Source organism: Roseibium sp. RKSG952, assembly GCF_009711355.1.
In genome coordinates this window covers 1-57,235 of the sequence record NZ_SMMF01000932.1, presented here as the reverse complement: position 1 = coordinate 57,235, position 57,235 = coordinate 1, and the positions used below count along the sequence as shown (strand labels likewise).

The 57,235-nt window shown below is 58.3% G+C and carries 53 protein-coding genes, 1 tRNA gene and 1 pseudogene (1 of these 55 cut by a window edge); 27 read left to right on the top strand and 28 right to left on the bottom strand.

From position 1 onward, the window contains the following. Positions 1-441 carry the 5' portion of a hypothetical protein gene (locus E1297_RS49910; protein WP_209015983.1) on the bottom strand. 165 nt of this gene lie to the left of the window's left edge, so the window shows 441 of its 606 coding nt (coding positions 1-441); its start codon is at positions 439-441; the stop codon falls past the left edge of the window. A gap of 46 nt (positions 442-487) precedes the next feature. Here E1297_RS49910 and E1297_RS25160 point away from each other — a divergent pair, with 46 nt between their 5' ends. The 4 genes from E1297_RS25160 (at position 488) to E1297_RS51340 (ending at position 5,291) form a co-directional block, all read left to right on the top strand. Next, on the top strand, positions 488-1,813 hold the full coding sequence (locus tag E1297_RS25160) for a hypothetical protein (RefSeq protein ID WP_209015982.1): 1,326 nt from the start codon (positions 488-490) through the stop codon (positions 1,811-1,813). Between the two features lie 80 nt (positions 1,814-1,893). Beyond that, positions 1,894-3,855, top strand: a complete 1,962-nt coding sequence (locus E1297_RS25155; RefSeq protein WP_155143241.1) for a heme biosynthesis protein HemY — start codon at positions 1,894-1,896, stop codon at positions 3,853-3,855. Positions 3,856-4,030: 175 nt separating this feature from the next. After that, positions 4,031-4,106: transfer RNA gene (locus tag E1297_RS25150), tRNA-Thr, on the top strand. A gap of 354 nt (positions 4,107-4,460) precedes the next feature. Continuing rightward, a complete protein-coding gene (locus E1297_RS51340) occupies positions 4,461-5,291 on the top strand; it encodes a response regulator (protein ID WP_209015981.1) in 831 nt (276 codons plus the stop codon). Positions 5,292-5,333: 42 nt separating this feature from the next. On the opposite strand, the gene E1297_RS25140 is transcribed toward E1297_RS51340, so the two are convergent. The 3 genes from E1297_RS25140 to E1297_RS25130 are packed head-to-tail and all read right to left on the bottom strand — an operon-like array spanning position 5,334 to position 6,637. Then, positions 5,334-5,738 (bottom strand): curlin, encoded by a 405-nt coding sequence (locus E1297_RS25140; protein WP_155143240.1) that lies wholly within the window; start codon positions 5,736-5,738, stop codon positions 5,334-5,336. A 35-nt stretch (positions 5,739-5,773) separates the two neighbouring features. Next, positions 5,774-6,163, bottom strand: coding sequence for a curli-like amyloid fiber formation chaperone CsgH (csgH, locus tag E1297_RS25135; RefSeq protein ID WP_155143239.1), 390 nt, complete (start codon positions 6,161-6,163; stop codon positions 5,774-5,776). A gap of 39 nt (positions 6,164-6,202) precedes the next feature. Next, positions 6,203-6,637, bottom strand: coding sequence for a curlin (locus E1297_RS25130; RefSeq protein ID WP_155143238.1), 435 nt, complete (start codon positions 6,635-6,637; stop codon positions 6,203-6,205). Between the two features lie 104 nt (positions 6,638-6,741). On the opposite strand from E1297_RS25130, the gene E1297_RS25125 reads away from it, so the two are divergent. Next, entirely contained in the window at positions 6,742-7,704 is a 963-nt protein-coding gene (locus E1297_RS25125) for a hypothetical protein (RefSeq protein ID WP_155143237.1), read from the top strand. 28 nt (positions 7,705-7,732) lie between these two features. On the opposite strand, the gene E1297_RS25120 is transcribed toward E1297_RS25125, so the two are convergent. The 9 genes from E1297_RS25120 to E1297_RS25080 are packed head-to-tail and all read right to left on the bottom strand — an operon-like array spanning position 7,733 to position 16,653. Then, on the bottom strand, positions 7,733-8,524 hold the full coding sequence (locus E1297_RS25120; RefSeq protein WP_155143236.1) for a crotonase/enoyl-CoA hydratase family protein: 792 nt from the start codon (positions 8,522-8,524) through the stop codon (positions 7,733-7,735). Next, the gene (locus E1297_RS25115) at positions 8,521-9,381 is read right to left on the bottom strand and encodes a hydroxymethylglutaryl-CoA lyase (RefSeq protein ID WP_155143235.1); all 861 of its coding nucleotides are present in this window, start codon (positions 9,379-9,381) and stop codon (positions 8,521-8,523) included. Before E1297_RS25115 ends, E1297_RS25120 begins: the two co-directional genes overlap by 4 nt. A gap of 1 nt (position 9,382) precedes the next feature. Next, positions 9,383-11,023, bottom strand: a complete 1,641-nt coding sequence (locus E1297_RS25110; RefSeq protein ID WP_209015980.1) for an acyl-CoA synthetase — start codon at positions 11,021-11,023, stop codon at positions 9,383-9,385. Next, positions 11,010-13,004 (bottom strand): acetyl/propionyl/methylcrotonyl-CoA carboxylase subunit alpha, encoded by a 1,995-nt coding sequence (locus tag E1297_RS25105; RefSeq protein ID WP_155143234.1) that lies wholly within the window; start codon positions 13,002-13,004, stop codon positions 11,010-11,012. The genes E1297_RS25110 and E1297_RS25105 overlap by 14 nt, the downstream gene beginning before the upstream one ends. A gap of 5 nt (positions 13,005-13,009) precedes the next feature. Then, entirely contained in the window at positions 13,010-13,483 is a 474-nt protein-coding gene (locus tag E1297_RS25100; RefSeq protein ID WP_155143233.1) for an ASCH domain-containing protein, read from the bottom strand. Further along, on the bottom strand, positions 13,483-13,998 hold the full coding sequence (locus tag E1297_RS25095; RefSeq protein ID WP_155143232.1) for an O-acetyl-ADP-ribose deacetylase: 516 nt from the start codon (positions 13,996-13,998) through the stop codon (positions 13,483-13,485). Before E1297_RS25095 ends, E1297_RS25100 begins: the two co-directional genes overlap by 1 nt. Next, positions 13,998-14,405 (bottom strand): ASCH domain-containing protein, encoded by a 408-nt coding sequence (locus tag E1297_RS25090; RefSeq protein ID WP_155143231.1) that lies wholly within the window; start codon positions 14,403-14,405, stop codon positions 13,998-14,000. The genes E1297_RS25095 and E1297_RS25090 overlap by 1 nt, the downstream gene beginning before the upstream one ends. A gap of 3 nt (positions 14,406-14,408) precedes the next feature. Further along, the gene (locus E1297_RS25085; RefSeq protein WP_155143230.1) at positions 14,409-16,016 is read right to left on the bottom strand and encodes a carboxyl transferase domain-containing protein; all 1,608 of its coding nucleotides are present in this window, start codon (positions 16,014-16,016) and stop codon (positions 14,409-14,411) included. A 1-nt stretch (position 16,017) separates the two neighbouring features. Next, positions 16,018-16,653, bottom strand: a complete 636-nt coding sequence (locus tag E1297_RS25080) for a TetR/AcrR family transcriptional regulator (RefSeq protein ID WP_155143229.1) — start codon at positions 16,651-16,653, stop codon at positions 16,018-16,020. Between the two features lie 178 nt (positions 16,654-16,831). Here E1297_RS25080 and ppk2 point away from each other — a divergent pair, with 178 nt between their 5' ends. Together ppk2 and E1297_RS25070 are read left to right on the top strand one after the other, a co-directional pair. After that, positions 16,832-17,743, top strand: coding sequence for a polyphosphate kinase 2 (gene ppk2, locus E1297_RS25075; RefSeq protein ID WP_155143228.1), 912 nt, complete (start codon positions 16,832-16,834; stop codon positions 17,741-17,743). Positions 17,744-17,826: 83 nt separating this feature from the next. Beyond that, positions 17,827-18,840, top strand: a complete 1,014-nt coding sequence (locus E1297_RS25070) for a Gfo/Idh/MocA family protein (protein WP_155143265.1) — start codon at positions 17,827-17,829, stop codon at positions 18,838-18,840. Positions 18,841-18,954: 114 nt separating this feature from the next. On the opposite strand, the gene infC is transcribed toward E1297_RS25070, so the two are convergent. Further along, on the bottom strand, positions 18,955-19,494 hold the full coding sequence (gene infC, locus E1297_RS25065) for a translation initiation factor IF-3 (protein WP_368669674.1): 540 nt from the start codon (positions 19,492-19,494) through the stop codon (positions 18,955-18,957). Positions 19,495-19,743: 249 nt separating this feature from the next. Here infC and E1297_RS25060 point away from each other — a divergent pair, with 249 nt between their 5' ends. Continuing rightward, entirely contained in the window at positions 19,744-20,202 is a 459-nt protein-coding gene (locus E1297_RS25060; protein ID WP_209015978.1) for a hypothetical protein, read from the top strand. Between the two features lie 21 nt (positions 20,203-20,223). Here E1297_RS25060 and E1297_RS25055 read toward each other — a convergent pair whose 3' ends face one another. Continuing rightward, positions 20,224-20,601: a YkvA family protein gene (locus E1297_RS25055; RefSeq protein ID WP_155143263.1), complete on the bottom strand. Its 378-nt coding sequence runs from the start codon at positions 20,599-20,601 to the stop codon at positions 20,224-20,226. Positions 20,602-20,767: 166 nt separating this feature from the next. Here E1297_RS25055 and E1297_RS25050 point away from each other — a divergent pair, with 166 nt between their 5' ends. Beyond that, complete coding sequence (locus tag E1297_RS25050) at positions 20,768-21,199, top strand: DUF4399 domain-containing protein (RefSeq protein ID WP_155143227.1); 432 nt, start codon at positions 20,768-20,770, stop codon at positions 21,197-21,199. A 38-nt stretch (positions 21,200-21,237) separates the two neighbouring features. On the opposite strand, the gene E1297_RS25045 is transcribed toward E1297_RS25050, so the two are convergent. After that, complete coding sequence (locus tag E1297_RS25045; RefSeq protein WP_155143226.1) at positions 21,238-22,926, bottom strand: acyl-CoA dehydrogenase family protein; 1,689 nt, start codon at positions 22,924-22,926, stop codon at positions 21,238-21,240. Positions 22,927-23,100: 174 nt separating this feature from the next. On the opposite strand from E1297_RS25045, the gene E1297_RS25040 reads away from it, so the two are divergent. Further along, the gene (locus tag E1297_RS25040) at positions 23,101-24,009 is read left to right on the top strand and encodes a YihY/virulence factor BrkB family protein (protein ID WP_155143225.1); all 909 of its coding nucleotides are present in this window, start codon (positions 23,101-23,103) and stop codon (positions 24,007-24,009) included. Here E1297_RS25040 and E1297_RS25035 read toward each other — a convergent pair. Further along, positions 23,980-24,849, bottom strand: coding sequence for a DMT family transporter (locus E1297_RS25035; protein ID WP_209015977.1), 870 nt, complete (start codon positions 24,847-24,849; stop codon positions 23,980-23,982). The genes E1297_RS25040 and E1297_RS25035 overlap by 30 nt on opposite strands. A 161-nt stretch (positions 24,850-25,010) precedes the next feature. Here E1297_RS25035 and E1297_RS25030 point away from each other — a divergent pair, with 161 nt between their 5' ends. Both E1297_RS25030 and E1297_RS25025 read left to right on the top strand, forming a co-directional pair. Next, positions 25,011-27,017: a methyl-accepting chemotaxis protein gene (locus E1297_RS25030; RefSeq protein WP_155143224.1), complete on the top strand. Its 2,007-nt coding sequence runs from the start codon at positions 25,011-25,013 to the stop codon at positions 27,015-27,017. Positions 27,018-27,163: 146 nt separating this feature from the next. Continuing rightward, the gene (locus tag E1297_RS25025) at positions 27,164-28,348 is read left to right on the top strand and encodes an NAD(P)/FAD-dependent oxidoreductase (protein WP_155143223.1); all 1,185 of its coding nucleotides are present in this window, start codon (positions 27,164-27,166) and stop codon (positions 28,346-28,348) included. An 18-nt stretch (positions 28,349-28,366) separates the two neighbouring features. Here E1297_RS25025 and E1297_RS25020 read toward each other — a convergent pair whose 3' ends face one another. From E1297_RS25020 to secA, 6 genes are all read right to left on the bottom strand, one after another. Continuing rightward, positions 28,367-29,167 carry an alpha/beta fold hydrolase gene (locus tag E1297_RS25020; RefSeq protein WP_155143222.1) on the bottom strand — a complete coding sequence of 267 codons (801 nt, stop codon included), beginning with the start codon at positions 29,165-29,167 and terminating at the stop codon, positions 28,367-28,369. A gap of 174 nt (positions 29,168-29,341) precedes the next feature. After that, the gene (locus E1297_RS25015) at positions 29,342-30,550 is read right to left on the bottom strand and encodes an adenylate/guanylate cyclase domain-containing protein (protein ID WP_155143221.1); all 1,209 of its coding nucleotides are present in this window, start codon (positions 30,548-30,550) and stop codon (positions 29,342-29,344) included. A gap of 57 nt (positions 30,551-30,607) precedes the next feature. Next, positions 30,608-32,143 carry a glycosyltransferase family 39 protein gene (locus E1297_RS25010; RefSeq protein WP_155143220.1) on the bottom strand — a complete coding sequence of 512 codons (1,536 nt, stop codon included), beginning with the start codon at positions 32,141-32,143 and terminating at the stop codon, positions 30,608-30,610. After that, a complete protein-coding gene (locus tag E1297_RS25005) occupies positions 32,136-32,591 on the bottom strand; it encodes a GtrA family protein (protein ID WP_209015976.1) in 456 nt (151 codons plus the stop codon). The genes E1297_RS25010 and E1297_RS25005 overlap by 8 nt, the downstream gene beginning before the upstream one ends. Further along, on the bottom strand, positions 32,588-33,607 hold the full coding sequence (locus E1297_RS25000; RefSeq protein WP_155143219.1) for a glycosyltransferase family 2 protein: 1,020 nt from the start codon (positions 33,605-33,607) through the stop codon (positions 32,588-32,590). Before E1297_RS25000 ends, E1297_RS25005 begins: the two co-directional genes overlap by 4 nt. A 110-nt stretch (positions 33,608-33,717) precedes the next feature. After that, complete coding sequence (gene secA, locus E1297_RS24995) at positions 33,718-36,501, bottom strand: preprotein translocase subunit SecA (protein ID WP_155143218.1); 2,784 nt, start codon at positions 36,499-36,501, stop codon at positions 33,718-33,720. Positions 36,502-36,796: 295 nt separating this feature from the next. Here secA and E1297_RS24990 point away from each other — a divergent pair, with 295 nt between their 5' ends. The 4 genes from E1297_RS24990 (at position 36,797) to E1297_RS24975 (ending at position 39,839) form a co-directional block, all read left to right on the top strand. Next, entirely contained in the window at positions 36,797-37,693 is an 897-nt protein-coding gene (locus E1297_RS24990; protein WP_155143217.1) for a peptidylprolyl isomerase, read from the top strand. Positions 37,694-37,861: 168 nt separating this feature from the next. Next, complete coding sequence (gene argJ / locus E1297_RS24985) at positions 37,862-39,103, top strand: bifunctional glutamate N-acetyltransferase/amino-acid acetyltransferase ArgJ (protein WP_155143260.1); 1,242 nt, start codon at positions 37,862-37,864, stop codon at positions 39,101-39,103. A gap of 86 nt (positions 39,104-39,189) precedes the next feature. Beyond that, positions 39,190-39,597 (top strand): (deoxy)nucleoside triphosphate pyrophosphohydrolase, encoded by a 408-nt coding sequence (locus E1297_RS24980; RefSeq protein ID WP_155143216.1) that lies wholly within the window; start codon positions 39,190-39,192, stop codon positions 39,595-39,597. Positions 39,598-39,626: 29 nt separating this feature from the next. Then, positions 39,627-39,839, top strand: a complete 213-nt coding sequence (locus E1297_RS24975; RefSeq protein WP_155143215.1) for a Flp family type IVb pilin — start codon at positions 39,627-39,629, stop codon at positions 39,837-39,839. A 9-nt stretch (positions 39,840-39,848) separates the two neighbouring features. Here E1297_RS24975 and E1297_RS24970 read toward each other — a convergent pair whose 3' ends face one another. After that, entirely contained in the window at positions 39,849-40,709 is an 861-nt protein-coding gene (locus tag E1297_RS24970) for a methyltransferase domain-containing protein (protein ID WP_155143214.1), read from the bottom strand. An 80-nt stretch (positions 40,710-40,789) separates the two neighbouring features. On the opposite strand from E1297_RS24970, the pseudogene E1297_RS51335 reads away from it, so the two are divergent. The 5 genes and pseudogenes from E1297_RS51335 to E1297_RS24950 form a co-directional block, all read left to right on the top strand. Next, positions 40,790-41,011 (top strand): annotated as a pseudogene (locus tag E1297_RS51335) (double zinc ribbon domain-containing protein); the annotation flags it as partial. 27 nt (positions 41,012-41,038) lie between these two features. Beyond that, the gene (locus E1297_RS24965; RefSeq protein ID WP_368669673.1) at positions 41,039-41,590 is read left to right on the top strand and encodes a ComF family protein; all 552 of its coding nucleotides are present in this window, start codon (positions 41,039-41,041) and stop codon (positions 41,588-41,590) included. Between the two features lie 123 nt (positions 41,591-41,713). Next, entirely contained in the window at positions 41,714-41,971 is a 258-nt protein-coding gene (grxC, locus tag E1297_RS24960; RefSeq protein ID WP_155143212.1) for a glutaredoxin 3, read from the top strand. Positions 41,972-42,003: 32 nt separating this feature from the next. Next, a complete protein-coding gene (locus E1297_RS24955) occupies positions 42,004-42,855 on the top strand; it encodes a carbon-nitrogen hydrolase family protein (protein ID WP_155143211.1) in 852 nt (283 codons plus the stop codon). Further along, positions 42,852-43,391: a DUF1178 family protein gene (locus tag E1297_RS24950; RefSeq protein WP_209015975.1), complete on the top strand. Its 540-nt coding sequence runs from the start codon at positions 42,852-42,854 to the stop codon at positions 43,389-43,391. Before E1297_RS24955 ends, E1297_RS24950 begins: the two co-directional genes overlap by 4 nt. 16 nt (positions 43,392-43,407) lie before the next feature. Here the strand turns inward: E1297_RS24950 and E1297_RS24945 are convergent, their stop codons facing one another. Together E1297_RS24945 and ubiG are read right to left on the bottom strand one after the other, a co-directional pair. Next, positions 43,408-44,100, bottom strand: a complete 693-nt coding sequence (locus tag E1297_RS24945; RefSeq protein ID WP_155143210.1) for an alpha/beta fold hydrolase — start codon at positions 44,098-44,100, stop codon at positions 43,408-43,410. Between the two features lie 8 nt (positions 44,101-44,108). Next, entirely contained in the window at positions 44,109-44,876 is a 768-nt protein-coding gene (ubiG, locus tag E1297_RS24940) for a bifunctional 2-polyprenyl-6-hydroxyphenol methylase/3-demethylubiquinol 3-O-methyltransferase UbiG (protein ID WP_155143209.1), read from the bottom strand. 172 nt (positions 44,877-45,048) lie between these two features. On the opposite strand from ubiG, the gene E1297_RS24935 reads away from it, so the two are divergent. The 6 genes from E1297_RS24935 to clpB all read left to right on the top strand — a co-directional run bounded on the left by E1297_RS24935 (position 45,049) and on the right by clpB (position 54,518). Further along, entirely contained in the window at positions 45,049-46,299 is a 1,251-nt protein-coding gene (locus E1297_RS24935; protein ID WP_155143258.1) for an aspartate kinase, read from the top strand. Positions 46,300-46,366: 67 nt separating this feature from the next. Then, positions 46,367-48,634, top strand: coding sequence for a phosphoenolpyruvate--protein phosphotransferase (ptsP, locus tag E1297_RS24930; protein ID WP_155143208.1), 2,268 nt, complete (start codon positions 46,367-46,369; stop codon positions 48,632-48,634). A gap of 54 nt (positions 48,635-48,688) precedes the next feature. Further along, positions 48,689-49,765, top strand: coding sequence for a peptide chain release factor 1 (gene prfA, locus E1297_RS24925; protein ID WP_155143207.1), 1,077 nt, complete (start codon positions 48,689-48,691; stop codon positions 49,763-49,765). Between the two features lie 6 nt (positions 49,766-49,771). Beyond that, the gene (prmC, locus tag E1297_RS24920; protein WP_155143206.1) at positions 49,772-50,629 is read left to right on the top strand and encodes a peptide chain release factor N(5)-glutamine methyltransferase; all 858 of its coding nucleotides are present in this window, start codon (positions 49,772-49,774) and stop codon (positions 50,627-50,629) included. A gap of 350 nt (positions 50,630-50,979) precedes the next feature. Further along, the gene (locus tag E1297_RS24915) at positions 50,980-51,711 is read left to right on the top strand and encodes a DUF4167 domain-containing protein (protein ID WP_155143205.1); all 732 of its coding nucleotides are present in this window, start codon (positions 50,980-50,982) and stop codon (positions 51,709-51,711) included. Between the two features lie 212 nt (positions 51,712-51,923). Continuing rightward, positions 51,924-54,518: an ATP-dependent chaperone ClpB gene (clpB, locus tag E1297_RS24910; protein WP_155143204.1), complete on the top strand. Its 2,595-nt coding sequence runs from the start codon at positions 51,924-51,926 to the stop codon at positions 54,516-54,518. A gap of 85 nt (positions 54,519-54,603) precedes the next feature. On the opposite strand, the gene E1297_RS24905 is transcribed toward clpB, so the two are convergent. Then, positions 54,604-56,607, bottom strand: a complete 2,004-nt coding sequence (locus E1297_RS24905; protein WP_155143203.1) for a M23 family metallopeptidase — start codon at positions 56,605-56,607, stop codon at positions 54,604-54,606. 261 nt (positions 56,608-56,868) lie between these two features. After that, a partial coding sequence (locus tag E1297_RS49905) for a hypothetical protein (protein ID WP_209015974.1) occupies positions 56,869-57,235 on the bottom strand: 367 nt, incomplete at its 5' end.

The following is a 57,235-nucleotide window of genomic DNA, read 5'->3' as shown; positions in this document are numbered from 1 at the left end:
AAAGGTCGAAGCGAAACCACCCTCGGGTGTGCCAGAAACCGGTTCTGAAAGACGCGGTTCTGCACCCTCAAGCGGATCGGCGGCCGAAAAAGCGGCCGCAGACAAGAGCGCGCCAGTTGAAAAGACAGCAACTTCAGGCGCAGCAGCATCCTCCCCCCAAGCCAAACCTGTCGGCAAGGAAGAGACTGCCGCTACTGGGGCGGCAAGGCCGCAAGCTTCGGGTGCGTCAGCTCCCTCGACAGCTTCCAGTGGCAGGGCCGCTGCCGAAACGGGCAAAACGGCAACCAAAACTGTACCGCCGCAACCGGCTACGGCGGGCAAACCGGACCAAAAGGCAAGTTCCGGAAGCTCCTCCACGCCGAAGACCGGAACAGGTGCGGCGGCAACCTCCGTGGGTGCGGGCGCGCCCGGTGCTGGACAAAAAAGTTCGGAAGCCTTCACTCCGCCTGTTCAAAAAGAAAAATCCGGGGTTGGTTTTACCGGTTTGTTGGCAGCCGCGATTTTTGGCGGTGTGGTTGTCCTCGGCGGAGCCTATGGTCTTCATGAGGCGGGCATCCTGAAATTGCCGGCGGAGACCGATGCGCAAACGAAGCAGTTGATCACCGCTGCCGAGACAAAAATCACTGACCTTGAAAGTCAGCTCACACAACTTGGCCAAAGCAATCTTGGGCAGGAGACACAGCAACGGGTCAGCGAGATTGAGACGCGGCTGAACGGGTTGCAGCAGTCGGTTCAGGAGGCTGTCAGCAGTGCAGCGGCGTCGTCCGGCAGCAAACTGGCGTCGGATGTCGCGGAACTGAAAAGCGAGGTCGCCGCCCTGAATGAGCGTCTCAGTCAGGCCAGTCCGCAAGGTGCTGCCAGCGGGAGCGGGGCAGGTGAAGCCGCAAGTGCCATGTCAGCTGCGGTAACCGCTCTCGAGACCAAGGTGAGTGATCTCCAAAAAACTCTGGACACGACAGCGTCGGAAGCGGGGGCATCGTCTCAGGCGGTTGCATCCTTGCAGGAAACCCTCAAGTCCCTGCAAAGCGAACTGACTGCGCTCGGCAGCCGCGTTCAAAATGCAGATGCCACGGCAAAGGCGGCACAAACGGCTGTTGCCACATCCGACACATCGCTGAAAACACTGGCGGATACCCAGGCGCGGGCAAGCGACACGCTCTCCAGCCTGTCAACCGACATGCAGACCATGTCCAAGACCAATGCGGCTGCGTTTGACGGAATTCGCAGCGAGCTCGCTGCCTTGTCGGCACGCCTGACGACGGTCGAAAATGGCATGGGAGATGTGACCGCGCGGGAAGTTGCGGCAAGGGCCCTGTCGGTTTCTGCCTTGAAAGCTGCCGTCGATTCCGGCCAGCCCTATGCCACGGAACTTGCGGCGGTCAAAGCCGGTTTGCCACCCGGCACCGACCTGAAAGCACTTGAACAATACGCCTCAACCGGGGTCACGCCGGCCGCCTCGCTGATTGCCCAGTTTCCGGGTGTGGCACGCAAGATCTATGCGACATTCGCTCAGCCGGAGCAGTCGGGGGATATCCTCGACAGTCTCCTTGCAAGTGCCAAATCGATCGTCACTGTTCGTGGCCCTGGCAGCGGGAATGGCACAGGCCCGGCAGCCACCTTGCGGCGCATGGAAAATGCTGTCTCCAAGGGCGACTTGAGCGCGGCGCTGACAGCCTATGGCGAGTTGCCCGAGACGGCCCGGACAGCTGGCAGCGATTGGGCCCAGAAGGCCCGGGCCCGCGTCGAGGTCGATACTTTGACCAGCAAGGCCTCGCAAGAAGTCCTGTCGGAACTGGCCCGCAAGGGCAGCTGAGTAACCCTTGCGCGGTTTGACGCGCGGGAGAGATCTGGAAGGCCGGCCTGAGCGCCGGTGCATGTCACGGAGCGTAGGGTATGATCCGCGTCCTTTTGTTCGTTGCACTGCTGTTTGTGCTGGCCATGGGCTTCGCCTGGATGGCGGACCTGCCCGGCGTGGTGTCGGTTAGCTGGGACGGCTATGTCTGGGAACAGACACCGGTGGTCGCCGCAGTGGTTGTTGTTGTTCTGCTGGTTCTTTTCCTTCTTGCCGTATGGCTGATATCGACGGTGCTGCGTTCACCCAAGATTGCCAACCGGTTTTTCCGGCGCCGCCGCAAGGACAAGGGCTATCAGGCCTTGTCTCACGGGCTGATTGCGCTTGGTACCGGCAATGCCAAACTGGCCCGCCGGTACGGTCTGGATGCGGAAAAGCTTCTGAAAGGGGAACCGGCGGCAAAGCTGCTGATTGCCCAGGCGGCACAGCTCGCAGGCAAGGAAGAAGAAGCCCGGTCGCGTTTCGAGGCCATGCTTGAGGATCCCGAAACAAGGGCGCTCGGGCTGCACGGCCTCTTTATCGAAGCGGAACGGCATGAAGAACCGATTGCTGCCCGCCACTATGCCGAGGAAGCGGCCAAGACACAGCCCGGTCTTGAATGGGCCGGCAAGGCGGTGCTCGGCTATCAGGCGATTGCCAATCATTGGGATCAGGCATTGGTTACCCTTGAGCGCAATTATTCGGCAAAGCTGATCGACAAGAAAACCTATCGCCGCCACCGGGCCGTGATCATGACGGCGCTTGCCGGTCAACTGGAGGATCAGGAGCCGGAGCGCGCCTTTTCCCTCTCCAAGGAAGCCCATGGGCTGGCGCCGGATCTGGTGCCTGCAGCACTTGTTTCAGCCCGGCTGGCAACCCGCAAGGGAGATACGCGCAAGGCCGCCAAGCTCATCGAGACGACGTGGCGCTTGTCTCCGCACCCGGATCTGGCAGAAGCCTATGCCCATGTGCGGCCCGGTGATTCAGCAATGGATCGGCTGAAGCGGGTCAAGCATCTGGCCGGGCAGCGGACCGGCACGACGGCTGGAACTCTTGCATGGGCACGTGCTGCCATTGAAGCGCGCGAGTTCGGCGAAGCCCGTGAACAGCTCAAGAAGATCTTGCGTGAAGAACCGAGCCGGTCTGCCTTCCTGTTGATGGCGGAACTGGAAGAGACCGAGCATGGTGATCAGGGCCGCATGCGTGACTGGCTGTCGCGGGCGCTGCGTGCGCCTCTCGACAAGGCCTGGGTTGCCGACGGTGTTGCCACCCAGGAATGGCAGGCGGTGTCGCCCGTGACCGGTCAACTGGATGCATTTGTCTGGACGACACCGAGCCGGTTGCCCGATCAGGAAGATGGCCCGGTCATTGAAGACAGTCTGTTCGAAGCGCCTGTGATTTCCATGCAGCCTGAGGTGGATCCGGCCTCTGCAAACATGGGGGAAAAGGCCGAAGAAGTGGAGAGGGATGCTGTTGCGGAGATGAAGGTCGTGAATCCGGCTCCCCCGCCAAGCGCCGGGAAAGAGGTTCCGATTGAGTCTGACGTGGAGACTGCGCAAGACGTCCCGCCGCCATCCCCGGCGAAACACGGGTATGAAGGAACAACCGATGACGTGCGCCATGCGCCTTCCATGAAGAACTTGCCGGATGCTCCGGCTGAAACGCAGGCAGGCGGCGGGGGCACTGCGGAGAAGTCCGAAAAAAAAACCGATAAATCAACGCCTACAAGAGTCTCAAGTGCGTCTGAGGATGGCCAGTCCGTGTCAGGGGCAGCCTCCCGTGAGAATGCTTCAGAGTTAGGCAAGCCTGCGGACGACGTTGATAAAGAGGACAATATCGAAGGGGTCGGGTCTGACTCTGGCAAGGGCGAAGCCGGTGCCGCAACAGACAAGACAACCGATGTTGCGGAAGGTACGTCATCCGAGCCGATTGCATTTCCGTTCAAGCGTATGCCGGATGACCCGGGGCCGCTTGATGATGATGACCAACCGGCCAAGCCCCGGCAATCCGGGTTTTTCAAATAACTTCTATCCGCCATATATCTTTGGTGGCACGTTTGATCGGGCCTCTGGCGAGCCAATTGTCGACAGAGGCCAATCGGTCACGAAATCCGCTTGCATCTTGAAGCACGGTCCGGTATCAACCGGCCCATTCTCGATCCGAGATGTTTGGTGTCCCACGCATTCGGGATGGCCTTAAGCTGCTGTAGCTCAGTTGGTAGAGCACGTCATTCGTAATGATGGGGTCGGGGGTTCGAGTCCCTTCAGCAGCACCACTCTTCCAAAAATTTAATCGAGATTTCCTAGTTGAACATCTATGGATGTTCGAAGAATACAGGAGTGTGTGCCTCCGGTTTTAAGCAGTCTTGCATGTGTCCTTGGATGATTCTGGCAATCAACTGCACCCTTTATGGTAGTGCCTGGAAAATATCGAACCAAGAGTATGCGCCGTTATTCAAGCTGCACCAACTTTAGGCATCATACGTACGAAATACATCAATTTTCGCATTGTCAAACCTACTGTAACGTTATTACATGAGGCGCTCACTAATATAAATTGTATGGATCCGGTCGCCGGAAAGGATTTGCATTTTCTTGTTGCTTAACATCCGGCGATTGGGGGGGGAGCAGTGTTACACACGGTCATAAAAACTCTCGTGGCTGACGACAGTGCCGTCGCGCGGGAGGTGGTCAAGTCGGGGATACGATTTTACCAGAACAAACGGGTCTTTGATGTCGAGACAGCAGCAGATGGCGATACCGCCATGCGCGTCCTTTACAGAAACCAGGTCGATCTCGCATTTATTGACATCAACATGCCACGGCTTTCCGGAACGCAAGTGATTGCGGCCATGAAGGAAACGCGTTCGCGCGGATGCCTGACGGTCGCCATGTCGACGGGCATGAACGAAAAGGCGGCGTCTGTGCTGTCCGAGTTCGGGACTTATCACTTTCTGAAAAAGCCGTTCCGCCCGGAAGACGTCGCGTGCATTGTCAAGGCGTACTTGGCAATGACTGAACGCCATGCAATCCTGATCGTTGATGATTCCCCGATCATGCGCAAATTGGCACGCCGCACCCTGGAATGCAGCCGTTTCAAGTTTGACATCACCGAAGTCGACAATGCGGAAGCAGCCTTGCGTGCGATCGCGAGCAACCGGTTCAAACTCGTCCTGACCGATTTTCACATGCCCGGTATTGACGGTCTCGAATTGGCGGGTGCGATCCGTGAACTGTCCAGCAAAATTGCTGTCTACATGATGTCGACCAATGACACGACCTATCTGGAACGCTCGGCGGCGTTTGTCGGGATATCGGGCTTCTTGCAAAAACCGTTTGCACCAGAGGACATCGACACGTTGATGCATAATTTGCTGGGGCTCGAATGTCCGGAATTTGCCAAATCGCGCGATGCCTTCCGATTCCTTGAACGGGAGCGAAAGGCAACGGAAGACCGATAACTGCGTTTTGCCTTAGCGAAACGATGGCCTCAATGGGCTTGATCACCAGCCGAACTGAAAAGTCGTACCGGTCTGCCCATGTCCGGATTGTGCAATGTGGGCGTCGGCGTTGTCTCCAAACTGGAACAGGCCATAGGCATGGTTCGAGCCCGTCTGGCGGATCGAACCAGAATGCCCGTTGCCGTTTTGAAGGATCAGGCCTTGGTTACCAAAACCGTTTTGCGCCAATCCGGCCATGTTGTTGAGGCCGTTTTGCTTGATGCCGCCGCCTGAACTCAAGTCATTGGCGACGGCAGCCGCCATCAGTCCCGCACGCATAAGGTTGTTCTGACCCGGATTTTGCGGCGTCAAGGTGAATGACAGCGTGCCGCCGGCAAGCGCTGGCGCAGCGGATCCCGCTATTGCCAGGAATGCCACCATGGCGGCTTTGGAGAGTGTTTTTTTCATGAAAAATTTCCTTTAGTAAACGGCGGAGGCCCAAACTAGATCCGGTCACCGACACGCAAACTGCATGTCCGGCTGATGCCGCCACTCTCGATCTCAAGCCGCACATCATAAATCCCGGTGCGGCTGAGCATCGCACTGCCCGCACGCTGGACACCGCTACCCCCGATCGTGAATGCACCGCCCTGGCTGATATTGGCATGGCCTGCCGTGTTGCTTCCGGTGACACGGAACCGGTAGCTGCCACTCTGGCCGGGGGATCCGGAGACCAGGCCGGACATCGTGATGCTGTTGCCGTGAGACTGCGTCTGGATCTTGCAGATTTCCACCGGAGTGTCATTGGCCACACTCGATGACGCCGACCAGAAGGCGAGAGTAAACCCCGTTGCGAGAACTCCGGCGGCTACCATGTTGACTGCTGTATTCAAGCGATCCTCCATGTTCTTCGTGTGCCGATGCCGTGATGGTTACGGGCAGGTTTGAACAAGGGCAGCGACATTGCCTGCTCCCGATTGGGACACGGCGGCCTCGCAACCCGAACCGACCTGAACCCCGGCGGCAATGTTGCCGTTTCCATCCTGAGTCATGATCGTGCTGTGGTTGGACCCAAACTGGCCGATGCCACCGGCATTGCCATGGCCGTACTGCCACATGTCGGCATGGTTGTTATGGCCGTCCTGTCCGGTCGCTGCCGTGTTGTTGTGACCGTATTGATGGAAGGTTGCCGCGTTGTGGCCGCCATTTTGATGAAGTCCGATAATGTTGTTGAAACCGTCTTGCCAGCCGCCGCCACTGTTGCCGAAACCGAACTGTTCGATGGTGATGCCGCCCGCTTGCGCCGGAGCGGATGCCAGGCTGATCGCGATGATTGCCGCTGCAGAAACGATGGACTTCCTGAACATGATCTTCTCCGGGTAGGCGGCCGGGCCGCGTTGTGCTGATGGGGAACGATCTAGCAAGCCATGCCGGAACACACACTGAAGCGGCCATTCATTTTGGGTTCAGAATGCATCTAGCTACGGGCAAGCCGGTTTTGGGAGGGTTAGCCACAGGGGAAGCTGGCCGAGAACTTGACCGGCGTTCAGGGAAGGATTCAGATAAGGAAGCGCTGGAAACCGGGGGCTGCACGACCAACGGGGACGACGATATGCGTCTTGGAAAATCTGCAAAAACAGAGTTCGTTCGCAGAATTGTTCCCTTGGGCCTCGGTGTCACGGGTGTTGTTGGCATGAGCGGCGGAACATCCGTGTTGGTCGGGCTCTTGTGCATGGCCGCCGGGATCGGCGTTTATGCTGCACTTCCGAAACCATTCGTGCCAAGCGGAGCGGTTCAACCGGTCTCGGTCCCACCGGCGCCAGTGTGGGATTTGGCCGGGTTTGGCATTGGCATTCCAAGCTGTTCACTTCTTTTGCTGTCGCTTTCGAAGGTGAATGGGCCAGGTGTGGCCATGTTGTCCTTGATGCTGTTTTCAACCGCCGTCTCGGTATGTCTGTTCGCCCTGTCGGTGCGCCAGGAAACGTCCTGGGTAAGGTTCTTCGGTAACGGGTTCGAGTTCGCGCTCTTTGGCCGGCGCAGCCGGGTCCGCTATGTCGATCTGGCCGATGTCAGAGTGAAGAACTGGCAGGCAAAAGGATCCTTGCGCCAACTGCTCGCCTTGGCTGCTTTCACCGCGCGGCAAAAAACAGCTCTGCTCGCACCTGTCGAGGAGACACGGGCTTTTGTCTTCACCCGGAAAGATGGGGCAGAATTTACTATTTCCTCGGAAGGTCTGCCAAATCTCGAATGGATCATGCTTTGCATGGATCGGGCAGGGGTGCCTCTGCCAAAAGGGATCGGCATCCGGCAACGCAAAAAGACCCGCTATTTGCGCGACCGCCTCTACGGACCCGAAGACGCGGACGCATCACAGACGGAGCAGCGTCAGGTCGCGCGGATTGCCGCGCAGACCGATCACTCCCGGCGGGGCTGAGTGTTTGCATTTTCGGGATTGACTGCAATCAGCGCTTGATTGCCCAAGCCGGTTTGCGCTTGTCGAAAAACGCGGAAATGCCCTCTTGGGCTTCCGGTGTTTCCCAGGTGTCGGCCAGCCGCCTGATCGTGTCGTCAATGACAGCCGGAGTAATCGGTGTACCTAGGCTGCGTGCCAGCGCTTTTGATGCGGCAACTGCGGCAGGGGCTGCAGTCAGATAAGGCTTGATTTCGGCTTCGATGGCCGCGTCCAGTTCTTTTTCCGGGACAACGCTTGCTGCCAGATCAAGCGCCTTGGCTTCGCCTGCATCGAAAATCCGGGCCGACATGAACACGCGCCGGGCCTTGCCCTCTCCCATCCGTGCCAGGACATAGGGGCTGATCGTCGCCGGTATGAGCCCGAGCCGGACTTCGGTCAGGCCGAACCTTGCACCTTCGACGGCAATGGCCGTGTCGCAGATGCTCATCATCCCGATACCGCCGCCGAAAGCCTGCCCCTGTATGCGCCCGATCAGCGGCTTGGGGAGTTCGTTCAAGGCATGGAGCATCATTGCAAGTTTGCGGGCTTCGTGCATCCGGGTGTCCCGGTCCGCCTCGAATTGCCGCCGCATCCAGCCAAGATCCCCTCCGGCACAGAAGCTTGATCCGGCCCCGGTCAGAACCACAACCCGAACCGCTTCGTCCTGAGCGAGATTTGCAGCTGCTTCGCTCAATTCGTCGATCATGAGACCGGAAAGGGAATTGTGCTTTTCCGGGCGGTTTAGCGTCAGCGTCGCAACACCGCGTGCATCGGTGTCTACAAGCAGGGTTTCATAGCTCATGCATCGACGCTCCTGAGTGAACGGGCAAATTCAGACACGTCCGAAAGGGCATCTAGATCGATGCCGGTTTCAATTCCGCGCTCATGCAGCAGTTTGACAACCGATTCGGTTGCGACATTGCCTTTTGCGCCCGGCGCATAGGGACAACCGCCGAGGCCGCCGATCGCTGCATCGAAGGTTCTTACACCCTTGTCCAGGCTGACGAGGATGTTGTCGAGTGCCCGGCCCTTTGTGTCGTGAAAATGCCCGGCCAGATATCGCGCCGGGACGTGTTCCAGCACAGCGTCGAGCATCAGGCCGATTGTGTCCGGTGTGCCCGCGCCGATCGTGTCCCCCAACGAAATTTCATAGCAGCCGAGATCAAACAGGGTCCTGGCGACCTTTGCGACCATCTCCGGCGGTGTCGGGCCGTCATAGGGGCAGTCGGTCACGCAGGAGACATAACCACGGACCGGAATTTCGTCATGGTGCGCCTTTTCGATCAGCGGCTTGAACCGCTCGATACTCTCGGCGATCGAGCAATTGATGTTCTTCTTCGAAAATCCCTCCGAGGCCGATCCGAAAATCGCGACTTCGTCGGCGGAGACCCGGCGGGCCGCAGTGTAGCCCTTAACATTTGGCGTCAGCACGGCATAGGAAATCGCCGGATGCCGGAAAATCCCGTCCATGACCTCCTGTGCGTCGGCCATCTGCGGAACCCATTTCGGGCTGACGAAACTGGTAACCTCGATCTTGCGGAATCCGCAGCTGGACAGGCGGTCGACCAAATCGATTTTCTGATCTGTCGGGACAAAGACCTGTTCGTTTTGAAGGCCGTCGCGCGGGCCCATTTCGAAGAGGGTCACAAACTCTGACATATCAAAGGTCTTTCAGTTCTTCCGATGCCCGGACCCGCAGGTCCTTGCGGATCACCTTGCCGGTCGTGGTCATGGGCAAGGCATCCACGAACGAGATTTCGCGGGGGTATTCATGTGCGGCGAGACGGGTCTTGACGAATTCGGCAATCTCAAGCGCGAGCGTGTCGCTTGGGTCATGGCCGTCTTTCAGGACGATGTAGGCTTTCACGATTTCGGTTCGTGTCGGGCAGGGTTTGCCGACGACGCCAGCCATGGCAACCGCGTTATGCTTGAGCAGACAGTCTTCGATTTCGCCCGGCCCGATCCGGTAACCGGAAGAGGTGATGACATCGTCGTCCCGGCCGACAAAACGGATCCAGCCATCATCGTCACAAACCCCCTGGTCGCCGGTCAGCAGCCAGTCACCGGCGAATTTTCGTCTGGTCGCCGAGTCATTGTTCCAGTAGCCGAGGAACATGACCGGAGAGGGGGCCTTGACCGCAATATTGCCCTGTTCGCCGGAGGGCAGAACATCGCCCGTTTCACTGACGACACTGACCGTGTGCCCTGGTACGGGGCGCCCCATGATGCCGGGCCTTGCTTCCATCAGTTTCGCAGAACTGGAGACGATCATGTTGCATTCGGTCTGGCCGTAGAACTCGTTGATGGTCAGGCCGAAGATGCGGCGTCCCCATTCGATCAGCTCGGCACCGAGCATTTCGCCGCCGGAGGCGACCGACCGCAGGTCAAGGGACCAGTTCTTTTCAGGTGCTTCCACCTGACGCATCATCTTCAAGGCTGTCGGTGGCAAAAACGCGTTTCGGATGCCATGGTCCTGCATCAGCTGGAAGGCGGCGTCTGCGGTAAACTTGCGGAACCGGCAGGCCACCACCGGAACGCCAAGGTAAAGCGCTGGCATCAGCACATCGAGCAGGCCGCCGATCCAGGCCCAGTCGGCCGGGGTCCAGATCCGGTCCCCCGGCTGTCCGAGAAAATCGTGGCTCATCTGGACGCCGGGCAAATGTCCCGGGAGAACGCGATGACCATGCAGAGCTCCCTTGGGCTGTCCGGTGGTGCCCGAGGTGTAGATGATCAGGGCCGGGTCGTCGGGTCGTGTCTCGAACGGACGGAATGTGGCTTCGTGCCCGTGTATATGGGCATGAAGGTCTTCGGCTCCGGGGCTGTCGCCATCCACCGACAAAACGGTGGTCAGGTGCGGGAGGTTTTCACGAATGCGGCTGATCTTGTCTGCCCCCACCGCGTCGGTGATGACAGCCCGTGCGCCGCTGTTTGTGAGCCGGTAGGCAAGCGCCTCTTCGCCAAACAGTGTGAAAAGCGGAATGGTGATGGCGCCCAACTTCAGGGCGGCAATATGGGCAATTGCAGTCTCGGGCCGCTGTGGAAGCAGAACACCGATCCGGTCGCCTGCGTGAACGCCACGGTCGCGCAGCAGGTTGGCGAGCTGGTTGGAAAGCCGGGACAGCTCGCCATAACTGAAGCGTGTGACGGTGCCGTCCTCATTCACATAGACGAGCGCTTCCCGATCCGGCTCTCTTGCAGCCCAGGCATCACTGATTGCGGTGCCAATGTTGAATCGATCCGGAATGGTCCACTTGAAGGCGCGGACAAGTTCGTCGTAGCCGGGAGCATCAGGCAGCAGCATCGGTCTCCTCCTCAAGTGTCAGCAAAATGGTGCCGTCGGTGACCTGTTCGCCTGCGGCAACACGGATTTCGGCGACGACACCATCGCGCGGGGCCTTCAGCGTGTGTTCCATTTTCATCGCTTCCAGCACGATCAGGGGCTGGTCTTTCGAAACGGCTCCCCCGGTGCTTGCGGTCATCACCTTCACAAGCCCGGGCATCGGGGCGATCAACTGGTCGCCTGCACCTGCTGCTTCGTCATCGGCGCTGAGATGATCCGGCAAGCTGACCTCGTAGGCGTGACCGTTGATGAACACCGTGAGGCCTGAACTTGATTGAATGACAGCGGCTGTGGCGCGGTGGCTATCGCGTTCAAAGGTTATTGTCGTGCCGTCCGTCGAGATGATCCGGAATTGGGCGGGTCCGGCCGCAAAATGGACAATGAAGGTTTGGTTGCCAAGCGCCTGCACCTCGATGTCCTGCCGGTCGCCGGCGATCTCCAGAAGGGCAAACTGGCGGGATGCGCTCCAGATCCGCCAACCGGCAAGAGTGTCGAAGGGATCAGTGCCAGCCGGTGGCCTCGTCAATCCGAGCGCGGTAATGGCTGCCAGCGCAAGACCGTTTTCAGGAAGGGGCGGCGCAGCAATCAGCTGATCCAGATCCCGGCCGATCAAACCGGTATCGACATCGCCTCTTGCGAAACCTTCATGGTGGCACAGGGCAGCGAGGAACCCGGCATTGGTGACGCAACCCGCGACCTGTGTTTCTTCAAGGCTTGCAAGCAATTTGCCGAGCGCCGCTTCGCGCGACGTGCCGTGAACGATGATCTTGGCGATCATCGGATCGTAAAACGGTGAAATGGCGTCTCCCGACCGCACGCCGCTGTCCACCCGGGCCGTCAATTCGGGAAGCTTCAGATGCTGAAGCGTGCCGATTGCAGGTAGAAACCCTTTCGGGACATCCTCAGCATAGAGGCGGGCTTCAAACGCCCAGCCATTGATCGAGAGTTGGTCCTGTGTTTTGGGGAGAGACTGTCCGGCTGCCACTTGCAATTGCCATTCGACGAGATCCTCGCCGGTGATCATTTCGGTGACCGGATGCTCCACCTGCAGGCGGGTGTTCATTTCCATGAAATAGAATCGATCGGCCCTGAGCCCTTCCGAAACGTCGGCGATGAACTCGATTGTTCCGGCCCCCGCATAGTCGATTGCCCTTGCCGCCTTGACAGCGGCCTCGCCCATGGCTTCGCGCATCTCCAGCGGCATGCCGGGAGCAGGGGCTTCCTCAATGACTTTCTGATGGCGGCGCTGAAGCGAACAGTCGCGCTCAAACAAATGGACCGCATTGCCCTGGGTGTCGCCAAAGACCTGAATTTCGATATGGCGGGGTTTGACCAGATATTTTTCGATCAGAACACGGCCATCACCGAAACTGGCTTCGCCTTCGCGTTGGGCTCCCTGAAGGGCTTCCAGAAAATCCTCGGGCTGATCGACCCGGCGCATGCCCTTGCCGCCGCCTCCGGCCCGGGCCTTGATCAGGACCGGATAGCCGATGCTGCCAGCTTGTTCTTTCAGGAAAGCCGGGTCCTGATTGTTGCAATGGTAGCCCGGAACGATGGGAACACCAGCTTTTTCCATCAGCGCCTTGGCAGCGTCCTTAAGGCCCATCGCCCGGATCGATTTGGCGCTCGGGCCGATAAATGTAATCCCCGCCGCTTCGAGGGCGTCGACGAAATCCGGGTTTTCGGACAGGAAACCATAGCCCGGATGCACGGCCTCCGCACCGCACTGCCTGCACGCTTCGATGATCCTTTCTGTTCGAAGATAGCTGTCTGCAACCGGTGACGGTCCGATCCGGAAGGCCTCATCGGCCATCGCCACATGTTGCGCATTGCTATCCGCGTCGGAATAGACCGCGACTGTGCGGATGCCGAGACGTCTTGCAGTTGTCATGACCCGGCAGGCGATTTCCCCCCGGTTGGCGATGAGGATCTTCTTGAACATGAGGCCTAATCCTGTTGCTGACAGTCTTCGACGAGTTGGAAGCGTTCACAAACCAGTTTCATTTCCGGATCGAAGCCGCCGTTTCGTTCAAAAAATGCCTGATGGTCCCGGCGCCACCCGGCCAGATCTGCGTTTTCACCTTCCGCCAGCGCGAAGTCCTCCGCGACATCGCAGAAACGGGCGATGGTGACGTGAACGGTCTCGATCACGAGTGCGGGTGTGCCGTCCCAGTTCAGGGAGATATCCTTGCGCCCGGCGACAGGCATGGGCTCGCCGTCAGCCTCGAAATCCCGCAAGGCTCCGCAGGTGGCGGTTTTCTTTCCCTGGCGCACAAGGGTGATCAGGCGCTGGCACAGCGCTTCACTGTCTCCGAACGTGAAGCATTCCGCTTCCGGATATCTTTGTTTGACAGCTTCCAGTTTTAGCTGCGAAGCATCACGGGAAACGGAAGTTTGGGCGGTATTTGGTGATGCGGACATCAGGTTCCCTGCCTCCCGAGCGACGTGGCGAGATGGGTTTCACTGGCCTTGTCGAATGCGATGAGGCTTACCTTTTCGATTGTATCGAGATCTTCAAGAACGCGCCGAAGTGTGGCGACAGCGATATTGGCTGCCAGATCGGCCGGGTACCCGTAAACCCCGGTTGAAATGGCGGGAAAGGCGAAACTCCGGCAGCCATGGGCGTTGCCGAGCCGCAGGGAGCGCTCGTAGCAACTGGCCAGCAAGTCCGGTTCTCCTTCGGTTCCTCCCTGCCAGACCGGTCCGACCGTGTGAATGACGTGGCGGGCTGGAAGGCGGTAGCCTTTCGTGATCTTCGCGCCGCCGGTTTCACACCCATTCAGCAAACGGCATTCCGCAAGAAGCTCGGGTCCGGCTGCGCGATGGATCGCACCGTCCACACCACCACCACCCAGCAAGGAGGTGTTCGCGGCATTGACGATGGCGTCAACTGCGCATGACGTGATATCGCCAACCAGAACCTCAAGCTTCGGCATTACTGAAGGTCCTCAATCACCCGGAACCGTTCGCAGACGAGCTTCATTTCCTCGTCAAATCCGCCTGTGCGCTCGAAATAGGCCTTGTGGTCGCGGCGCCACTCGGCCATGTCTCCGGCCCCTTCTGCAAGCGCAAAATCCGGCCCCATGTCGCAGTAATTGGTAATCGCGACGCTCAGGGTCTCGATCACCAGTGCCGGGGTGCCGTCCCAGTTGAGCACGATATCCCTGCGGCCGGGGGAGGGCATGTCGCCATTGTCTTCGTCATAGTCACGCAAGGCACCGCATGTGGCGGTTTTCCTGCCGGACCGTGCTTGCTCGATCAGATGCGCGTTTGTCTCCGGGGTGTCCCCGAATTTGTAAGCCTGTGCGCCGGGGTATTTTCGCGAGAGTTCATCCAAGGTCATGGGCTACATCCTGAACAGGCCAAAACGGGTTTCCTCAATCGGGGCATTCAGCGCCGCTGAGAGCGAGAGCCCCAGAATATCACGGGTTTTGCGCGGGTCGACGATGCCGTCGTCCCACAGCCGTGCAGATGCATAAAGCGGATGCCCCTGTTCCTCGAACTGATCGATGATGGGTTGCTTGAATGCGGCTTCGTCCTCCCCGGACCAGCTGCCCCCTTTTCGTTCGATACCGTCGCGGCGGACGGTCGCTAGAACACCGGCGGCCTGTTCGCCGCCCATGACAGAGATCCGGGAGTTCGGCCAGGTCCAGAGAAACCGAGGGGAATAGGCCCGGCCACACATGCCGTAGTTTCCTGCTCCGAATGAACCGCCGACCAGCATGGTGATCTTGGGAACGGAGGTCGTGGCGACCGCTGTGACCAGCTTGGCGCCATCCTTGGCGATCCCGCCGCTCTCATATTTCTGACCGACCATGAAGCCGGTGATGTTTTGCAGGAAGACCAAAGGTACCTTGCGCTGCGAGCAGAGTTCGACGAAATGCGCGCCCTTGACCGCACTTTCCGAAAACAGGACGCCGTTGTTGGCAATGATGCCTACGGGCATCCCGTGGATGTGGGCAAACCCGCAAACCAGTGTGGTGCTGTAGCGGGCCTTGAACTCGTCAAAACGGGATCCGTCGACAACCCGGGCAATGACTTCGCGGATGTCATAGGGGGTCTTCAGGTCGGCCGGGACCACGCCAAGGATCTCGTCCGGATCATAAAGTGGCGCTTCCGGTGTTTGTAACGCGAGCTGGGGCTGCTTGGTTCTGTTGAGGTTTGCAATTGCCCGGCGGGCGAGCGCGAGGGCGTGAGCATCGTCGCGGGCCAGATGATCGGCGACACCCGACAATCTGGTGTGGACATCGCCTCCGCCCAGATCCTCGGCGGTCACTTCTTCGCCTGTGGCAGCTTTGACGAGGGGCGGTCCTGCGAGGAAGATCGTGCCCTGGTTCTTGACGATGATGGTCTCGTCCGACATGGCCGGAACATAGGCGCCGCCCGCCGTACAAGAGCCCATCACCACGGCGATTTGGGCAATGCCTTTCGCCGACATGTTGGCCTGATTGTAAAAGATCCGCCCGAAATGGTCCCGGTCGGGAAACACCTCGTCCTGGTTGGGCAGGTTCGCTCCACCGCTGTCCACCAGATAGATGCAGGGCAGGTGGTTCTCTTCGGCGATCTCTTGCGCCCGAAGGTGCTTTTTGACCGAAAGGGGATAATAGGTGCCGCCCTTCACTGTTGCGTCATTGGCGAGGATCATGACGTCCTGACCCTCAACCCGGCCAATTCCGGCAATCATCCCTGCGGAAGGGGCTGCTCCCTCATAAAGTCCATGTGCTGCGAGCATGCCGACTTCCAGAAACGGGGAACCGGGATCCAGCAGGCGCGAGACCCGTTCGCGCGGAAGGATCTTTCCTCTGGAGAGGTGCCGCTCCCGGGCAGTTTGCCCGCCGCCATCAAGCGCAGTTTGTGCTGCGGTCTTGACAGCGTTCATGGCCTGCTCGTGGGCGGCGGCATTGGACGCAAAATCCTGGCTGCGCGGCGAGAGATTTGACTTCAGGACGCTCATGTCATGCCTTCCCCGAATGATCTTGATTGGGTGTTTGCGCCACGAGCTTGCGCACCATGTCGATGTAGAGGCGCTCGATATCTTCACGGCTGAGGGAGCCGTCTTCACGGAACCAGGACGGGATCGCTGTCAGCATCGCGATGATGGCCCGGGTCGCAACCTTGGCGTCAGAGACTGCGTAGCGGCCGGTGTCGGTGCCGTGCTCCAGAATGCGGTTCAGGACGGCTTCATATTTGCGCCGGTCGGTCGCGACCTCGGAAAAGTTATGAGGTTCGAGATTGCGCAGTTCCATGTAGGAGATGAAAATCTCGTCAGTCCGGTCCATGTGGTAGCGGATGTGAAATCGCACGAAGGCTTCCAGAAGGTCCGTTCCGGGTGATGCGCGGGCGGCTTCCTGATCCCAGGCGTCAAGCAGTGCAGCCATATGCGACTGCATCAGATCCTTCAAAATGTCCTGTTTCGTCGGAAAATGATTGTAAAGGGCTCCCGGCCGAACGCCGACCTGCTCCGCGATCTGGCGCATCGACACCGCCGCATAACCATGTTTCGCAAACAGGTGCAGAGCGGCATCGCGCACCCTCTGCGCGGTTTTACCTCCCTTCGACAAGGGGGCTTGGTCGGTCTGTGCAAGGGCCATGGCAAAACTCCTGTCCGGAAAAATAAATGAACGACCATTCATTTACAACCGGAATTTGCCTGCAAACTGCGCAAAACGTTTCGGAACAACCGGGACTATTGAGAATTGTCAAATTCCCTACATGCTAAGGTCTTTCACATTAGGCGAAATTGGACCGATTTTTAAAAAGGGCGAGGGAATGAAAGAAGACCGGAGCGCGAGGACGTGGGTTGAGGCCGAATGGGCGGACAGTCTCGATGAAGAACTCGAGATGGAAATCGATGACAATCTGATTGCCAAGGATCTCGCCTTCATCTCTGAAAAGCGGCACAAGTCCGAGATCGACCGGCACGTCTATTTTCACGAGCTGCTCCGGCTTCAGGCCGAGTTGGTCAAACTGCAGGACTGGGTGCAGCATACGGGCGAAAAGATTGTTGTCATCTTCGAGGGCCGGGATGCCGCGGGCAAGGGCGGCGTGATCAAGCGGATCACTCAAAGGCTCAACCCGAGAGTTTGCAAGGTCGTGGCGCTGTCTGCCCCGACCGAGCGGGAAAAGACTCAATGGTATTTTCAGCGCTATGTCCCGCATCTGCCTGGTGCTGGCGAGATGGTTCTGTTTGATCGCTCCTGGTACAACCGCTCGGGCGTCGAACGGGTCATGGGCTTTGCCAATGAGGAGCAGGTCGAGCAGTTTTTCAATGATGTTCCGGAATTCGAGCGCATGCTTGTGCGCTCCGGCATCCGGTTGATCAAATACTGGTTCTCGATCACCGACGAGGAACAGCAGCTGCGCTTCCTGATGCGGATCCACGATCCGCTCAAGCAGTGGAAACTCTCGCCGATGGATCTGGAATCACGGGTGCGCTGGGAAGACTATACCAAGGCCAAGGAAGAGACGTTCGAGCGAACCAATATCCCGGAAGCGCCCTGGTTCATTGTCGAAGGCAATGACAAGAAACAGGCACGGCTGAATTGCATCAGCCATCTTCTGTCTATGATGCCCTATCACGAAATCCCGCACGACCCGATCTCGCTGCCTGATCGTGTGTTCAATCCGGACTACGAGCGCAAGGTCTTGCCGGAACACCTCTATGTTCCCCACAAGTACTAAACTGCTGAAGCGCCTTGTCTGAGTTCTCGTGACCTGCGATGACACATCCCGGCGTGTTTGATGTCCGGGATGTATCGGAGAGAATGATGATCAAGGAAAAAACCGTTCGCTGGGGAATTCTGTCGACGGCCAAGATTGGCCGGACAAAGGTCATTCCGGGGATGCAGGGTTCGAGAACCGGACAAGCTGTGGCCATCGCATCCCGACATCAGGACAGTGCCCGGCGGGCTGCCGAGGAATTGGGGCTCGAGAAGGCTTTTGGCAGCTATGAGGAGCTGCTGGCCGACCCGGACATCGACGCGGTCTACAACCCATTGCCCAACCACATGCATGTGCCGATGACGATCGAGGCTGTGCGGGCCGGCAAGCATGTGTTGTGCGAAAAGCCTATTGCCCTGTCGGCAGAAGAAGCCCGACAGCTTCTCGATTTGCCAAAAGACAAGCTGGTGGCCGAAGGCTTCATGGTGCGGGCGCATCCGCAATGGATGCGCGCACGCGAGATCGTCCGGTCGGGCGAACTTGGCGATTTGCGCGTCATTCAGGGCTTTTTCAGCTATTTCAATGCCGATCCGGGCAATATCCGCAATCAACCGGATATCGGCGGTGGCGGTTTGATGGATATCGGGTGCTATCCGATGCTGGCCGGGCGGTACTTTTTTGAGGCCGAGCCCGAGCGTGTTCTGTCGCTGATCGACCTGGATCCCGAGTTTGGTACGGACCGCCTGGCAAGTGCTCTGCTTGATTTTGGAGGTGGGCGCCGGTTGGACTTCACGGTCTCCACCCAGCTGGTGCCTTATCAAAGGCTCCATCTTCTGGGCACAAAGAAGCGGCTGGAGATCGTTATTCCCTTCAACGCGCCTCAAGGGGAAGCCACTTCTCTTGGTCTTGATGATGGCTCTGCACTGGGCGATGCATCCATGCGTCCGGAGATCATCCCGCCGAGTAACCAGTATGCCGAGATGGTAGACGTCTTTGGACGGGCGGTGCTTGGAAGCGAACCGTTGCCCTACGGCATTGAAGATGCGGTTCAGAACATGAAAGTCATGGATGCCTTGTTCCAGTCGGAAAAGGCGGATGGATGGGTTTCTATCGACTGACTATGAACTTGCAAAGTGCCGGTCAACCGGATGGCTGTGCCGATCGGCTTGCCGCCGGATAATAAAAAACCCCGCTTTCGCGGGGTTTCATGAAACAGGTTTGCTGAAGGGAACTTACTTCAGAGGTGCAAGCACCATCACCATCTGGCGGCCTTCCAGTTTCGGATGGGATTCCACCTTGGCAATTTCGGAAGTCTCATCACGAACCTTGTGCAAAAGCTTCATGCCGAGATCCTGGTGCGCCATTTCGCGGCCGCGGAACCGGAGCGTGACCTTGACCTTGTCGCCGTCATTGAAGAAGCGCAGCATGTTCTTCATCTTCACCTCATAATCATGGGTGTCGATGTTCGGCCGCATCTTGATCTCTTTGATCTCGACAGTCTTCTGCTTCTTGCGGGCCTCGGCTGCTTTCTTCTGCGCCTGATACTTGTAGCGTCCGTAGTCCAGGATCTTGCAAACCGGCGGCTGGGCGTTCGGCTGTATCTCGACGAGATCCAGACCGGCTCCCATGGCGATGTCTAGGGCCTCATCGGTAGGCACGATGCCCCTGTTGGCGCCTTCGTGGTCAATCAACTGGACTTCGCGAACGCGAATTTCTTGGTTGGTGCGCGGACCTTCCTTGGTCGGAGGCGGGGCGCGGAACGGACGGCGAATGGTCGCAATCTCCTCTGGTGTTTCAGATATCGGCTTGGGCCACACGGCGTTCTATACAACAATCCCCGCACGCGAACGTCGGGGAACCGTGTTGCATATCGCCAAGTCGGCTGGCCCTAAAAATCCCGTGAAAATGCGGGAAAGTCAATAGGATTTACGTTATTGACGCTTTTGTAAGCGCCAACCACTCTGACTATATGGGGTAAGGCGGTCCCCAATTAAAGCCGCATTGATGGAACAAAACGAGCCATGGACAACAAACCCGCCCTTAATCCGGAGCCTTCCTTTAGCGGCGCACGGTTTTTTGCGCAGTTGCTTCTGGACTGTCTGGCGTTTGTATGCGCGGCGATTGCTGCGAGCCTGTTTCTCGCCTGGGGTTTCTTCCAGCCACAATCTGCCGGTCAGGGCACAATGGCTGTGGCCGCAACGTTCGGTTCGTCACTTGTGACGTCCAGCATCATTGGGTCGATTGCCTTTTTGCCCGCCTTTGTCGCGATAACACTCGCCGAAATCTTCGGTTGGCGGAGCATCCTCTATTATCTGTCAGTTGCCGGTTTGATAGGGTTTGTGGCGTGGAATTCCGATGGCGCCGCTGTCCTGACCGCTGCCCGTCCGGGCACGACCGTGGCGCTGTCCGCCGGTTTCATTGGTGGTTTCGTTTATTGGCTTATTGCCGGTCGCCGTGCAGGTTGCTGGAAAACCCGATAGATTTGCCAAGACCGGCCGGTTTTACAGCTTTTCGTCCTTCAAAGCGGTCTTTGCCGCTTCATAGTGTTCGGCACGCATGTGCGTGCGCAGCATTGCAATCACGCCCATCAGAATGGTGGCGTCGTCACCATAACCGACGCCGATTATGAAATCCGGGACCACGTCAATCGGAAGAACAAAATACGCCAGAGCGGCCAGTGTGGTGACACGAACTTTCGCCGGAGTTGCCGGGTCCAATGCACAGTAATAGCCAGCGATCACGTCTTCCATGAACGGGATCTGCCGCGCAGCTTTCCGCGCTGTCATCAGGAGTTTTTGCCGGATTGTCCGTTTCTGGGTTTCTTCCGGACCCAGATATTCGGGGTCAAATCCGAGATCTTCGAATGTGGTTTTCGTCATCCAGACACCTGCTTTACCTACGCCGTGATTATGTGGTGTGAAATTGGGCAAGGTCAAATCACCATCGTTCGGCGGTATGTGTTTCATGTAGCTATCGGTCAGGGCCGTTCGGTGGCACACTTGCGAAGAGCGCCTGAACGGAGCGCTTGCCAAATGGGAGGCTGTCATGAGGAAGTTATGGTGTGCCGCAACCGTGTTGCTGTTTTCGGTCCAACCGGCTGCGTTTGCTCAAAACACCCCATCACCCGACGGAGCAAAGGTCTATTTCGTCAACCTGAAGGATGGCGACACGGTCAAGAGCCCGGTTGATGTTAAAATGGGGCTATCAGGAATGGGGGTTGCGCCGGCTGGAGTTGATGACAAGCCGGACACCGGTCACCACCATATTCTGATCAACCGGACACTGACGCCTGACGATCATGATCAGCCGATCCCCGCAGATGAAAACAGTGTTCACTTCGGTGGTGGCCAGACCGAGACATCTCTTGAGTTGCCACCCGGCACTCATACATTGCAGCTGGTCCTTGGCGACTGGAGCCATGTCCCGCATGATCCGCCGGTCTATTCGGAGCCGATAACCATCATTGTTGAAGAGTAGGCAAAGAAGGGCGGCCGTTGTGCCGCCCTTCTCATTGGTCAGTTGAGGCCGCGGGTTTCCAGAACGCGCCTTGCGATCACCTGAGCCTGGATTTCCGCCGCACCTTCAAAGATGTTGAGGATCCGAGCATCACACAGAACACGTGAAATGGCATATTCAAGGGCAAACCCATTGCCGCCATGAATCTGAAGCGCATTGTCTGCCGCCGCCCAGGCAACACGGGCACCCAGAAGCTTGGCCATGCCGGCTTCCAGATCGCAACGCTGGCCAGAATCCTTTTCCCAGGCGGAGAAATAGGTGAGCTGACGGGCAATCATGACTTCGACCGTCATCAATGCGAGTTTGTCAGAGACGCGCGGGAAGTCTACCAATGGCTTGCCGAACTGGATACGTTCTTCCGCGTAGCGCAAGCCAAGATCAAGTGCGGACTGCGCAACGCCAATGGCGCGAGCGGCGGTCTGGATGCGAGCGCCTTCAAAGGTCTGCATCAATTGTTTGAAGCCGGAGCCTTCAACACCACCCAGCAGGTTTTCGTCCTTGACTTCGAAATCGTCGAAGGCGATTTCGTATTCCTTCATCCCGCGATAGCCGAGCACTTCGATCTCGCCGCCGCTCATGCCGTTGGCCGGGAACGGGTCTTCGTCTGAACCGCGCGGCTTTTCGGCGAGGAACATGGATAGGCCCTTGTAGCCGGGCTCGTCCGGGTTTGTGCGGGCAAGCAACGTCATGACGTCGGCACGGACAGGATGTGTGATCCAGGTCTTGTTGCCGGAGATTTTCCAGATGTCGCCTTCCTTGACCGCTCGGGTCTTGAGAGAGGCGAGGTCCGACCCGGTGTTGGGTTCGGTGAAAACTGCGGTCGGCAGGATTTCACCGGATGCGATTTTCGGAAGCCACTTCTGTTTCTGCTCTTCCGTTCCACCACAAAGAATAAGCTCTGCAGCGATTTCGGACCGGGTTCCAAGCGAGCCGACGCCAATATATGCGCGTGACAGCTCCTCCGAGACCACACACATGGCTTCCTTGCCAAGACCCATGCCGCCATACTCTTCCGGGATGGTGAGCCCGAACACGCCGAGCTCGGCCATCTGGGAAATGGTTTCGAGCGGGATATAGTCGTTCTTCAGATGCCACTCGTGAGCATAAGGGGTCACGTTATCTTCGGCGAACCGCCGCATCTCATTGCGGATCTGTTCCATGGTCTCGTCGAGACCCGGATTGCCAAATGTTGATTGCCCAGCCTGATGACGGATCAATTCCGCGATCCGCTGGCGGATGCCCGGGGTGTTGCCGGTTGCGATCAACTCGTCGATCTCGGCGGTTTTGGCAGCGTTGACGGCATCGGCGCTGACGTAAAGATCGCCTAGGCGCACGATCTCGTTCTGGTTCATCGCGATCCCGCCGAATATCTGGGCGAGGTACTCGGAAAACCCGAGGATGACGATGCACTCTTCCAGTTCGCCGAATGTGCCCTGTTCGGACAAGCGGTTCGCATAAGCGTCCAGCTGGCGAAGCGACTCGACATATGTTGCAAGCCAGGCAAGTCCGTGGGTGGCGCGCTGTTCGCGTTCCACGGCGGCAGAAGAGATCCGGTCGCCGCTGATCACGCGTGCCCGCACGCTTCGGGAAGCCGCATCAAGCAACCCGTCTAGGCTGGCAATCGCACTGTTGGTCAATTCCAGTAGTTGTCCTTCACGGGGTTCAACCGGCACAGCAACGGTTGGCATTCTTGTGTCTCCGTTTTTTTGTTTCGCAGAACTGCGATCTCCCGCAGCTATGTTGCGTTGCACCAGCTGCCTTGTCCATCGGTTATTTGTAGGTCTTTCGGCGGATATAGCGCTGCATTATGGAAGTGAAAGGCCACCCTTGACCTTTAACAGCTACCGGGATCACATCGCTTCATGAGTCGGCGGGGAATATTTGTTGCAACTTTTCAGGTCCTGAAGGATGCACTGGGTCATTTCGGGCGCGATGACGGATTTGCCATGGCCAGCCATGTTGCATTGTCGGCGCTTCTCGCAGTGTTTCCGCTGTTGATTTTCATTGCGGCCCTGGCCGGTTTCCTGGGTGTCGGAGAGGCTGCTGATCGTGCCTCTGATCTTGTTTTCGACACGTGGCCACAAAACATTGCCAAACCTGTTGTTGACCAGATCCATGCTGTTTTGACCGAAAGGCGGCCGGGATTGCTGACCTTTGGTGTTATTGCTGCGGTCTGGTTCGCGTCAAACGGTGTGGAAGCGCTTCGGACGGCCTTAAATCGCGCTTATCGTCAGCGGGAAATGCGCTCGATCTTTCTGTTGCGGCTTCAGTCGATTGTTTTGGTGATTGTCGGATCTCTGATCCTGATCGCCTACACGTTCCTGGTTGTTCTGGCACCGCTGGCGCTGGCGATGTTACAGCGCTATTTCCCTGCCGTTTCGGATGTGTTGGTGTCGATTGACATCATTCGTTTTGGCGTGGCCGGGTCCCTGCTGGTTTTCGGCTTGTTTGCGACCCATTGGCTGCTACCGTCCGGGCAGCGGCGGTTTCTTGATCTGCTACCTGGGGTTGCTGCAACACTTGTCCTCTGGATGATTGCGGGCGTCAGTTTTGGCGCTTACCTTGCAAGCTTCGCAAACTATGTCACGACCTATGGCGGCCTTGCCGGGGTCATGACCGCCATCGTGTTTCTTTATATTTGTTCGGCGGCCTTTATCCTTGGTGGAGAACTCAATGCGGCCCTCTTGCGCGTGCGCTCCATCCGCAAAAAGGCTCGCGCAGAGGCTGTAAAAGACGGACGATCAGGCGCGCCGGCGGATTATCAGGACTGAAAACACCACCAGAAGCATCCCGCTGATCTGAAGTGCCGAGAGGATCTCGTCGAACAGGACGTAGCTTTCAATCGCGGTGGCGACGGGCACCAGATAGAACAGAGAAGCCACTTGCGACACGGCCCCCTGCCGGATCAGGAACATGAGCAAAAGGATGGCGCCGATCGACAGCACCAGCACCAGCCATCCGAGCGCGAACAGGAATTGGCCCGACCAGATTATTTGCCAGGATTCAAATCCGGACAGGGGCAGGGTGACCAGAAGGGCGCCGACATATTGCCAGAAGGTCGCGGCGATAAGGTCGGTGCCAGGGACAAAGCGCTTTTGATAGACTGTGCCGACACTTATCGCGAGAACGGCAAGCACGGCCGCTCCGATGGTCCAGGCATTGATCCCCGACCCTGCATCCCCGGCCTTGGGTCCCAGAACCAGCAACAGGCCAATGCTTCCGAGTGCCATGCCTGCCCAGTGTTTTACGGCGATCCTCTCGCCGAGCAGCGCAGCTGCGGTCAACACGCTCAAGACCGGTTGCAGCCCGACCACGATTGCGCTCGCGCCGGCCGGCATGCCGTGTTTGATCGCCCAGAAAACACCGCCAAGATAAACTCCGTGAACGAGCACTCCGGTCACAATGCAGTGCATGACAGCCGTTGTGTTGTTCGGCCAGGGAGCCCGTGTCATGAGCGCGATGATAGCAAGGACGGGCAGTACGGCAGCGAACCGTATCGACAGGAAAACCATCGGTTCCGCAAAGGGGGCAACGAGCTTGGATCCGATAAATCCCGTGGACCAAAGCAAAACAAATATGACCGGGGCGAGACGGGGAAGAAGCGGCTTCAAGTTGTTTCCTGATTTTTGGAGGTTTGATCCAAGTCAATTGCCGGGATATCGATAAATTCGAATGTATTTGAATTATAAACTCGTCAAAATGGAGTAATTCTTTAACGAGTCTTGTTCAAAATCACATGCCGAATGGTGGGGCAGCATCGGTTGGTATACCAATGGCATATAAGTTTCAGTCAATGAAGCGCCTTGGCAGCGCGCTTTCGGTCAAGATACGTGTTCTTTCTCTCAGCATCATCACTGCAATCGGCCTGATCACGATCGGGGCGGTCTTTTGGTGGAGCGAGGTGGAAATTGAACGGTCCTTTACAAAACTGGACGAAAGCGCGGTTTTGGCCAGGGTGGTGAGCGACCTGTCACAAGAGGCAGGGGCCATGCGCTATATCGAGAAGGGCTATCTCGCTGTTCCCAGTGAAACCGCCTACCGCGAGTTTAATGAAACCCTGAACAAAGCGATGTCATTTCTCAGCGACGTGGCGCAGCAACCGGTGGCCCTTTCCCTGACCGCGGAAATCTCTGACGTACGTGATACGCTTGAGGGAACGAGTGGCGCATTCGAGATGCTCGATACCGTTCAACGGGATATCGGTTACGATTCTGAGACGGGCCTGCGTGGTTTGCTGGGAGATACGGCCGGAGCGGTGAAAGCGCGTCTCAAGAAGGAAATGAACTTCGGAGGCGGACCGGATTTCGAGAAGCTGGCGCGGGCAATTCTTGAAGTTCAGCTTGCCGAGAAGGAATTCACGCTCAGCCAGACCGATGTGTCACTTGGCAATTTCGAAGTTGCTTTCGGGCGTTTCGAGCGACTTTTGGGCAAGGCCTATATCCCCAACGAGATCAAGACCGACATATCGGGGAAGATGGCGCAGTATCGTGAGGCTTTTGACCGCTACACCGAACTGACGGCGGACAAGACAAAACATGTCGAGCTGGTCGAAAACCTGTTTGATCTTGTCCCGCCCCATCTTGCCGCCCTGAATGAAGCCGCGCGCACCGCAGAGCAGCAGGCATGGACGTCCCTTGAACAGGTGCGCCGCCTTTCGATGATTGTTATTGGCGGTGTCGGCGGAGTGCTTCTGGTCGGGTTGACCGGGCTGGCGGTACTGATCGGACAGTCGATTGCGGTTCCGCTGGGCCGTCTCCAGAGTGCGATGGAGGCGCTTGCGGGAGGGCAAACCGACGTCGACTTGCCGTCTTCCAATGGCTCGGACGAAATCTCCCGGATGGTTCGAACGGTCAACGTGTTTCGCGACAATGCGATCGAGCGGGCGGAACTTGCCGAAGCGCAGGAACGAGAAAACCTTGAGCGTGATAAGCGGGTTACCCGGCTTGAGGCGATCATTTCGGAGTTCGAGGCGACGGTTTCGGCAGCACTTGGCAGCCTCGACCAATCCACAGATGAACTGGTCCAGACCTCGCGGGCGGTTGAAACGGCCTCCAATGATGTGAGTTCCGAAGCTGATCAGGCGGCGAACTCCGTTCGCATTGCTGCGGAAAACGTCACCACGGCGGCCAGTGCAACGGAAGAGCTGGCAGCTTCCATTGCCGAGATCTCCGCGCAGGCCGGCAAGTCTACGGAAGTGGCGCAGCAGGCCGTGTCCAGCGCGAGTGGGACATTCGAGACCATGCAAAACCTGTCGCAGGCCGCTGACCGGATTGGCGAAGTCATGGGTCTCATTCGCGATATTGCCAATCAGACGAACCTTCTCGCGCTCAACGCGACGATTGAGGCAGCGCGCGCCGGTGAAGCGGGCAAGGGCTTTGCCGTCGTGGCCTCGGAGGTCAAGCAACTGGCCGAACAAACTTCGCGGGCAACCGGCGATATTGCCGTCCAGGTGGAAGCGATCCAGAATTCGTCCGGAAACGCGGTTGAGGCGATCGAGGATGTCAGCAACATTATCACGGAAATGGAAACCCTTGCTTCGGCAGTTGCCGATGCCGTGGAACAACAGGATGCGGCGGTGCGCTCGATTGCGGAAAATGTCAGCCACGCCTCCGACCGGTCCGACGATGGCGCGCAACGCATGACCGCCGTGGGGTCGGCTGCCAATCACGCGCGCGCCACGGGGGACGAGGTCGAGCGCCTTGCCATGTCGCTTGCCGAACAGGGGGCATTGCTTCGGCAGGAGATTTCGAGTTTCCTGGAAGGCGTTCGGGCGGCCTGACGCACCTTTGCGGGGCTTGCATTGGCAAATCCAAGTGCCGGGATTCCAGTCGACTAGCGGCGCTTTGCTTGTCTGGCGGCGTTTGCAAAGACGTGCTACGGCTTGCGGCTCTGACGGAATGACCCAGGAACAGGAACGGCGCGAACATGCAGGAAACGGTGGTGGTGATCGGTGGCGGTCAGGCAGGGGCGCAAGTTGCCCAGTCCCTTCGGCAAGGCGGGTTTGAAGGGCCAATCCGCCTGATCGGAGACGAGCCGCATCCGCCCTATCAAAGGCCGCCCCTGTCAAAAAAGTTCCTTGCTGGCGAAATCGGTCCCGAGGGACTGTGGCTGCGCCCACCCGCGTTCTACACCACCCAGAACATCGATCTTATTCCCGATACGCGCGTGGTTTCGATTGATCGTGGCGCGAAGCGCCTGAAACTAGAAAATGGCGACACGCTCGATTATGGCCGTCTGGTTCTGGCAACAGGCACACAGGCGCGGCGTATTGCGCTTCCCGGCCATGATCTGGATGGTGTCGTAACTCTGCGCGGAATTGCCGACGTTGATCATATCCGCAGCCTGTTCGATCGGCATCAGAAGCTGGTCATTGTCGGAGGCGGATATATCGGGCTCGAAGTGGCGGCCGTGGCGCGGGAACTCGGCAAGGATGTCTCCGTGGTTGAAGCGCAAGACCGCGTTATGAAACGGGTCGTATCGCCGATTATTTCGGAATTCTACACAGACCTCCACCGCGAAAAGGGCGTGGTGCTGCATCTTGATACCGGGATCGAAGCGATAGAGGGAAGGGATGCCGTTGAAGGTGTCCGGTTGTCGAATGGGGAAACGATCCCGGCCGACCTCGTGCTGATCGCTGTCGGGGCGGTTCCCAACGATCATCTGGCAGAAGAGGCCGGGCTTGATGCTGACGACGGCATCCTGGTCGATGGTGCCGGTCAAACCAGTGACGAGAGCATTTATGCGGCCGGTGATTGCACGCGCTTCCATTCGAGCCGGTATGGCCGGTCTATCCGAATGGAGAGCGTCCAGAACGCAATTGATCAGGCAAAGGCAGTGGCCCAGTCCATCATGGGGCAGGAAGTGGACTATGACCCGTTGCCCTGGTTCTGGTCCGATCAATACCACGTCAAGCTTCAGATTGCCGGGTTGTCGGAAGGTTATGATGACACGGTGGTCGCAGGTGACCTGAAAACGGCCAAGTTTTATGTTGCCTATCTCCGGGACGGGAACCTCATCGCGGTCGACAGCATCAATTCGCCCCGGTCGCACATGATGGCCCGCCGCGTGATTGGCGAGCCATGGCGCCCGGATCTGCTGCCGGACGCCTGAAGTTCTTCGCCCGGGTTTCTAGCCTGTTAATCCGGCGTTTTGCCGGATCAGGCGGACGACTTCCTTCGGGATTTCCAGATGAGGCATATGCCCGACCCCTTCAAAGATATGGGTCGCGACAACGCCGGGTAATTTGTGTGCCTGGCGGGTGGGAAGGACACGGTCCTGTGTGCCCCAGATGACCTTGACAGGCATCGGCAACCCGGCAAGATCTTGCCGGGGAAGCGTTTTCTGAACGGTGCCGTCGACAATCTCCTCGACAATCGCTTGCAGTGTCGCGACCGCGCCCGGCTTCAGGCGTGCCTCCACAGCGGTCTTGGCGAGAAACTTCGGCAATTTGAATTCCCAACCGAAAAACTGTTCGAGAAGCATTTCCATTTCGGTGAGGTCTGTCGCGGCCGCATAGCGGCGCAGAAGCTTGTGATTGATCTCCGCGCCAAAGCCGCCCGGTGCGAGCAGGGTCAGGCTCTTGATCCGCTCCGGTTCCCGGAGCGCTGCCAGTGCGGCCACCGCGCCGCCCATGGAATGGCCAACCAGATGCACCCCGCCCAAATCGAGCTCCTCAAGGGATTGCAGGACTGCCTTCGCGGCGACACCCGCATTTCCGACGACCGGCCAGTCAAGCGCGTCTCCATGCCCCGGAAGATCGAAAGCAACCGACCTGAGGGAGGGCGCAAGCGCCGTCTGCAGGTTGACCCATGTCTGCCGGTCTCCGCCAAAACCGTGCAGGAACACAACTGTTGCATGGCTTTCGCCGCCAGCTCCTTCCTGTTCCTTGAAAGGCAGATGTCGAGGCGGGGTCGGGCGAAGGTCAGTCATGCGGGAATCCAGATTGGTCTCGGAAGTGAGAAACGAGGGGCGGAGCGGGTTTCGGTTTGACGAAGCGAGCGAATATTTGCCAGCCTTATCACGCTTGCCGCTGCAATATGAAGGGCCGCGTTCCCGCTCGGCACCGTTTGGCACGTGCTTGCCATGGCTGATCCGTGCGCGGGGTCATTGGGCGCCGGGTTGCGGTAGCAGAGCATAAACTGCTGTCTTGCCGCTGAAACCGGACAGTTCGAAATCACCAACCGGTCTGGACCGGTCCGGGATCAATTCGGCAATTTCGGAGGTCATCAACGTGTCGCAACCGATGGTCTTGGTGAGGGCCTCCAGGCGGGCGGCGGCATGAACCGTTTGACCGATCACCGAAAAGGTGAGCCTTTCAGCGACCCCGATGTTTCCGAACATCACTTCGCCGACCGAAAGCGCTGTCCCGGCCTTCAGTTGCAGTCCGTTGTTGCTGGACCGGTTGACTGCTTCGATTCGGTCGCGCATGGCATCTGCTGCCAGAATGGCCTTTCTGACGGCCTCCGCATAACCGTTCTCCCGGATCGGGAAGATGCCGAGAACCGCATCGCCGATGAAATCAAGGACTTCACCGTCATTTTCCAGAACCGGTGCGGCGGTTGCCTGAAAGAAGGTGTTCAACCAGGAAAGATAGCGTTCGGGGCCCAGAACTTCGGCAATCGACGTGGACTGGCGCATGTCGCAATAGACGATCACGGCACGAATAAGTTCACCATCTCCGTGACGGATCTGGCCATTGAGAACCCGGTTGCCGGCCCATTTACCGAGATAGGTCTCGGCGATGGTGCGCGTGATCCCTTCTTCGACGTTTGCGCGCGCTGACAGCGCCAGCCTTTTTTGAATGTACTCTATTGCATACAGCTGATCGTCCGTGAAGCCACCGGTTTGACGGGTTGCCCAACTCACCAAGATCCCGGTGTCGTCGCGTTGCTCGTCGATGCTCGGCATGCGAAATGCGGTCGCGAGCACGAGGTAGTCTGTGTAGCCTTCGTCGGCGAGTTGCTGGCAAAGTTCGAAGTCGTAGCCCGAGTTGGATTTGTCGAGGCGCCGCCGCAGCCGTTTTTCCTGATTGATCAGAACCGCACGCATGGGGCTGTTCAGCCAGTCGTCTGTGTCCTCGTCCTCATGCGCAAATTGCTCGTGCTCCAGGCCGTCTGTCGCGGTCCAGAACGCAATTTCGGCCTCTATGAGCGGGTGCAGTGTTGCCCATCCCAGCAATGCGCGCTCTACAGGCACCTGGCAATGCCGCAGGCGTTCGCACATTTCGGCAAACATTTCAGGGATCGGCCGGGAGGACAGGGCCTCTCCGATCAACCAGTCCTCAAGCTCATCGATTTCCTGCATGTTCACCATGGCGCGAAGTCTAGCCGAAACTGACCTCGACGCCATCGTTTGGGTAGTAAATTCGCTTTATTTCCGTACCGGTGTTTTTTGCTCCACCGGCTGTTTCGCAACAGAACCGGGCGGGATGATCAGCCAGTTCACCTTTACCGGCGGAATAAGGCCCCAGCCGCCATAGGGCACGTCAATCGACCCCTCGCGCTTGGCATCGGGGTAGAAAACCAGAAGCTCATCCAGGGGCGTTTCACGATCACCGCGCCAGACGATCATCAGGCCCTTGCGCTGAACATCTTCGAGATCGATCCACGGGCTCAAAGTGACATCATGCAGGTAAAACATTGACGGGCGTTCGGACGCGTGGATGGTGACATTGGCCGCCGACCACATGTCTCCGGCGACATAGGGGAGATCGGTTCCGGCCTGCCGCTTCCAGATCCCGGCCAGTGCATCGGCCACTTCCTTGCCGGGATAGTGCATCCGCGTCTGCTTGTCTTTCCATTGTGGTTCGAGTGCCGCTTGTGCAACGACCACAAGCAAGAATACCGCTTGAACGGCCAAGGCGATGCGCAAAGCGGCATGCTGGTGCCGGAAGGAGCCCGGTATCTTGAGGAAATAGACCGCAAGGATCCCGGAGAGTACAAACATGGGAGTGCCCCACATGTGCTCGAATTCGTTTCCGGTGATCAGTCCGGCCAGAAGAACGACGCCGAGAGGCACAAATGCGAACCACAACAGGAAAGTCCTGTCGTTCTTGTTGTCCGCGCTATCCGTCCCGATCCGTGGACCCATGCGCCTGAGGCCAGCGAGACCGAGACCTGCGATCACAACAACGAACAAGGTTGCGTGATTGCCGAGCTGGGCGCCGAGAAACTCGAGCGGCTTGATGACGTGGTCCAAAAGGTCTGATGCCGGTTTGCTGCGGCTTGCCGCGTATTGCAGCGTCAGGAAATCCGTCTTGAGCAGCCACCAGCCATGCGAGATCAGCAAGACAAGACATGTCAGGGCTGCCAACCATGGACCCGGCGTTAACAGTTTGCGCCGGGCGTGAGCAAAAACCAGTGTATAGAGGCCGATTGCACCGATCAGAAGCAGGACGAAGTATTTTGTGTAGAGTCCGAACGCTGCGACGGCGCCCAGCAAGATCCAGTTCAGGAGATTACCGCGTTCAATTCCCCGGTGGAACAGCAGGATCATCCATGCCCAGACCGGGATCTGCAGGATGTTCGGATTGAATTCGGGCAGTGGAAGCGTGAAGTAGAATGTGATGCTTGTCAGCACAATCGCCCAGAACGCTCCTTCAGGCGGAATGCTGTTTCGGCGGGCGAGTTTCCAGATTGCCAGATAGCCGAGCCCGGCACTGATCGCGCTGAGCCAGTAGCCCCCGAAAGTATGGCCGCCGGTGAGCCAGTAGGAGGCTTCCAGTAGCCAGGCCTGCATCGGCGGGTGTTTGGTATATCCCAGCGCCATCTCGCGGCCCCAGGCATATCCTTCGACCACATCCAGAGGAGGGTTGGGAAACAGGAGGGTCGGAACAAGCGCCCAAAGCAGGCAGACCAGCGTCACATATACGAAGGCACCTTGGCTGGCGCTGAGCTTTTTAATCATGTGTGTCTTTGGAATGGTTGGCGAAGGCCCACAAACGGGCACCGAGGAAAGTCAGGCCCGGAATGATCGCGATGGAAAGCAGGATGCCAAGGACATCAGGCCACGGTGTCAGTTCAAGCCAGGCGGCCAGAACAATGGAATTCAGCAGGAAACCGGTCAGGGCAAGCACGAGGAACCGGCGCATGCGCCGGGCACCGTCGCCGTTGTTGCGCATATGGCCAAAGCTCCAGAAATGATGACCGGAAAAGGAGACGCAAAAGGCGAGAACGAAACCGGCGATATTGGCCGGAAAAGCCTCAAGTGCTCCGGCCTCTAGAAGAGCGACAGCCGTTGATGCATGTACACCGGTGGCGGCGGCTCCCACCACTGCAAAGCGGCCTGCCGTGCCAGCCTCGGCTTTGAGCAATTGGCGCATGCCGGCCGGGCGGTCCCGAAAAATTCGCGTCACGTTTCTGTCCCGGTGTTTTTGCCCGGCACCTTGCCTTCGATCACATCCTGAAGGAGATAGACCGGACGTTGTTTGGCCTCGTTGAAAAGACGCGACACGTATTCGCCGATCATGCCGATCGATAAAAGCTGGATCCCGGAGAAAAACAGGAGCGTGACCATCAAGGACGTGTAACCGGGAACATCGATTCCGGTGAAGAACACACGCAACACCAGATAAAGCGCGTAGGCAAAGGCGATGCCGGAGAGCAGGGCCCCGCCGTAAAACCAGATACGCAGCGGCATGGTTGTGAACCCGGTCAGCCCGTCTATGGCGAAATTCCAGAGCTTCCAGTAATTCCATTTGCCGTTTCCGGCACGGCGTGCAGGACGCTCGTAGGGAAGTGCCATGGCTGGAAACCCGACCCAGGCAAACAGGCCTTTCATGAACCGGTTGCGTTCCGGAAGTTGCAGAAGTGCGTCTACGACGGCGCGGTCAAGCAGGCGAAAGTCACCGGCATTCGGCGGCATCTCGATATTGGCAAGCTTGTTGAACAACCGATAGAACATGCGCGCGGTGGAGCGCTTCATCAGCGTGTCCGAGGACCGGTCCACCCTGAGGCCGTAAACGACGTCATAACCCGCGCGCCACCCGTCGATCATCTGGGGGATGAGTGAGGGCGGGTCCTGCAGGTCGACGTCCACGATGATCACGATATCGCCGTGCGCATGGTCCAGTCCGGCAGACATTGCAGCTTCCTTGCCGAAGTTTCTGGACAGTCCGAGCAAGCGGGCGGGTAGCCCTTCGGCGATCTGCTGTTCAAGTACATCGGCTGTCGCGTCCCGGCTGCCATCGTCGATGAAGACATACTCGTAGTCGAGCCCGGTTTGCTCCAGAATCTCTCCGGTTTCCTTGAGAAAATGCGGGATCACTTCCGCTTCGTTGTAGACCGGAACAATGACGCTGAGCAGCGGGGTTTCAGGCCGCTTCTCGGACCTGCGGGTCAGATAGATCTTGCTCTCGATATGCGTGCTCATTCTCGGCGACCGGTCTTCGGTTTCTGTGGGCGGCAAACTGCCGGAAAACACCAAAAAAGGCCAGCCCTTGCGGGCCAGCCTCGTTTTTCATGACTTTTCAGATGGCAACGTCAGTTCAGAGCGCCATGGCAATGCTTGTATTTCCTGCCAGATCCGCACGGACATGCTTCGTTTCGGCCAACCTTGCCCCAGGTCGACGGATCGTTGGGATCGCGCGCGACGGCGGGCTGATGCGCGAGCATCTGGTCGGCGAGTTCCATTTCATCGACACCGGTTGTCGCATCAATGTGATGGCCATGCATTTCCGGCAACTCCGGAGCCTGTTGCAAAGGTGGTGCCTGATCCTGAACAAGTTCCACGCGCAAGAGCTGAGATGTCGTGGTTTCACGCAGCTGAGTGAGCATGCCCTCAAACAGTGTGAAGGCCTCGGTCTTGTACTCCTGAAGCGGATCGCGCTGTGCGTAGCCACGGAAACCGATCACCGACCGCAGATGGTCCAGGTTGGCCAGATGTTCACGCCACAGGTTGTCGAGGGTCTGGAGAAGAAGCATCTTTTCCAGTTGGCGCACAATGTCCGGGCCGTATTTTGCCACTTTTTGCGCCATTGCCTCGTCTGCTGCGCGGCGTAGCCGGTCTTTCACTTCCTCGTCGGCAATGCCTTCCTCTTCCGCCCAGTCCTTGACCGGAAGATCGAGGTTCAGTGTTTCGCGAACACTTTCCTGAAGACCGTCCGTGTCCCACTGCTCGGGATAGGCCTTTTCCGGGATGTGACGGGCGACGAGATCCTCGACCACATCATGGCGCATGTCGGCGACGGTTTCCTGAAGGTGTTCCCCATCCATCAGTTCGATGCGCTGTTCGAAGACCACCTTGCGCTGGTCGTTCATGACATTGTCGAACTTCAAGAGGTTCTTGCGGATGTCGAAGTTGCGCGACTCGACTTTCTGCTGGGCTTTTTCAAGCGCCCGGTTGATCCACGGGTGGATGATGGCTTCACCCTCTTCCAGACCGAGTTTCTGCAGCATGGAATCCATCCGCTCCGATCCGAAGATGCGCATCAGGTCGTCCTGCAAGGACAGGAAGAACTTGGAATGGCCCGGGTCGCCCTGGCGTCCCGAGCGGCCGCGAAGCTGATTGTCGATCCGGCGGCTTTCGTGCCGTTCGGTGCCGATCACATACAACCCGCCAGCGCCGAGGCCTTGCTTCTTCCGCTCCTCGACAAGATCCTTGATCTCCTGCTCGCGGCGTGTGCGCTCGTCGCCCTCGGGCATGTCGCCAAGTTCCAGGGCGATCTGCATGTCCGCATTGCCGCCGAGCTGAATGTCGGTACCGCGGCCAGCCATGTTTGTTGCAATCGTCACCGCACCCGGCAATCCGGCCTGTGCGACGATCGAGGCTTCCTGCTCGTGATAACGGGCATTCAGCACCGTGAAGACCTTGGCCTTGCCGCCGTCTTTCATGTGAGCGGACGCGATTGCGGCCGGCTCCGACACATCGATCTGGGTGTAACCGTGCTTTTTCAGAAGCCCGGCGAGATACTCGGATTTCTCAATGGACGTGGTGCCGACCAGAACCGGCTGGCCCCGTTCCTTGCAGTCATCGATCAGCTTGACGATGGCGGCGTATTTTTCCTCGAACGTGCGGTAGACCTCATCGTCATCGTCAATTCTCGAGACCGGAAGGTTTGTCGGGATTTCAATGACTTCAAGACCGTAAATGTCCATGAACTCATCCGCTTCGGTCGACGCCGTCCCGGTCATGCCGGCCAGCTTGTCATACATGCGGAAATAGTTCTGGAACGTGATCGACGCGAGGGTCTGGTTTTCCGGCTGGATGCGAACCTTTTCACGCGCTTCCAGAGCCTGGTGCAGCCCTTCTGAGAAGCGGCGGCCCGGCATCATGCGGCCGGTGAATTCGTCGATGATCACGACCTCGCCATTGCGGACAATGTAGTCCTTGTCGCGCTGGAACAGCTTGTGGGCCTTCAGGGCCTGCTGAAGGTGATGGACAACGGCGACGTTTTCCACGTCATAAAGGGATTCACCCTTCAGCAAATCGGCTTCGGAGAGCAATTGCTCCAGACGCTCGTTGCCTGCCTCGGTAAATGTCGCCGAGCGCTGCTTTTCGTCCAGCTCGAAATCTTCTTCGGTCAGAAGCGGAATAAAGGCATCGACGGTGTTGTAAAATTCGGACCGGTCTTCCAGCGGCCCGGAAATGATAAGCGGCGTCCGGGCTTCGTCGATCAGGATGGAATCGACTTCGTCGACGATGGCAAAAGCATGTTCGCGCTGTGTCATGGACTGGCGGTCATGCTTCATATTGTCGCGAAGATAGTCGAAACCGAACTCGTTGTTGGTCCCATAAGTCACGTCAGCGGCATAGGCTGCGCGGCGCTCATCATCCGTCAATCCGTGCGTGATGCAGCCGACCGTCAGCCCGAGGAAACGGTAAACCTGACCCATCCAGTCGCTGTCACGCTGGGCAAGATAGTCGTTGACGGTCACGACGTGAACGCCGCGGCCTGTCAGGGCGTTCAGATAGACCGGTGCGGTTCCGACCAGTGTCTTGCCCTCACCGGTACGCATTTCCGCGATGCGGCCCTCATAGAGCACCAAACCGCCAATGAGCTGCACATCATAGTGGCGCTGGCCAAGGGCGCGCTTTGCAGCTTCGCGAACGGTTGCGAATGCCGGCGCGATCAGATCGTCAAGTTTCGCCCCGTTCTTGAGCTGTTCGCGAAACTCGGCTGTCCGGGCTCTCAACTGGTCGTCGGTCAGACCCTGAAGCTCTGGTTCAAGGGCGTTGATTTTCTCAACTTGGGCCCGGTAGCTTTTGACCTTACGGTCGTTGGATGATCCAAAAATCTTACGTGCTAAAGCGCCAAGGCCGGCCATGTGGCGGTCCTTTCCTATCGGGAAGCGGCCAGCTAGCTGAATGGCGCCTGCCCATGAAATCGTCTCAATTGCTGTCCACGTTCCCCGCATGGCGGGCTGCCATGCAAGCGATCGAGGCAAAGGTCCTGTCCCGGCCCATGCCGGAGACGCTCGACAGATAAGAGGGTGCAGAATGCTTGTCAACGCTGCCCTAATACGCAAAGTTGCGGCGCCGGCAACGCCCCGGCCCGGTTGGGTTCGGTCAATCAGCCCGCGTTGAAAGTGAAGTCAGTTCCGATTTGTAAAAGGACACCATATGTTCGGAATTTCTCTGCGCCGGCCGAGCCGGTTGCTCGCCGTCACTGCGCTTGCCGCTTCGCTCGGCGCTGTTTCCTTCGGGAGCAGCGCGCTCCGAGCCGCAGAACCTGATGACGTCCTCGCAAAAGTCGGTGACCAGGAAATCACCGAGGCGGATATTGCATTTGCAGCCCAGGACTTCGGCTCGGAACTCCAGCGTTTCCCGCCGTCGCAATGGCGTCCGATCCTGCTGGATGTGATGGTCGACATGGAATTGCTCGCGGAAGCTGCGCGCCGTGACGGCATTGATCAGGATCCCGATTTCCAGAAGCAGATCGACTTCCTGACCCTGAGGGCGCTTCGGAACGCCTATCTGGCGCAGAAGATTGATGGCGGGATTTCGGATGAAGACCTGCAGGCGGCCTATGACGAACAGTTTGCCGGATACGAAGGCGAAGAAGAACTGAACGCCCGTCATATCCTGCTCAAGGACAAGGCTGAAGCTGAAGCTGTCATCGAGGAACTCAAGGGTGGCGCGGATTTCGCAGAACTGGCGCGTGAAAAGTCGACCGGCCCGTCGGGCCCGAATGGCGGCGATCTCGGGTATTTCGCCCGTGGACAGATGGTTCAGCCGTTTGAAGAAGCCGTCTTTGCGCTCGAGCCCGGTGCATTCAGCGAAGAACCGGTCGAGACCCAATTCGGTTGGCATGTCATCAAGCTGGAAGACAAGCGCCGCCAGCCCAAACCGGGTTTTGAAGATGTGAAGGCTGATCTGCGGACCCAGCTGGTGCGCGAACGCTATGAAGCGGAAATGGAAGCGCTCAAGGCCGATATCGATGTCGAGATCCTTGATGAGGCTCTTGCAAAGGCAGCTTCTGAAACGCCGGAAGCTGCGGAGCAGGAAGCCGCGCAATAAGTACAGGGGGACCTCCCTGTTTGAAATCGCCCCGGCCGCTGTTTTTAGCGGCCGGGTTTTTTCATGATTTCCGTCGATACCGCTGCGCGGATCAGAATTGCACTTGCGTGCCTTCCTGTGTTCGGGCATGGCTCGAACCCGACGTTTCAGCAAATTCCGGGTTTCTCCATGTCCGACGCTCTTTCACCGCTCGCTCCAAAATCCTATCCCGAAATGCCCGAAATCGGCGGCGTGCGATTTGCGACTGCGCAAGCCGGAATCAAGTACAAAGGCCGGACGGATGTGCTCTTGGTGGAGCTTGCTGAGGGAACCACTGTTGCCGGGGTCTTTACCAAGTCCAAATGCGCTTCGGCGCCGGTGGACTGGTGTAAGGCGCAACTGGTGTCCGGCACGGCGCGGGGCCTCCTGGTCAATTCCGGAAACGCCAATGCGTTTACCGGAAAGAAGGGCGCAGAAGCCGTTGCCCTGTCAGCCGGGATCGCCGCAAAGGCTCTTGGATGCAGTGACAAGGAAATTTTTCTCGCATCGACCGGCGTAATTGGCGAACCGCTTGATGCAGGGAAATTCGATGCGGTCATTGCTGATCTCGCTTCTGCCGAACAAAGGGACGCCTGGCTGGATGCAGCCAGAGCGATCATGACCACGGATACTTTTCCGAAATTGGCGACTGCGGCCGTTGAACTGGATGATACCGAAGTTGTGATCGGTGGAATGGCCAAGGGCGCGGGCATGATTGCGCCGGACATGGCGACGATGCTGTCCTTTATCTTTACCGACGCGCCCGTAACCGCCGACGTTCTCCAAGCGCTTTTGTCGGACAAGGTCGATGGCAGTTTCAACGCCATCACTGTCGACAGTGACACATCCACGTCGGATTCTGTTCTGCTCTTTGCGACGGGGGTGGCCGCAGACCGGGGTGTCGAGCCAATCAAGTCTCTTGATGATCCGCGTGTTGGCGTGCTGCGGTCAGCACTCGATGACGTCATGACAGACCTTGCGCATCAGATTGTCCGCGATGGCGAGGGCGCCAGGAAGTTTGTTCAGATACAGGTTTCAGGAGCTGAAACGGATGTCTCCGCCAAACGCATCGCCCTGTCGATCGCCAATTCACCCCTCGTGAAGACGGCAGTTGCAGGGGAAGACGCAAACTGGGGCCGGGTTGTCATGGCGGTCGGCAAGGCCGGAGAACCGGCGGACCGGGACCGGTTGGCCATCTGGTTCGGAGATGTCCGTGTCGCCGTCAATGGCGAGCGGGATGCCGATTACAGCGAGGAAGCCGCATCTGCTGTCATGAAGCAGGAAGAGATCGCCATCAGCGTCGAACTGGGCCTCGGCAAGGGCCAGGCCACGGTCTGGACCTGCGATCTGACCAAGGAATACGTGGCCATCAACGGCGACTATCGGAGCTGATCCGGTGCTTCGGCTGCCGGATGCTGAAAGTTGTTCGGATTGGTTTTTAAATTGTAAACGGATTGTCGACTATTGGGACGGATTGAATGACCCGGACAGTGTTTGTTGCGGCCTGCGCTCTTGTGGATGTTGATGGTCGCATTCTTCTGGCCCAAAGGCCGGAAGGCAAGTCAATGGCAGGATTGTGGGAATTTCCGGGAGGAAAAGTCGAAGAGGGAGAGCGGCCGGAAGAAACCCTGATCCGCGAATTGCACGAAGAGTTGGGAATTAGCGTTAACGAAGCGTGTCTCGCACCCTTAACTTTTGCAAGCCACGTTTACGAAGATTTTCATCTCTTTATGCCTCTTTATATCTGCCGACGTTGGGAGGGTGTCCCCACAGGCCGCGAAGGGCAGAACCTGAAATGGGTCCGGCCGGTGCGCCTGAGGGACTATCAAATGCCGGCAGCCGACGAGCCACTCATTCCCTTCTTGTTGGATTTGGTGCCCGGCTAGATCGGTTCTTGTGTCAGGGTGAAGGATCTATGGCTAAATCAAGCTTGCTGCGCAAACGAGAAGTCAATCAAATAAGATCCTTCGGCTCACAAGCAGGCGGCTCGAGCAAGGCCGAATACGCCCTGATCACCGCATTGATCGGAATTGGCATCCTCTCGTCGGTGATCGCGATCAGCGATACCTTGCGGACCAACTATCATGACCGCGCGCAAGCACCCATCATAGAGCTGAAAATCGATTGACTTGTTTCTCTAAAGAACATCCTTGAGGCTCATTTTCGCCGAGCCGGGTGTCAACGGCTTTTGCTGGCTTTCGTGCGGAGCCCATCCTGACAGCGTGATCATGTCGAAGCTTGCCCGGATACGCCCATCCGGGTCCGCATAATCCTGAGCATAGAGTTCGGCTGCCCTGAGCAGGGTAGACCGCTTCAGGGGCGCAGGGCGGTCGTTCAAGGCCGCGGTCGCGCCCATTGCGCGCAGATCCTTCAGAAGGGCAAACATGTTGTCATAACGGACTGTCAGTGTGTCCTTGTCGGTTACGGGCAGGGCAAAGCCCGCCCGTTGCAGGAGAGCCCCCAGATCCCGTGTGTCGGCAAAGGGGGCGACACGGATTGATGCTCCTCCCGTGGTCTCAAGCTCCGCACGCATCAAAACATCGCGCAGCTCGTGCAGCGTGTCGGCGCCTGGCAGGGTCGCCAGCAACAAGCCGTCCGGCTTCAGGGCCCGGCGCAACTGGATCAGTGTTCCGGGGAGATCATTCACGAATTGCAGGGTAAGAGGGGAGATGATGAGACTGACCGTCTCGTCGCCCAACGGCGGAAACGCATCATCGAATACAAAATCGCATTGTCTGCCGTGAGGATTGGCGAAGAACAGGTGCCCGCGATACAGCTGCGCAACCTTGCCGCTCTCGATGATCATGCGGGCAAGGTCATCATTGTGTCCGCCGAGATCAATCGCTGTATCGAATGTCCGGTTGACCGGGATCAGGCGGTCGGCCAGATCCGCAGCAACAGCCGACACCAGAAAATCCGCGCCTGGCTGAAAAGCCTTGAGCGCGCGCTGGCGGCGCATCTGGAGAAGCTTGCGGTCGAACAGTTCGACTTGGGACATGGCGAGATCCGGTCAATCGTTGTTATCTCGGCCCCATATCGCATGCGGCACCTGAAGGTCAAAGCTGCTATTGTGATCTCATGTCGGCAAATGCTCTGGACCATCAAAAAATCCATGCGGCCTTGGGTGCGCGGGGCATAGCTTTATTCGGACAGTTAAACCGCTGCCTGCTCGATTTTCTGCTGCCTCCCAGGTGCCTGACCTGCAACAGGGAAATCGACCGTAGTGGCGGGTTGTGCCCAACGTGCTGGAGCGAAGTCCCGTTTATCGAGGCTCCCCTTTGCGACCGGTACGGGACGCCCTTCTCGCACGACATGGGGGAGGGAGCGGTGAGTCCGCGGGCCATTGCCGAACCGCCCTTGTTCGATCGGGCGCGGGCCGTGGCCATATATTCGGGCAAGGCGCGGGAGATGGTTCACCGGTTCAAATATGGTGCGAGACGGGAATTGGCGGCTCCGATGGCGCGTTTGATGGCACGCGCCGGACAAGAGCTTTTTGAAGATGACTGTCTGCTCGTTCCGGTGCCGCTTCACTGGACCCGCAGGATTGAACGCCGTTTCAATCAGGCCGCCGATCTCGCTGTCGAATTGGGGCGGGAAACGGGGCAGCCGGTGCTTTTGCAGGGACTGCAAAGGACCCGGAAAACCCAAAGGCAGGTAGGATTGAGTGGCAAGGACCGGATCCGGAATGTCCGGGGAGCTTTCGCGGTTTCCGAGGCCGGGCGTGCGCGTGTGTTCGGGCAGCGGATTGTCTTGGTCGACGATGTCCTGACAACCGGCTCGACGGTTCAAACCTGTGTCCGGGTTCTTCGGTCAGCCGGTGCCGGGCAGGTGGATGTTTTGACCTTCGCACTCGCGGATCTGACGAGTGCCTCTTCCTAGGCCTTGCGTTCGACATCCGGACAATCAAGCCGGAAAGACATGGAAAGCTTGTGTAAACTTTACAATATCATTTATAAGCACGAACTTTGATGGCATCTCGACAGGACTTCAACGGAAGACGTCATGGCAAATGTAGTAATCTATACGCGGCAGCTTTGCGGTTTCTGTACAGCGGCAAAAAAGCTTCTGGACCAGAAAGGCGTTGAATACAGCGAGCAGGACGCCACTTTCGATCCTGAGCTGCGGCAGGAAATGATCCAGAAGGCCAATGGCCGGTCAACCTTCCCGCAGATTTTTGTCGGCACCGTGCATGTCGGTGGATGTGACGATCTTTTCGATCTCGACCGGTCCGGCAAGCTCGACGCCTTGCTGGCGGCTTAAAGGCCAGACGGACCATTGACCTGGAGCGAGACATGAGCGTTTTCAAGGCAGCCTGCATTCAGCTTCGAAGCGGCAAGTCCGCGCCGGAAAACATCGCACAAGCCGAAACCCTTATCCGCTCGGCTGCGCGTGAAGGTGCTCATTACGTTCAAACGCCCGAAATGACCAATGTTCTGGTGCGCTCGAGAGACGAGCTTCTGGAGCAGATCACGCTGGAAGCCGAAGACCCCTCGCTTGCCCGGTTTCGGGGGGTGGCAAAAGAACTTTTGCTTTGGATTCATCTGGGGTCCCTGGCCATCTTGAGGGACGACGGAAAGGTTGCCAATCGCGGGTTCCTCATAGCGCCGGACGGTGAGGTGACTGCGCGCTACGACAAGATCCACATGTTCGATGTAGACCTGCCCAATGGCGAGAGCTGGCGCGAATCCGCCACCTATGAGCCTGGCCTTGTGGCCGAGATTGTAGATTTGCCATGGGGGAAGCTGGGCATGGCCGTTTGCTATGACGTGCGATTTCCTTCGATCTTCCGCAATCAGGCAAAGGCTGGTGCCAAAATCTTGACGATGCCTGCTGCCTTTACCCGTCAGACCGGGGAGGCTCACTGGCACGTCTTGCAGCGGGCACGTGCAATTGAAAACGGAGCCTTCGTGATTTCCGCAGCTCAAGGCGGGACCCATGAAGATGGCCGCGAGACTTACGGTCACAGCCTGATCGTTGACCCGTGGGGGGCGGTGATTGCCGAGCTCGACCATGACGAGCCGGGCTTCGTGAGCGCGGAAATAAATCTGGAAGATGCCGCAAAGGCCCGCAGCCGAATTCCGGTCCTGCTGAATGAGCGGCCGTTTGGTATTGGCGGGCAGGAGCGACTGGAGATGAGTGAGTGATCCGTTACACCCTGCAATGCGAGGCCGGAACGGCCCACCGGTTCGAGGCATGGTTCCGAAATTCGACCGATTTTGACGAGCAAAAAGAGCGTGGCCTGTTGTCCTGCCCGGCCTGTGGTTCGTCGCAGATCCGCAAAACGCTGATGGCACCTGCTGTGTCGACGTCACGCAAAAAAGCCGAACATTCGGAAATTTCGGTCGAACAGACTGCACACGTGTCCGTCAATACTGACGCGGCACCTGCGCCAGCAAATCCGGGGGCAGAAACCGTTCCGCACAGCGGTCAGGCCGCCTTGCTGCCAGTTGATGTCAAGCAGAAGCAAGTGGTTGAGGCCTTGCGTGTCTTGAAGACAAAACTTCTCGAAAACTCGCAATATGTCGGGGCAAAATTCGCTGAAGAAGCCCGCAAGATGCACTATGGCGACGAAGCGCTGAAGCCGATCCACGGCGAAACAACACCAAAGGAAGCCGAGGAATTGCTCGATGAGGGCGTTTCCGTCTTGCCGCTGCCTGCGTTGCCTGACGAGAAGAATTGAGCAGCCGGACAGCTTGTCAGTTGAGAAGCCAGTTTTTCAACACGGCCGTCGTCTGATCCGGTTCTTCCAGTGTCGGCAGGTGGCCGCTGCCCGCGATTACGGCAAGGCGGCTACCCGGGATGAGGTTGTGGATTTCCCGGGCCAAATGGGGCGGTGTCAATCTATCTCCGTCCCCGACCACGACCAAAGCCGGGCAGCCAATTTCCTTTAAAAAAGGGCGTGAATCAATTCGGGCGATCAATGCGGTCTGTTGCCGAACAAAGGCGTCTGGTCCCGTATCAATCGCCATATCGACGACTATCTGCCTGAGTGCCGGATCGTTTTCCCGTTTTTCATGCACAAAGCCGGGATAGAGAAGATGCGGCACCTTCTCGAAATTCTTTTTCCGTGCCAGTTCGATCAGGAACTTGCGGCGCTTCGTTTGTTCCGGCACATCGGCTCGGGCATTGGTCGCGATCATGGCGACCCGGCTGACGCGTTCCGGTGCGGCGCGCAACAGCGCCATGGCGATGTAACTGCCCATGGACAGGCCGATAAGAGAAAAGCGCTCAGGGGCGGTCTTGAGGATATCTTCAACAATGTCCGGGATCGCATCTTGCCGGGTATGGTCGGCAACCATGACCGGGTGATCTGCAAGGGCGGTCATCTGAGGCGCGTAAAGCACTTCAGTGCACAGCAGGCCGGGCACGAACAGGATCGGGTCAGCCATGGCTCCGTTCAGTTTTCCCGTGGACGTTCCGCCAGCATCATGTAGTTGACATCCATGTCGCGAGAAGGACGCCAATTGTCGGTGACAGGATTGAACGTCACCCCGCAGCGGTCGATGACCTGAAGACCGGCGCCTTGCAAAGGCCCCTCGATTTCGGACGGACGTACAAGCTTGTCATAGGAATGCGTGCCCTTGGGGAGCCAACGCAGAACATATTCAGCACCGACAATGGCCAGTGCATAGGCTTTCATCGTCCGGTTGATTGTCGCGACGAACATGAGCCCGCCAGGCCGGACCATGCTCGCGGTCGCACCCAAAAACAGGGGAACATCGGCAACGTGTTCGACAACCTCCATGTTGAGCACAACGTCGAATGTTTCGCCTGCCTCGGCCAATTGTTCGGCGGTTGCGGCCCGGTAGTCGATGTCGAGGCCGGATTGCTGCATGTGGAGGCGGGCGATCTCGATGTTTGTCTCGGACGGGTCCGCGCCGACAACATCCGCCCCGAGCCGTGCCATGGGTTCGCTCAGCAAACCGCCGCCACAACCAATGTCCAGAAACCGCAGCCCCTTGAATGCATCGGCAGCGTTCGGGTCCCGGTTGAACCGGCTGCACACCGCATCCTTGATGTAGGTCAGGCGCACCGGGTTGAACTTGTGAAGCGGCTTGAACTTGCCGGCCGGGTCCCACCATTCGGCTGCCATGGCTGAAAACCGAGCAACTTCAGCATCGTCCACTGTCGAACCCTGCCGGGTTACCGTCTTGTCGTCGCTCATTTTTCTTCCTTTCAATGGTCCCGCAAATTCTGCCGACAGAAACTCGATCTAGGGTCCGAACTCTTTTGTCAAGGGATGCAGTTGCAGCGCAGGGTCTGTGCCTGTATGCATGTCCGCCGATCCGCTGGGCGCGTTTCGCGTTCTTACCCACGACGAAAAGACTACGAGCACAATGGCGCGACTGGTTTTGAAATTCGGCGGTACTTCGGTTGCCGACCTTGACCGCATCAGGAATGTGGCCCGCCACGTGAAACGGGAAGTTGACGCCGGCCATGAGGTTGCTGTCGTTGTTTCCGCGATGTCCGGGCAAACGAACAAGCTTGTGCAGTTTTGCCGCGAGGCTTCACCTTTGCACGATGCGCGCGAATATGATGCGGTTGTCGCATCAGGCGAACAGGTGACCTCCGGGTTGCTGGCGATCGTGCTGCAGGACATGGGCGTCAATGCGCGTTCCTGGCAAGGCTGGCAGGTTCCGATCAAGACGGATGGAAACCACGGCGCAGCCCGCATCCAGGAGATTGATGCGGACTTCCTGTGTGAGCGTTTGTCCCAGGGCCAGGTCGCGGTGCTCGCCGGTTTCCAGGGCATTGCGCCGGACAACCGGATTTCGACCCTCGGGCGGGGGGGATCCGATACCAGCGCGGTCGCGGTAGCAGCGGCGGTCAAGGCGGATCGCTGTGACATCTACACGGACGTGGACGGCGTCTACACCACTGATCCGCGGATTGTGCCCAAAGCCCAGCGGCTGGAGCGTGTATCCTTCGAAGAGATGCTGGAAATGGCGTCACTTGGCGCGAAGGTGCTTCAGGTCCGCTCCGTTGAAATGGCCATGGTGCATGGTGTCCGCACATTCGTGCGTTCAAGTTTTGATGATCCGGAAGCCCCGCAAGTCGGCAATGGCGGCCTTCCCCCTGGAACTCTAATCTGCGACGAGGACGAACTCGTGGAACAGCAAGTTGTAACCGGTATCGCGTTTTCCAAAGACGAAGCCCAGATCTCCCTTCGCGACGTGGCGGACAAACCGGGTGTGGCGGGAACGGTTTTCGGTCCGCTTGCGGATGCAAATATTAACGTCGACATGATCGTCCAGAACATTTCGCCGGACGGCAAGACCACTGATATTACGTTCACGGTTCCCGAAAGCGACTATGATCGGGCAATCAGCGTTCTGGAAGAGAACCGGGGCGAGATCGGGTTCCAGAATCTTGAAGGCGCAACCGATGTCGTGAAGGTCTCCGTTATCGGTATTGGAATGCGGTCCCATGCAGGTATCGCTGCCCAATGTTTCCGCGGCCTCGCTCAAAAAGGCATCAACATCCGGGCGATCACCACGTCGGAAATCAAGATTTCGGTGCTCATTGATTCAGCATATACGGAGCTTGCGGTACGGACTCTGCATTCGCTATACGGTTTAGACGGATAGAGATTCCCAAAGCGGCTGTGGCAGGCGAGGCTGCCACACCGTGAGTGGGGGCAAGACGGGGTAGGCGATGCGCAGCAACCTGGCCGGTCCGCGCCTTTTGCTCCGTCGACTCCGCGAAGTGATGGCGGAGCCGATCAAGGCGCAGGAGCGGCTCGACAAGATCGTGGTTTTGATCGCGTCGAACGTGGTCGCCGAAGTGTGTTCCGTATACATTCTGCGGGCGGACGGCGTTCTCGAACTGTATGCGACCGAGGGGCTCAACCGCGATGCGGTGCACAAGGCGTCCCTGCGTGTCGGGCAAGGTCTCGTCGGGCTGATCGCTGCCGAAGCGCGGCCTCTCAACCTTCCGAATGCGCGGGCCCATCCGGGATTTGCCTACCTTCCGGAAACCGGAGAGGAAGCCTACAACTCGTTTCTCGGTGTGCCGATCCTGCGGGCCGGGCGCACGCTTGGCGTTCTGGTTGTACAAAACAAGTCGCACAGAACCTATCTTGAAGACGAAGTTGAGGCATTGCAGACAACGGCCATGGTCATTGCCGAAATGGTTGCCGCGGGCGAGTTGGAGGCGATTTCCCAGAAGGATACAGGGCTTGACCTTTCGCGCCCCATTCACGCTCCGGGCATTGCCCTTGCGGATGGGGTCGGGCTTGGTCACGTGGTTCTGCACGAGCCCAGGGTCGTCGTCACCAACCTGATCGCAGAGGATACTGAAGCGGAAAGCGCGCGTCTGGAGGCGGCGATCAACCGTCTTCGGCTATCGATTGATGATCTGCTGGCGAGCGGCGAAATTGCAGCGACCGGCGAGCACAGGGATGTGCTCGAAGCTTATCGCATGTTTGCCTATGACCGTGGCTGGATCCGGAAGATCGAAGAGGCCATTCGAAACGGCCTGACGGCTGAGGCGGCTGTTGAAAAGGTTCAGAGTGACACCCGTGCCCGCATGCTGCGTCAGACCGATCCGTATCTGCGTGAGCGCTTGCATGATCTTGATGATCTTGCCCATCGTCTGATCCGCGAACTGATGGGGCGCCAGCACGGCTCTGCCGGAGACGAGCTGCCGCAGGATGCCATTATCGTCGCCCGCAACATGGGGGCGGCCGAACTTCTCGACTATGGCCGGGATCGGGTGCGCGGGCTTGTTCTGGAAGAGGGCGGCGCGACCAGTCACATAACCATCGTTAGCCGGGCTCTCGGCATTCCAATGGTTGGCCAGGTCGAGGACATCGTCAGTCTCGCAGATGCCGGGGATGCGATCATCATCGACGGTGAGGCGGGCGAAGTGCATTTGCGTCCGGCTGTCGATGTAGAGAATGCTTACGCCGAGAAGGTCCGTTTCCGGGCCCGTCGCCAGGCGCAGTACCGGAGGCTGCGCAACAAACCTTCAGTCACCAAGGACGGGGCCGAGATTTCCCTGCAGATGAATGCGGGGTTGCTTGTGGACCTTCCGCATCTGGCTGAAGCCGGTGCTGCGGGTGTCGGGTTGTTCCGGACCGAGCTTCAGTTCATGGTCGCTTCATCCTTCCCGCGGATGCGTGAACAGCAACTGCAGTACGAACAGGTTCTGGATGCGGCTGACGGCAAACCGGTCACCTTCCGGTCACTCGATATCGGGGGCGACAAGGTGCTGCCCTATCTGCGGTCGATCCAGGAGGAAAATCCTGCCATGGGCTGGCGGGCGCTTCGCCTGGGGCTCGACAGGCCGGGTCTGTTGCGCACACAAATCCGTGCGCTTCTTAAGGCTGCTGCGGGCCGGGAACTGAAGCTCATGTTCCCGATGGTCGCCGAGGTCGAGGAATTCATTCAGGCGCGTGCGCTGGTGGAAAAGGAAATCAAGCATCTGCGCCGTCACAGCCACGAGACGCCGGAAACGATCCGGCTCGGGGTTATGGTGGAGGTGCCTTCGCTTCTGTTTCAGATGGACGAGCTGATGGAGCATGTGGACTTCATCTCTGTTGGCTCGAATGACCTGTTTCAGTTTTTCTGTGCGGCGGATCGTGGCAACACGCGGGTGGCAGACCGGTTCGATACGCTCGGAGTTGGTTTTCTGAGGGCATTGCAGCGGGTTGTTGTTGCAGCCAACCGCGCTCATGTGCCGGTGACCTTGTGTGGCGAGCTTGCGGGACGCCCGCTCGAGGCCATGGCGCTGATCGGGTTGGGGTACAGGGACTTGTCCATGTCCCCGGCATCGCTCGGCCCGGTCAAGGCCATGCTGCGGACCCTCGATGCCGGTCGCTTGTCGGCCCGGTTGTTGCCGCGTCTGGAGCCGGGTCACCCGCAAACCGATATTCGAGACCTGTTGAAGCGCTTTGCCGCGGAAACGGATGTCGCGCTCTAGCGGCTTTATCTTTGCATTCAAAAGCCCTTGTCGGGACTGAGGAGACCTGCGCTCATGCTGGCGCGTCAGAAATTGAATTCGCTCTTGGACCGGTTTGCGGAACTGGAACACCAGATGTCTGCCGGGGCCGATCCCGCGCAATATGTGAGGATGTCCCGTGAGTACTCGGGTCTGGAGCCGCTTGTCCTGAAAATCCGGGAGCTGGTGAAAGCGGAGGAAGATCTGGCCGGGGCCGAAGCCTTGCTGAGCGACCCGGAAACGGATTCCGAAATGCGTGAGCTCGCCGAAATGGAGCGGGATGATCTTGCAGGGCAGGTTGAAAACCTGACCCAGGATGTGCGCATCGGGTTGCTGCCGAAAGACAAGGCGGACGCGAATGATGCAATTCTTGAAGTCCGGGCAGGCACCGGTGGCGACGAAGCGGCGCTGTTTGCGGGAGACCTCTTCCGGATGTATCAGCGTTATGCCGAATTGCGGGGATGGAAAGTGGAGATCCTGTCGGCCAGCGAGGGCGAAGTCGGCGGTTACAAGGAAGTGATTGCTTCCGTTTCCGGCGAAAACGTCTTTGCACGGCTGAAATTTGAATCAGGTGTTCACCGGGTCCAGCGGGTCCCTGCAACAGAGTCCGGCGGCCGGATCCATACATCCGCGGCAACGGTTGCAGTCTTGCCGCAGGCAGAAGAAGTCGACGTCGACATTCAGGACAGCGATCTTCGGATTGACACATTCCGCGCCTCCGGTGCTGGGGGTCAGCACGTCAACACCACCGATTCTGCCGTTCGCATTACCCATATGCCAACGGGGATTGTCGTCGCTGTTCAGGACGAGCGCTCACAGCACAAGAACAAGGCACGCGCCATGCAGCTTCTGCGCGCGCGCATTTTCGACGAGGAACGCGAACGTGCAGCAAGTGAACGGACTGAAGCGCGCCGGCTGCAAGTCGGTTCGGGTGACCGCTCCGAACGCATCCGGACCTACAATTTCCCACAGGGGCGGGTGACCGATCACCGGATCAATCTGACGCTCTACAAGCTTGATCAGATCATTGCGGGAGAAGGTCTGGATGAAATCGTTGAGGCCCTGATCCTTGACCATCAGGCAACCCTGCTGGCCTCCGAGGAGGCAGTCTGAGCAGTCATGAACATCGGGCCCTTCTACCGGGAGCTTCGGGATCGCTTTCGGGCTGCCGGACTACCGACCCCGGAGCTTGATGCGCGGATTCTAATCGCTCATGTCACCGAACTCCGGCCATCCGACATTGTTCTGGCGGAAGACCGGGCACTGACTGTTGAACAGGCTTCAGATTTGCGGGTGAAAGCGAACCAGCGGGTGGGCGGAAAGCCGGTGGGACGCATTTTGGGTGAGCGTGAATTTTACGGGCTTGTCTTCAAACTGAATGACGCGACGCTTGAACCGAGACCTGACACCGAAACGCTGATTGATGCAGTTTTGGCGCGGGCTCAAACGGGTAAACCATTCCGATTGGCGGACATCGGGACAGGTACCGGCGCCATTGCGGTGGCGCTCTTGAGTGAGTGTCCTCATGCAACGGCCCTGGCAGTGGATCTGTCGCCAGATGCATTGTCCTGCGCTTACGATAATGCGGCTCTGAACGAGGTCGAAGACCGGTTGCTGGTCGCTCAATCGGATTTTTGCGAGGCCGTCGGTCAAGGCTATGACTGGCTGATCAGCAATCCGCCCTATATCCGGTCCGATGTAATCCGGGAGCTTTCAGACGAGGTTCGCTTGCATGACCCTGCACTTGCCCTTGATGGGGGGCAGGACGGGCTTGAAGCGTATCGGCGTATTGTCGCTCAGTCCCACCGCATCTTAAAAGATGGCGGCTGGATTGCGTTCGAGATTGGCTATGATCAGGCGGGTTCCGTAAGTGCCCTGCTGCTGGAAAATGACTATTGCGATGTGGAGGTCCTGCAGGATTTGGCGGGACAGGATCGTGTTGTGGCCGGTCGCAAGGGCAAATCTGCAGGCTTTTAATCCATATGCGAAAAAGCACTTGGAAAACGGGAAAGAACAGGATAGTTTCAATCTCGCCGAGACCGGAATTGTGATCTTGCAGTAGCAGGGGCTGCCTCACCGGCAACATGGGGACAAACGCCAGAATTTGCGTTTTGAATCCGTTGTTCAACGGAGCATCCGGACAATCGGACTGTCACATATTTGAAGAGCCGCTCGTTTTATATGACGCGAGAGGTTTTCACAGGTTTTAACGTGGCATCCGCTGGCCATTACGTTGGGTCTAGGTAATTATTTCGTATCGGTTTTAGGCAATTCCGATGTTGGGTCGGCAGTAGGCTGGCCGCCGTTCCTTAAGAGAAAACGGCAGGATGAGACCAGGAAATCAAAGCAACAAGCGCATGCGCGGACGGGGCCGAAAGGGACCTAACCCGCTGACTCGGACCTACGAATCGAATGGTCCCGATGTAAAGATCCGTGGTACCGCTTTGCACATTGCGGAAAAGTACCAGCAACTTGCTCGCGACGCTCAGGCGTCCGGCGACCGGATCATGTCCGAAAACTACAATCAGCACGCCGAGCATTATTTGCGGATCGTGGCGTCGGCCCAGGCACAGTCGCAGCCGAACCTGTCGTCCAGTCGGCAGGATTTCGAGGAAACGGCTGAAAGCGGTTCTGCCAATGGACAATCGGGTGGACACGGATCGCATGAGCGTTCCAGGTCCGACCGCCATGGCAACGGGACGGCACATGAGGCTCCGGCACCTGTGGTTGACGAGGACAGCCCGCAACCCTTTATCGACAGCATGCCGACAATAGATGCGGCCGGGCAGGTCAACGGCAGCGGTTCTGCCGAGGCCGGGACGGATGAAGCGTCGGCCGCAGATGTCGAAGACGAGAAGCCGAAGCGCCGGACGCGGGGAACCCGGGGCCGGGGCGTAAAAACAGCTGCAGCCGAGACTAGTGAAGAGCCGGCGGGTGCTTCCGAAGCCGCGCCTGTGGAAGAGGCTCCGGTCAAACCGAAGCGCCGGTATACGCGCAGGCGGACCAAAGCGGCTGACGAGTCGTCTGCAGACAGCGAAACCGTCGCTGCCGGAGAGTAACCTCCGACAGTTTGAACTTCTGAAAGCGGCGTCCAATCGGGCGCCGTTTTTTCGTGCTCTTACGGATTTCCTCCGAACCCCTTTTGTGATCGTTTTGCAACACTATATGAAGTGGGCGGCGAGAGACTTGCCGTGCGGGTGCCCGCAACAGGGGCCTGCATTCCTGTTCGTCGACCATGCTTCGGGTGGTGCGGACGCAAAGGAGGTTGAGCATGAATTTTGAGAAGTATACCGAACGCGCCCGCGGATTCGTGCAATCTGCGCAGACATTTGCTCTTGGTCAGGGCCATCAGCAATTTACCCCTGAACACATCCTGAAAGTGCTTCTGGATGACAAGGAGGGTTTGGCCGCCGGGCTGATCCAGAAAGCCGGTGGGGATGCAAAGCTCGCGAGCTCGCAGCTGGAAGCCATTCTGGACAAGATGCCGAAGGTTTCGGGCGGGACCGGGCAGCTTTATCTGTCTGCAGCCACGGCGCGCTTGTTCGAGCAAGCCGAGAAAATTGCCGAGAAGGCCGGCGACAGCTTCGTGACCGTCGAGAGGCTCCTGCTTGCCCTTGCGATGGAAGGGGAGACCGCAAAGCTGCTTTCAAAAGCCGGTGTAACTCCGAACGGTCTGAACGAGGCAATCAACCAGCTTCGCCAAGGCCGTACGGCCGACAGTGCCACGGCGGAAAACCAGTATGAAGCGCTCAAGAAATATGCCCGCGATCTCACCCAGGTGGCCCGTGACGGCAAACTGGATCCTGTGGTCGGTCGTGACGAGGAAATCCGCCGGACGGTGCAAGTTCTCTCGCGCCGGACGAAAAACAATCCCGTCCTGATTGGTGAGCCCGGCGTAGGCAAGACCGCTATTGCTGAAGGTTTGGCTTTGCGGATCGTCAATGGCGATGTGCCTGAATCCCTAAAGGACAAGCGCCTGCTGGCCCTCGACATGGGGGCGCTCATTGCAGGTGCAAAATACCGCGGCGAATTCGAAGAGCGCCTGAAGGCCGTCCTGGCCGAAGTCGAAGGTGCTGCCGGTGGTATCATCCTCTTCATTGACGAGATGCATACGCTTGTCGGTGCCGGCAAGGCTGACGGGGCGATGGACGCCTCCAATCTGCTTAAGCCGACTCTTGCACGGGGCGAGTTGCACTGTGTTGGTGCCACGACACTTGATGAGTACCGCAAGCATGTCGAAAAGGACGCGGCTCTGGCGCGCCGGTTCCAGCCGGTCTTTGTCAGCGAACCTACGGTCGAGGACACGATTTCGATCCTGCGCGGGATCAAGGAAAAATATGAACTCCATCACGGTGTTCGCATAACGGATTCGGCAGTGGTGTCTGCGGCGACCCTGTCGAACCGCTACATCACCGACCGGTTCCTGCCGGACAAGGCCATTGACCTGATGGACGAAGCTGCGAGCCGGTTGCGCATGCAGGTGGACTCCAAGCCCGAAGAACTGGACGAACTGGACCGCCGGATCATCCAGTTGAAAATCGAACGCGAAGCGCTCAAGGTCGAGGAAGATCCGGCAGCAAAAGATCGCCTTGAAAGACTGGAAAAGGAAGTATCCGATCTCGAGGAAGAGGCGGATGCGCTCACCGCCCGTTGGCAGTCCGAAAAGGAAAAGCTCAATCTTGAACAAAAAATCAAGGAGCAGCTGGACCAGGCCCGGATCGATCTGGAAATCGCACAACGGCGTGGCGATCTTGCCAAGGCCGGTGAACTGGCCTATGGGGTTGTTCCGGATCTCGAACGAAAGCTGTCGGAGGCCGAAGCTTCGGAAGACAAGGACACGATGGTCGACGAGGCCGTTACGTCCTCTCACATCGCTCAGGTGGTCTCGAAATGGACCGGCATTCCGGTTGACAAGATGCTGGAAGGCGAGCGCGAAAAGCTCTTGCGCATGGAAGATGTCCTGGCAAAGCGGGTCATCGGTCAGGCAGAGGCCATTCACGCTGTTTCGACCGCTGTGCGTCGGGCACGGGCGGGTCTTCAGGATCCGAACCGGCCGATCGGGTCGTTCATGTTCCTGGGGCCAACCGGAGTCGGCAAGACCGAACTGACCAAGGCGCTGGCCAGTTTCCTGTTCGACGACGATACCGCAATGGTCCGGATCGACATGTCCGAATACATGGAGAAGCACTCGGTCGCACGCCTGATCGGCGCACCTCCCGGCTATGTCGGCTACGAGGAAGGCGGCGCACTAACCGAAGCGGTCCGGCGCCGGCCCTATCAGGTGATCCTGTTCGACGAGATCGAAAAGGCGCATGGCGACGTGTTCAATGTGCTGCTTCAGGTTCTGGATGATGGCCGGTTGACGGATGGTCAGGGGCGGACCGTCGACTTCCGCAACTCCTTGATCATCATGACCTCCAATCTCGGTGCCGAGTATCTGGTAAGCCAGTCGGAAGGCGACGACTCGGACGCCGTGCGTGGTGAGGTCATGGACGCGGTTCGTGCGCATTTCCGGCCGGAGTTCCTGAACAGGCTGGATGAGATCGTTCTGTTTCACCGGCTGCAGCGGTCCCAGATGGCCGATATCGTCACGATCCAGCTGGAACGGCTGCGGGCACTTCTCAAGGATCGTAAGATCAGTTTGCATCTGGATGACGCGGCAGTCGGCTGGCTCGCACAGAAGGGATATGACCCGGCCTATGGAGCCCGGCCGTTGAAGCGCGTGATCCAGAAGGACGTTCAGGATCCGCTGGCCGAGAAAATCCTGTCCGGTGAGTTTGCTGACGGGCAAACGATCAATGTCTCGGCGGGGGGCGATCGCCTGCTGTTCACGGTTGAAAGCACAGCTTCTCCCGTAGCCGCCTGAGTGAAGAATTTTTAAATGAAAAAAGCCCCGCTTTTTGCGGGGCTTTTGCATGTTGGGCGCAGCTGCCGGTTCATGTATCCGGGGTTTACTGCACAGCGGCTATCCGTGACGGGCGGCGGGCGTTTTCCAGAAGGGCGTCGATCCGATGGCGTTCGGTTTCAAATGCGGCGAGCATGTCGCCGTCGAGCACCCGGCCGCGTGGCAGCTTGATCCGCATGGGGTCGACGAAGCGGTCATTGACTTTCACTTCGTAGTGCAGGTGGGGGCCCGTGGAGAGCCCTGTCGATCCGACATAGCCAATCACCTGGCCTTGGGCCACGGTAACACCTTCCTTGATGCCCTTGGCAAAGCCGGTCATGTGATTGTAGGTGGTCTTGTAGCCGTTGACGTGGCGCAATTCGATCCGCCGTCCGTAACCTGAACTCCATCCGGCCTTCACCACGGTCGCATTTCCGGCTGCCATGATCGGCGTTCCACGCGGTGCCGCCCAGTCGACACCTGTGTGCATCTTTTTGTAGCCGTGGATCGGATGACGGCGCATGCCAAACCCGGAGCGGAACCGGCCGGATGAAATGGGTTTGCGCATCAGGAACTTTTTCGCGCTTTGGCCGTTCTCGTCATAGTAGTCGACCATTCCGTCATCGGGCGTGCGGAACCTGTAGAAACGTCTTTGGGTCGAGCCCGTGTTGAGCGAGGCAAACAGAACTTCGGGCATGGAGCTGCTGGCGTTCTCATCGTCCGCATAGAAGACCTCAAGCGAATCCCCGGGCTGAACCCGCGCATTGAAATCGACATCGAATGAAAAGATCCGGATCATCTCGTCGATCAGGGGATCGGACATGTCCTGTTCGAGACCGGTCTGATAGATGCTGTCATATACTGCAGGGGTCGGACCGCCATAGGAGATCCTGTCGGCTTCGGCAAAGGCGTCGGCGAGGAACGTCGTTGGAGCCGCAGCCTTTACATAATTGCCCTTGTCCGCACGGGCGATAGTTGCCTTGTGCACCTTGTCCGCATAGAGGCTGACCCGTTCCGGACGCATGCGGCCGGAACCGTCCGGGACCGGGGCATAGGCGATCCGCAGGCGTTGACCGTCCGACAGTTGCGACACCGAATAGAGGTCGGAAAATGCGGTCTGGATCAGGTCTGCCTCGGTTTCCGTGGCATCATTGTCCCGCATGACATCAAACAGATCCATGCCGTCACCGAGCGGGACGATCTTTTCGTCCATACCAGCATAGCTTTTTTCTTCACCGCGCTTTGAAACAAATGAAACATTTTCAGGTGTGATCCTGACGGCATAGCGCTGAATATCGGGCTGGCGGGCGAGATTGAAATCGAAGCGGCCCGGATCAAACAGTGCATTTGCGCTTGCCCCGATCGAATTGTCAGGAAGAAAGCGCGCTGTCTGGCGCACATGACGTTCGATTTCCGTCTCGGACGGGGTTTCATCCAGATCGATGTCGGTGCTGTCGACCGGGAAGCTTGTCAGACTGATGCTGACCTCGCCTTCCACCTTGGCGCCATAGATCGCATCGGTGAAGATGGCTTCCGTTGCGATCTGTTGCGGAACCGTCTGGTTCTCGGAAAACATGTTTACGGGATTGAAGGGCGGAATCTGCTGCGCCAGCTCCGCATTCTTGCGGGTCGCGAGGCTCGATGAGATCAAGGCATAATGCCGGACACGGATATGTTCGCGGTCGCCTTCGCGCGTAACAACATTGACCGGAATGATCTGCTTGCTTGAATACTCAGCCGCGGTTTTCAGGATACGGTCGCCCTTGATCCCGAAGTTTCGGCCAATCCGGTTCGGCGCTCCGGAGAGCCCTCCGTCCGGGCTTGTGGCCGCCGCAACGCTGTATTGCCCGTCAAGAGCGGAGACGAGCGCACCTCCCATAAGGGCCAAAGAGGTGAAGCCCGTCAGAACGGCCCCCGCAAGCCAGCGAATGGATACGCTTTTGCGGTCATGAAGCAGATGCTGGTCTTCGCCCGCAACAAGTGGCGGCTGTTCGCCAAGATCCACTGCGAAGTGGCTGGCGGTCTGAAACGGGCCGGGCTGTAACTGTTTTTTCGACTTACCCGTGTTCATGTCGCCTGGTTTGATCCCCGTCGTGTTTCCTTGTGAGCCTGCGTTCTATACCCGCTCGGCCGGCTGCTTTCCAGCAGTTCCGTTCCGTTTGGCGCGGACGGCCCGATTGCTCTGCCGGAACGAAGCTTATGAACCAAAGGCTTTTGGTGCGTATGGAATACGGCATTAATGCGGCGTCTCACGCGAAACTTGGCCCGCGGAAGCGCAAATCGGTATTCGCGGTGATCGCATTGATATGGGGCGGCACAATTCGCATTGCCTTCATGCCAGCCTTACTTCATGCCGGCTATTATAGAGAGCAAAAGCTCCGCGGGTCCTGCAGAGAAGGCTGAGCGCCCTTTCTTCACCCTGTTGAAAACGTAAGTGGGTGGGAAAACTCCCGCATTTCTGCGCTTTCACAGGTGGGTGGTGAATAATATGAATCTTTTTTGACAGCCCGTGTTGACAGCAAAAGGGGGGCTGCGTATAACCCGCTCCATCGACGGCGGCGCCGCTGAGACGCGGTTCCAAACCAGTCGGGTTTACCAGACAAGCAGGCATGTTGGCCCTAACCGGCAACAGTTTTTTGTCTTCAGGTCTTCGGGCCGTAGCCTTTTTGGGCTTGTTCTTTGACAATTTGGTATTGAAG

Coding starts and splice junctions, on each gene's coding strand:
- E1297_RS25155 (WP_155143241.1), top strand. CDS start 1,894: ATGATCCGCGTCCTTTTGTTCGTTGCACTGCTGTTTGTGCTGGCCATG.
- E1297_RS25140 (WP_155143240.1), bottom strand. CDS start 5,738: ATGAAAAAAACACTCTCCAAAGCCGCCATGGTGGCATTCCTGGCAATA.
- E1297_RS25130 (WP_155143238.1), bottom strand. CDS start 6,637: ATGTTCAGGAAGTCCATCGTTTCTGCAGCGGCAATCATCGCGATCAGC.
- E1297_RS25125 (WP_155143237.1), top strand. CDS start 6,742: ATGCATCTAGCTACGGGCAAGCCGGTTTTGGGAGGGTTAGCCACAGGG.
- E1297_RS25120 (WP_155143236.1), bottom strand. CDS start 8,524: ATGAGCTATGAAACCCTGCTTGTAGACACCGATGCACGCGGTGTTGCG.
- E1297_RS25115 (WP_155143235.1), bottom strand. CDS start 9,381: ATGTCAGAGTTTGTGACCCTCTTCGAAATGGGCCCGCGCGACGGCCTT.
- E1297_RS25110 (WP_209015980.1), bottom strand. CDS start 11,023: ATGCTGCTGCCTGATGCTCCCGGCTACGACGAACTTGTCCGCGCCTTC.
- E1297_RS25105 (WP_155143234.1), bottom strand. CDS start 13,004: ATGTTCAAGAAGATCCTCATCGCCAACCGGGGGGAAATCGCCTGCCGG.
- E1297_RS25100 (WP_155143233.1), bottom strand. CDS start 13,483: ATGTCCGCATCACCAAATACCGCCCAAACTTCCGTTTCCCGTGATGCT.
- E1297_RS25095 (WP_155143232.1), bottom strand. CDS start 13,998: ATGCCGAAGCTTGAGGTTCTGGTTGGCGATATCACGTCATGCGCAGTT.
- E1297_RS25090 (WP_155143231.1), bottom strand. CDS start 14,405: ATGACCTTGGATGAACTCTCGCGAAAATACCCCGGCGCACAGGCTTAC.
- E1297_RS25085 (WP_155143230.1), bottom strand. CDS start 16,016: ATGAGCGTCCTGAAGTCAAATCTCTCGCCGCGCAGCCAGGATTTTGCG.
- E1297_RS25080 (WP_155143229.1), bottom strand. CDS start 16,653: ATGGCCCTTGCACAGACCGACCAAGCCCCCTTGTCGAAGGGAGGTAAA.
- ppk2 (WP_155143228.1), top strand. CDS start 16,832: ATGAAAGAAGACCGGAGCGCGAGGACGTGGGTTGAGGCCGAATGGGCG.
- E1297_RS25070 (WP_155143265.1), top strand. CDS start 17,827: ATGATGATCAAGGAAAAAACCGTTCGCTGGGGAATTCTGTCGACGGCC.
- E1297_RS25060 (WP_209015978.1), top strand. CDS start 19,744: ATGGACAACAAACCCGCCCTTAATCCGGAGCCTTCCTTTAGCGGCGCA.
- E1297_RS25055 (WP_155143263.1), bottom strand. CDS start 20,601: ATGACGAAAACCACATTCGAAGATCTCGGATTTGACCCCGAATATCTG.
- E1297_RS25050 (WP_155143227.1), top strand. CDS start 20,768: ATGAGGAAGTTATGGTGTGCCGCAACCGTGTTGCTGTTTTCGGTCCAA.
- E1297_RS25045 (WP_155143226.1), bottom strand. CDS start 22,926: ATGCCAACCGTTGCTGTGCCGGTTGAACCCCGTGAAGGACAACTACTG.
- E1297_RS25040 (WP_155143225.1), top strand. CDS start 23,101: ATGAGTCGGCGGGGAATATTTGTTGCAACTTTTCAGGTCCTGAAGGAT.
- E1297_RS25030 (WP_155143224.1), top strand. CDS start 25,011: ATGGCATATAAGTTTCAGTCAATGAAGCGCCTTGGCAGCGCGCTTTCG.
- E1297_RS25025 (WP_155143223.1), top strand. CDS start 27,164: ATGCAGGAAACGGTGGTGGTGATCGGTGGCGGTCAGGCAGGGGCGCAA.
- E1297_RS25020 (WP_155143222.1), bottom strand. CDS start 29,167: ATGACTGACCTTCGCCCGACCCCGCCTCGACATCTGCCTTTCAAGGAA.
- E1297_RS25015 (WP_155143221.1), bottom strand. CDS start 30,550: ATGGTGAACATGCAGGAAATCGATGAGCTTGAGGACTGGTTGATCGGA.
- E1297_RS25010 (WP_155143220.1), bottom strand. CDS start 32,143: ATGATTAAAAAGCTCAGCGCCAGCCAAGGTGCCTTCGTATATGTGACG.
- E1297_RS25000 (WP_155143219.1), bottom strand. CDS start 33,607: ATGAGCACGCATATCGAGAGCAAGATCTATCTGACCCGCAGGTCCGAG.
- secA (WP_155143218.1), bottom strand. CDS start 36,501: ATGGCCGGCCTTGGCGCTTTAGCACGTAAGATTTTTGGATCATCCAAC.
- E1297_RS24990 (WP_155143217.1), top strand. CDS start 36,797: ATGTTCGGAATTTCTCTGCGCCGGCCGAGCCGGTTGCTCGCCGTCACT.
- argJ (WP_155143260.1), top strand. CDS start 37,862: ATGTCCGACGCTCTTTCACCGCTCGCTCCAAAATCCTATCCCGAAATG.
- E1297_RS24980 (WP_155143216.1), top strand. CDS start 39,190: ATGACCCGGACAGTGTTTGTTGCGGCCTGCGCTCTTGTGGATGTTGAT.
- E1297_RS24975 (WP_155143215.1), top strand. CDS start 39,627: ATGGCTAAATCAAGCTTGCTGCGCAAACGAGAAGTCAATCAAATAAGA.
- E1297_RS24970 (WP_155143214.1), bottom strand. CDS start 40,709: ATGTCCCAAGTCGAACTGTTCGACCGCAAGCTTCTCCAGATGCGCCGC.
- grxC (WP_155143212.1), top strand. CDS start 41,714: ATGGCAAATGTAGTAATCTATACGCGGCAGCTTTGCGGTTTCTGTACA.
- E1297_RS24955 (WP_155143211.1), top strand. CDS start 42,004: ATGAGCGTTTTCAAGGCAGCCTGCATTCAGCTTCGAAGCGGCAAGTCC.
- E1297_RS24945 (WP_155143210.1), bottom strand. CDS start 44,100: ATGGCTGACCCGATCCTGTTCGTGCCCGGCCTGCTGTGCACTGAAGTG.
- ubiG (WP_155143209.1), bottom strand. CDS start 44,876: ATGAGCGACGACAAGACGGTAACCCGGCAGGGTTCGACAGTGGACGAT.
- E1297_RS24935 (WP_155143258.1), top strand. CDS start 45,049: ATGGCGCGACTGGTTTTGAAATTCGGCGGTACTTCGGTTGCCGACCTT.
- ptsP (WP_155143208.1), top strand. CDS start 46,367: ATGCGCAGCAACCTGGCCGGTCCGCGCCTTTTGCTCCGTCGACTCCGC.
- prfA (WP_155143207.1), top strand. CDS start 48,689: ATGCTGGCGCGTCAGAAATTGAATTCGCTCTTGGACCGGTTTGCGGAA.
- prmC (WP_155143206.1), top strand. CDS start 49,772: ATGAACATCGGGCCCTTCTACCGGGAGCTTCGGGATCGCTTTCGGGCT.
- E1297_RS24915 (WP_155143205.1), top strand. CDS start 50,980: ATGAGACCAGGAAATCAAAGCAACAAGCGCATGCGCGGACGGGGCCGA.
- clpB (WP_155143204.1), top strand. CDS start 51,924: ATGAATTTTGAGAAGTATACCGAACGCGCCCGCGGATTCGTGCAATCT.
- E1297_RS24905 (WP_155143203.1), bottom strand. CDS start 56,607: ATGAACACGGGTAAGTCGAAAAAACAGTTACAGCCCGGCCCGTTTCAG.